The sequence below is a fragment of the Streptomyces sp. NPDC043908 genome (assembly GCF_056435525.1).
This window is the reverse complement of record NZ_JBWKEI010000006.1, coordinates 338,410-392,948: the sequence shown is the minus strand read 5'-3', so window position 1 is coordinate 392,948 and position 54,539 is coordinate 338,410. Positions and strand designations below refer to the sequence as shown.

At 61.5% G+C, this 54,539-nt stretch carries 68 protein-coding genes, 8 tRNA genes and 1 pseudogene (1 of these 77 running past the window's edge); 30 read left to right on the top strand and 47 right to left on the bottom strand.

Features of this window, described 5'->3' with window-relative positions; translation table 11 throughout:
• On the top strand, positions 1 to 1,322 hold the 3' portion of the coding sequence (locus tag AC069K_RS16710; protein WP_478616662.1) for a TldD/PmbA family protein. 214 nt of this gene lie to the left of the window's left edge; 1,322 of the gene's 1,536 nt are visible here — the last part of the coding sequence; the start codon falls outside the window, past its left edge; it ends in the stop codon at positions 1,320 to 1,322.
• Positions 1,323 to 1,381: 59 nt separating this feature from the next.
• Here the strand turns inward: AC069K_RS16710 and AC069K_RS16705 are convergent, their stop codons facing one another.
• The 25 genes and pseudogenes from AC069K_RS16705 to AC069K_RS16585 form a co-directional block, all read right to left on the bottom strand.
• Complete coding sequence (locus AC069K_RS16705) at positions 1,382 to 2,629, bottom strand: tyrosine-type recombinase/integrase (RefSeq protein WP_478616659.1); 1,248 nt, start codon at positions 2,627 to 2,629, stop codon at positions 1,382 to 1,384.
• 51 nt (positions 2,630 to 2,680) lie between these two features.
• The gene (locus tag AC069K_RS16700; protein ID WP_478616656.1) at positions 2,681 to 2,863 is read right to left on the bottom strand and encodes a helix-turn-helix domain-containing protein; all 183 of its coding nucleotides are present in this window, start codon (positions 2,861 to 2,863) and stop codon (positions 2,681 to 2,683) included.
• Positions 2,860 to 3,267: a cytidine/deoxycytidylate deaminase family protein gene (locus AC069K_RS16695; protein WP_478616653.1), complete on the bottom strand. Its 408-nt coding sequence runs from the start codon at positions 3,265 to 3,267 to the stop codon at positions 2,860 to 2,862. Before AC069K_RS16695 ends, AC069K_RS16700 begins: the two co-directional genes overlap by 4 nt.
• A gap of 214 nt (positions 3,268 to 3,481) precedes the next feature.
• Positions 3,482 to 3,736: a hypothetical protein gene (locus AC069K_RS16690; protein ID WP_478616651.1), complete on the bottom strand. Its 255-nt coding sequence runs from the start codon at positions 3,734 to 3,736 to the stop codon at positions 3,482 to 3,484.
• Positions 3,736 to 4,104, bottom strand: coding sequence for an SLOG family protein (locus tag AC069K_RS16685; RefSeq protein ID WP_478616734.1), 369 nt, complete (start codon positions 4,102 to 4,104; stop codon positions 3,736 to 3,738). Before AC069K_RS16685 ends, AC069K_RS16690 begins: the two co-directional genes overlap by 1 nt.
• Positions 4,101 to 4,370 carry a hypothetical protein gene (locus AC069K_RS16680; RefSeq protein ID WP_478616648.1) on the bottom strand — a complete coding sequence of 90 codons (270 nt, stop codon included), beginning with the start codon at positions 4,368 to 4,370 and terminating at the stop codon, positions 4,101 to 4,103. The genes AC069K_RS16685 and AC069K_RS16680 overlap by 4 nt, the downstream gene beginning before the upstream one ends.
• Before the next feature lie 208 nt (positions 4,371 to 4,578).
• The gene (locus AC069K_RS16675) at positions 4,579 to 6,369 is read right to left on the bottom strand and encodes a DNA polymerase (RefSeq protein ID WP_478616646.1); all 1,791 of its coding nucleotides are present in this window, start codon (positions 6,367 to 6,369) and stop codon (positions 4,579 to 4,581) included.
• 14 nt (positions 6,370 to 6,383) lie between these two features.
• Entirely contained in the window at positions 6,384 to 7,013 is a 630-nt protein-coding gene (locus tag AC069K_RS16670; protein WP_478616732.1) for an SAM-dependent methyltransferase, read from the bottom strand.
• A gap of 15 nt (positions 7,014 to 7,028) precedes the next feature.
• A complete protein-coding gene (thyX, locus tag AC069K_RS16665; RefSeq protein WP_478616644.1) occupies positions 7,029 to 7,736 on the bottom strand; it encodes an FAD-dependent thymidylate synthase in 708 nt (235 codons plus the stop codon).
• 70 nt (positions 7,737 to 7,806) lie between these two features.
• Positions 7,807 to 8,328 carry a hypothetical protein gene (locus tag AC069K_RS16660; RefSeq protein ID WP_478616641.1) on the bottom strand — a complete coding sequence of 174 codons (522 nt, stop codon included), beginning with the start codon at positions 8,326 to 8,328 and terminating at the stop codon, positions 7,807 to 7,809.
• A gap of 63 nt (positions 8,329 to 8,391) precedes the next feature.
• Positions 8,392 to 10,389, bottom strand: coding sequence for a ribonucleoside-triphosphate reductase, adenosylcobalamin-dependent (gene nrdJ, locus AC069K_RS16655; RefSeq protein WP_478616638.1), 1,998 nt, complete (start codon positions 10,387 to 10,389; stop codon positions 8,392 to 8,394).
• Positions 10,386 to 10,937 carry a hypothetical protein gene (locus AC069K_RS16650; RefSeq protein ID WP_478616636.1) on the bottom strand — a complete coding sequence of 184 codons (552 nt, stop codon included), beginning with the start codon at positions 10,935 to 10,937 and terminating at the stop codon, positions 10,386 to 10,388. The genes nrdJ and AC069K_RS16650 overlap by 4 nt, the downstream gene beginning before the upstream one ends.
• Positions 10,934 to 11,743, bottom strand: a complete 810-nt coding sequence (locus AC069K_RS16645; RefSeq protein ID WP_478616633.1) for a metallophosphoesterase — start codon at positions 11,741 to 11,743, stop codon at positions 10,934 to 10,936. The genes AC069K_RS16650 and AC069K_RS16645 overlap by 4 nt, the downstream gene beginning before the upstream one ends.
• Positions 11,740 to 12,126: a hypothetical protein gene (locus AC069K_RS16640; RefSeq protein WP_478616630.1), complete on the bottom strand. Its 387-nt coding sequence runs from the start codon at positions 12,124 to 12,126 to the stop codon at positions 11,740 to 11,742. Before AC069K_RS16640 ends, AC069K_RS16645 begins: the two co-directional genes overlap by 4 nt.
• Positions 12,123 to 12,398 (bottom strand): hypothetical protein, encoded by a 276-nt coding sequence (locus tag AC069K_RS16635; RefSeq protein WP_478616627.1) that lies wholly within the window; start codon positions 12,396 to 12,398, stop codon positions 12,123 to 12,125. Before AC069K_RS16635 ends, AC069K_RS16640 begins: the two co-directional genes overlap by 4 nt.
• Positions 12,395 to 12,802 carry a DUF3310 domain-containing protein gene (locus tag AC069K_RS16630; RefSeq protein ID WP_478616624.1) on the bottom strand — a complete coding sequence of 136 codons (408 nt, stop codon included), beginning with the start codon at positions 12,800 to 12,802 and terminating at the stop codon, positions 12,395 to 12,397. The genes AC069K_RS16635 and AC069K_RS16630 overlap by 4 nt, the downstream gene beginning before the upstream one ends.
• Positions 12,799 to 13,497 (bottom strand): topoisomerase, encoded by a 699-nt coding sequence (locus AC069K_RS16625; RefSeq protein ID WP_478616621.1) that lies wholly within the window; start codon positions 13,495 to 13,497, stop codon positions 12,799 to 12,801. The genes AC069K_RS16630 and AC069K_RS16625 overlap by 4 nt, the downstream gene beginning before the upstream one ends.
• A gap of 22 nt (positions 13,498 to 13,519) precedes the next feature.
• Positions 13,520 to 13,723, bottom strand: a pseudogene (locus AC069K_RS16620) (hypothetical protein); the annotation flags it as partial.
• Positions 13,686 to 13,847, bottom strand: coding sequence for a hypothetical protein (locus AC069K_RS16615; protein WP_478616618.1), 162 nt, complete (start codon positions 13,845 to 13,847; stop codon positions 13,686 to 13,688). The pseudogene AC069K_RS16620 and the gene AC069K_RS16615, both read right to left, overlap by 38 nt.
• 15 nt (positions 13,848 to 13,862) lie before the next feature.
• Complete coding sequence (locus AC069K_RS16610) at positions 13,863 to 14,150, bottom strand: hypothetical protein (protein WP_478616615.1); 288 nt, start codon at positions 14,148 to 14,150, stop codon at positions 13,863 to 13,865.
• On the bottom strand, positions 14,143 to 14,580 hold the full coding sequence (locus AC069K_RS16605; protein ID WP_478616612.1) for an endonuclease VII domain-containing protein: 438 nt from the start codon (positions 14,578 to 14,580) through the stop codon (positions 14,143 to 14,145). The genes AC069K_RS16610 and AC069K_RS16605 overlap by 8 nt, the downstream gene beginning before the upstream one ends.
• The gene (locus AC069K_RS16600) at positions 14,580 to 14,918 is read right to left on the bottom strand and encodes a hypothetical protein (RefSeq protein ID WP_478616609.1); all 339 of its coding nucleotides are present in this window, start codon (positions 14,916 to 14,918) and stop codon (positions 14,580 to 14,582) included. The genes AC069K_RS16605 and AC069K_RS16600 overlap by 1 nt, the downstream gene beginning before the upstream one ends.
• A 46-nt stretch (positions 14,919 to 14,964) precedes the next feature.
• Positions 14,965 to 15,798, bottom strand: coding sequence for an AAA family ATPase (locus tag AC069K_RS16595; RefSeq protein ID WP_478616606.1), 834 nt, complete (start codon positions 15,796 to 15,798; stop codon positions 14,965 to 14,967).
• Between the two features lie 129 nt (positions 15,799 to 15,927).
• Positions 15,928 to 16,722, bottom strand: a complete 795-nt coding sequence (locus tag AC069K_RS16590; RefSeq protein WP_478616603.1) for a RecB family exonuclease — start codon at positions 16,720 to 16,722, stop codon at positions 15,928 to 15,930.
• A gap of 565 nt (positions 16,723 to 17,287) precedes the next feature.
• Positions 17,288 to 17,791, bottom strand: coding sequence for a hypothetical protein (locus AC069K_RS16585; protein ID WP_478616600.1), 504 nt, complete (start codon positions 17,789 to 17,791; stop codon positions 17,288 to 17,290).
• Positions 17,792 to 18,278: 487 nt separating this feature from the next.
• On the opposite strand from AC069K_RS16585, the gene AC069K_RS16580 reads away from it, so the two are divergent.
• The 29 genes from AC069K_RS16580 to AC069K_RS16440 all read left to right on the top strand — a co-directional run bounded on the left by AC069K_RS16580 (position 18,279) and on the right by AC069K_RS16440 (position 39,967).
• Complete coding sequence (locus AC069K_RS16580; protein WP_478616597.1) at positions 18,279 to 18,623, top strand: HNH endonuclease; 345 nt, start codon at positions 18,279 to 18,281, stop codon at positions 18,621 to 18,623.
• A tRNA-Phe gene (locus tag AC069K_RS16575) sits at positions 18,624 to 18,697 on the top strand.
• 80 nt (positions 18,698 to 18,777) lie between these two features.
• Positions 18,778 to 18,852 (top strand) — tRNA-Ile (locus AC069K_RS16570).
• Positions 18,853 to 18,972: 120 nt separating this feature from the next.
• Positions 18,973 to 19,045 (top strand) — tRNA-Glu (locus tag AC069K_RS16565).
• Positions 19,046 to 19,199: 154 nt separating this feature from the next.
• A tRNA-Asn gene (locus AC069K_RS16560) sits at positions 19,200 to 19,271 on the top strand.
• Positions 19,272 to 19,275: 4 nt separating this feature from the next.
• Positions 19,276 to 19,348: transfer RNA gene (locus tag AC069K_RS16555), tRNA-Met, on the top strand.
• Positions 19,349 to 19,352: 4 nt separating this feature from the next.
• Positions 19,353 to 19,425: transfer RNA gene (locus tag AC069K_RS16550), tRNA-Lys, on the top strand.
• A gap of 65 nt (positions 19,426 to 19,490) precedes the next feature.
• Positions 19,491 to 19,563 (top strand) — tRNA-Trp (locus AC069K_RS16545).
• A 150-nt stretch (positions 19,564 to 19,713) separates the two neighbouring features.
• A tRNA-Pro gene (locus tag AC069K_RS16540) sits at positions 19,714 to 19,789 on the top strand.
• Between the two features lie 214 nt (positions 19,790 to 20,003).
• Positions 20,004 to 20,429: a phage terminase small subunit gene (locus tag AC069K_RS16535; protein ID WP_478616594.1), complete on the top strand. Its 426-nt coding sequence runs from the start codon at positions 20,004 to 20,006 to the stop codon at positions 20,427 to 20,429.
• Between the two features lie 14 nt (positions 20,430 to 20,443).
• Positions 20,444 to 22,006 carry a hypothetical protein gene (locus AC069K_RS16530; protein WP_478616591.1) on the top strand — a complete coding sequence of 521 codons (1,563 nt, stop codon included), beginning with the start codon at positions 20,444 to 20,446 and terminating at the stop codon, positions 22,004 to 22,006.
• Between the two features lie 3 nt (positions 22,007 to 22,009).
• Entirely contained in the window at positions 22,010 to 23,434 is a 1,425-nt protein-coding gene (locus AC069K_RS16525) for a phage portal protein (protein WP_478616588.1), read from the top strand.
• A gap of 69 nt (positions 23,435 to 23,503) precedes the next feature.
• Positions 23,504 to 24,085 (top strand): hypothetical protein, encoded by a 582-nt coding sequence (locus AC069K_RS16520; protein WP_478616585.1) that lies wholly within the window; start codon positions 23,504 to 23,506, stop codon positions 24,083 to 24,085.
• A gap of 14 nt (positions 24,086 to 24,099) precedes the next feature.
• A complete protein-coding gene (locus tag AC069K_RS16515) occupies positions 24,100 to 25,140 on the top strand; it encodes a hypothetical protein (RefSeq protein ID WP_478616582.1) in 1,041 nt (346 codons plus the stop codon).
• 11 nt (positions 25,141 to 25,151) lie between these two features.
• A complete protein-coding gene (locus tag AC069K_RS16510) occupies positions 25,152 to 25,751 on the top strand; it encodes a phage gp6-like head-tail connector protein (RefSeq protein WP_478616579.1) in 600 nt (199 codons plus the stop codon).
• Positions 25,744 to 26,061, top strand: coding sequence for a head-tail adaptor protein (locus AC069K_RS16505; RefSeq protein ID WP_478616576.1), 318 nt, complete (start codon positions 25,744 to 25,746; stop codon positions 26,059 to 26,061). The genes AC069K_RS16510 and AC069K_RS16505 overlap by 8 nt, the downstream gene beginning before the upstream one ends.
• A complete protein-coding gene (locus AC069K_RS16500; protein ID WP_478616573.1) occupies positions 26,058 to 26,423 on the top strand; it encodes a hypothetical protein in 366 nt (121 codons plus the stop codon). Before AC069K_RS16505 ends, AC069K_RS16500 begins: the two co-directional genes overlap by 4 nt.
• Positions 26,420 to 26,806, top strand: a complete 387-nt coding sequence (locus tag AC069K_RS16495; RefSeq protein ID WP_478616570.1) for a hypothetical protein — start codon at positions 26,420 to 26,422, stop codon at positions 26,804 to 26,806. The genes AC069K_RS16500 and AC069K_RS16495 overlap by 4 nt, the downstream gene beginning before the upstream one ends.
• Positions 26,807 to 26,863: 57 nt before the next feature.
• Positions 26,864 to 27,454, top strand: coding sequence for a phage tail tube protein (locus tag AC069K_RS16490; RefSeq protein ID WP_478616567.1), 591 nt, complete (start codon positions 26,864 to 26,866; stop codon positions 27,452 to 27,454).
• A gap of 69 nt (positions 27,455 to 27,523) precedes the next feature.
• Positions 27,524 to 27,829 (top strand): hypothetical protein, encoded by a 306-nt coding sequence (locus AC069K_RS16485; protein ID WP_478616564.1) that lies wholly within the window; start codon positions 27,524 to 27,526, stop codon positions 27,827 to 27,829.
• Between the two features lie 50 nt (positions 27,830 to 27,879).
• On the top strand, positions 27,880 to 28,242 hold the full coding sequence (locus AC069K_RS16480) for a hypothetical protein (protein ID WP_478616562.1): 363 nt from the start codon (positions 27,880 to 27,882) through the stop codon (positions 28,240 to 28,242).
• An 8-nt stretch (positions 28,243 to 28,250) separates the two neighbouring features.
• Positions 28,251 to 32,771 carry a lytic transglycosylase domain-containing protein gene (locus AC069K_RS16475; protein ID WP_478616559.1) on the top strand — a complete coding sequence of 1,507 codons (4,521 nt, stop codon included), beginning with the start codon at positions 28,251 to 28,253 and terminating at the stop codon, positions 32,769 to 32,771.
• A gap of 102 nt (positions 32,772 to 32,873) precedes the next feature.
• Entirely contained in the window at positions 32,874 to 33,779 is a 906-nt protein-coding gene (locus AC069K_RS16470; protein ID WP_478616556.1) for a phage tail family protein, read from the top strand.
• 26 nt (positions 33,780 to 33,805) lie between these two features.
• Entirely contained in the window at positions 33,806 to 35,047 is a 1,242-nt protein-coding gene (locus AC069K_RS16465) for a siphovirus ReqiPepy6 Gp37-like family protein (protein WP_478616553.1), read from the top strand.
• A 6-nt stretch (positions 35,048 to 35,053) separates the two neighbouring features.
• On the top strand, positions 35,054 to 36,118 hold the full coding sequence (locus AC069K_RS16460; protein ID WP_478616550.1) for a hypothetical protein: 1,065 nt from the start codon (positions 35,054 to 35,056) through the stop codon (positions 36,116 to 36,118).
• A gap of 63 nt (positions 36,119 to 36,181) precedes the next feature.
• Positions 36,182 to 38,509 carry a right-handed parallel beta-helix repeat-containing protein gene (locus AC069K_RS16455; protein ID WP_478616547.1) on the top strand — a complete coding sequence of 776 codons (2,328 nt, stop codon included), beginning with the start codon at positions 36,182 to 36,184 and terminating at the stop codon, positions 38,507 to 38,509.
• A 66-nt stretch (positions 38,510 to 38,575) separates the two neighbouring features.
• The gene (locus AC069K_RS16450; protein WP_478616544.1) at positions 38,576 to 38,860 is read left to right on the top strand and encodes a hypothetical protein; all 285 of its coding nucleotides are present in this window, start codon (positions 38,576 to 38,578) and stop codon (positions 38,858 to 38,860) included.
• Entirely contained in the window at positions 38,860 to 39,723 is an 864-nt protein-coding gene (locus tag AC069K_RS16445; RefSeq protein WP_478616541.1) for a peptidoglycan-binding protein, read from the top strand. The genes AC069K_RS16450 and AC069K_RS16445 overlap by 1 nt, the downstream gene beginning before the upstream one ends.
• A gap of 10 nt (positions 39,724 to 39,733) precedes the next feature.
• Positions 39,734 to 39,967, top strand: a complete 234-nt coding sequence (locus tag AC069K_RS16440) for a hypothetical protein (protein ID WP_478616539.1) — start codon at positions 39,734 to 39,736, stop codon at positions 39,965 to 39,967.
• Between the two features lie 93 nt (positions 39,968 to 40,060).
• On the opposite strand, the gene AC069K_RS16435 is transcribed toward AC069K_RS16440, so the two are convergent.
• The 22 genes from AC069K_RS16435 to AC069K_RS16330 form a co-directional block, all read right to left on the bottom strand.
• Entirely contained in the window at positions 40,061 to 40,366 is a 306-nt protein-coding gene (locus AC069K_RS16435) for a hypothetical protein (protein ID WP_478616536.1), read from the bottom strand.
• A 253-nt stretch (positions 40,367 to 40,619) separates the two neighbouring features.
• A complete protein-coding gene (locus AC069K_RS16430) occupies positions 40,620 to 40,961 on the bottom strand; it encodes a histone-like nucleoid-structuring protein Lsr2 (protein WP_478616533.1) in 342 nt (113 codons plus the stop codon).
• A gap of 394 nt (positions 40,962 to 41,355) precedes the next feature.
• Complete coding sequence (locus tag AC069K_RS16425; RefSeq protein ID WP_478616530.1) at positions 41,356 to 42,045, bottom strand: hypothetical protein; 690 nt, start codon at positions 42,043 to 42,045, stop codon at positions 41,356 to 41,358.
• 353 nt (positions 42,046 to 42,398) lie between these two features.
• Positions 42,399 to 43,817 carry a DUF3987 domain-containing protein gene (locus AC069K_RS16420; protein ID WP_478616527.1) on the bottom strand — a complete coding sequence of 473 codons (1,419 nt, stop codon included), beginning with the start codon at positions 43,815 to 43,817 and terminating at the stop codon, positions 42,399 to 42,401.
• A gap of 104 nt (positions 43,818 to 43,921) precedes the next feature.
• Positions 43,922 to 44,248: a hypothetical protein gene (locus tag AC069K_RS16415; RefSeq protein WP_478616524.1), complete on the bottom strand. Its 327-nt coding sequence runs from the start codon at positions 44,246 to 44,248 to the stop codon at positions 43,922 to 43,924.
• On the bottom strand, positions 44,245 to 44,472 hold the full coding sequence (locus AC069K_RS16410; protein ID WP_478616521.1) for a hypothetical protein: 228 nt from the start codon (positions 44,470 to 44,472) through the stop codon (positions 44,245 to 44,247). The genes AC069K_RS16415 and AC069K_RS16410 overlap by 4 nt, the downstream gene beginning before the upstream one ends.
• A 219-nt stretch (positions 44,473 to 44,691) precedes the next feature.
• Positions 44,692 to 44,916 (bottom strand): hypothetical protein, encoded by a 225-nt coding sequence (locus AC069K_RS16405; protein WP_478616518.1) that lies wholly within the window; start codon positions 44,914 to 44,916, stop codon positions 44,692 to 44,694.
• Complete coding sequence (locus AC069K_RS16400) at positions 44,913 to 45,263, bottom strand: hypothetical protein (RefSeq protein WP_478616515.1); 351 nt, start codon at positions 45,261 to 45,263, stop codon at positions 44,913 to 44,915. Before AC069K_RS16400 ends, AC069K_RS16405 begins: the two co-directional genes overlap by 4 nt.
• Before the next feature lie 8 nt (positions 45,264 to 45,271).
• Positions 45,272 to 45,574, bottom strand: coding sequence for a hypothetical protein (locus tag AC069K_RS16395; RefSeq protein WP_478616512.1), 303 nt, complete (start codon positions 45,572 to 45,574; stop codon positions 45,272 to 45,274).
• A 75-nt stretch (positions 45,575 to 45,649) separates the two neighbouring features.
• Positions 45,650 to 45,961 (bottom strand): hypothetical protein, encoded by a 312-nt coding sequence (locus AC069K_RS16390; RefSeq protein ID WP_478616509.1) that lies wholly within the window; start codon positions 45,959 to 45,961, stop codon positions 45,650 to 45,652.
• A 250-nt stretch (positions 45,962 to 46,211) separates the two neighbouring features.
• The gene (locus AC069K_RS16385; RefSeq protein ID WP_478616506.1) at positions 46,212 to 46,535 is read right to left on the bottom strand and encodes a hypothetical protein; all 324 of its coding nucleotides are present in this window, start codon (positions 46,533 to 46,535) and stop codon (positions 46,212 to 46,214) included.
• Between the two features lie 29 nt (positions 46,536 to 46,564).
• On the bottom strand, positions 46,565 to 47,329 hold the full coding sequence (locus AC069K_RS16380; RefSeq protein ID WP_478616503.1) for a hypothetical protein: 765 nt from the start codon (positions 47,327 to 47,329) through the stop codon (positions 46,565 to 46,567).
• A 332-nt stretch (positions 47,330 to 47,661) separates the two neighbouring features.
• Complete coding sequence (locus AC069K_RS16375) at positions 47,662 to 47,868, bottom strand: hypothetical protein (RefSeq protein ID WP_478616500.1); 207 nt, start codon at positions 47,866 to 47,868, stop codon at positions 47,662 to 47,664.
• Between the two features lie 2 nt (positions 47,869 to 47,870).
• Positions 47,871 to 48,161: a hypothetical protein gene (locus AC069K_RS16370; RefSeq protein WP_478616497.1), complete on the bottom strand. Its 291-nt coding sequence runs from the start codon at positions 48,159 to 48,161 to the stop codon at positions 47,871 to 47,873.
• Positions 48,161 to 48,448, bottom strand: a complete 288-nt coding sequence (locus tag AC069K_RS16365; RefSeq protein ID WP_478616494.1) for a hypothetical protein — start codon at positions 48,446 to 48,448, stop codon at positions 48,161 to 48,163. The genes AC069K_RS16370 and AC069K_RS16365 overlap by 1 nt, the downstream gene beginning before the upstream one ends.
• Before the next feature lie 105 nt (positions 48,449 to 48,553).
• Complete coding sequence (locus tag AC069K_RS16360; protein ID WP_478616491.1) at positions 48,554 to 48,868, bottom strand: hypothetical protein; 315 nt, start codon at positions 48,866 to 48,868, stop codon at positions 48,554 to 48,556.
• 106 nt (positions 48,869 to 48,974) lie between these two features.
• A complete protein-coding gene (locus tag AC069K_RS16355; protein WP_478616488.1) occupies positions 48,975 to 49,226 on the bottom strand; it encodes a hypothetical protein in 252 nt (83 codons plus the stop codon).
• A complete protein-coding gene (locus AC069K_RS16350; protein WP_478616486.1) occupies positions 49,219 to 49,572 on the bottom strand; it encodes a hypothetical protein in 354 nt (117 codons plus the stop codon). Before AC069K_RS16350 ends, AC069K_RS16355 begins: the two co-directional genes overlap by 8 nt.
• A 1,842-nt stretch (positions 49,573 to 51,414) precedes the next feature.
• Positions 51,415 to 52,230, bottom strand: coding sequence for an aminoglycoside phosphotransferase (locus tag AC069K_RS16345; RefSeq protein WP_478616483.1), 816 nt, complete (start codon positions 52,228 to 52,230; stop codon positions 51,415 to 51,417).
• A gap of 191 nt (positions 52,231 to 52,421) precedes the next feature.
• On the bottom strand, positions 52,422 to 53,540 hold the full coding sequence (locus AC069K_RS16340) for a radical SAM protein (RefSeq protein ID WP_478616480.1): 1,119 nt from the start codon (positions 53,538 to 53,540) through the stop codon (positions 52,422 to 52,424).
• A 339-nt stretch (positions 53,541 to 53,879) separates the two neighbouring features.
• Positions 53,880 to 54,179, bottom strand: coding sequence for a DUF7848 domain-containing protein (locus AC069K_RS16335; protein ID WP_478616477.1), 300 nt, complete (start codon positions 54,177 to 54,179; stop codon positions 53,880 to 53,882).
• Positions 54,176 to 54,445 carry a hypothetical protein gene (locus AC069K_RS16330; RefSeq protein WP_478616474.1) on the bottom strand — a complete coding sequence of 90 codons (270 nt, stop codon included), beginning with the start codon at positions 54,443 to 54,445 and terminating at the stop codon, positions 54,176 to 54,178. Before AC069K_RS16330 ends, AC069K_RS16335 begins: the two co-directional genes overlap by 4 nt.
• Positions 54,446 to 54,539: the final 94 nt, after the last annotated feature.

Here is a 54,539-nt window from a genome sequence, read left to right as displayed (position 1 = left end):
ACGGCGGCGCCTGGGGCTTCGCCTCCGGGGTCGACCTCACCATGGACGCCGCCGCCAAGGTCGCCTCGCAGGCGGTGGCGATGGCGAAACTGTCCGCACGGGTGATCGCCGCCGCGGGGTCCGACGAGCGCGTGGAGCTGGCGGACGAGCCGGTGCACTCCGAGAAGACCTGGATCTCGGCGTACGACATCGACCCCTTCTCCGTACCGGACGAGGAGAAGAGCGCGCTGCTCGCCGACTGGAGCGAGCGGCTGCTGCGGGCGGACGGGGTGGCGCACGTGGACGCCTCGCTGCTCACCGTCCACGAGAACAAGTTCTACGCGGACACTGCGGGCACGGTCACCACGCAGCAGCGGGTCCGGCTGCATCCGCAGCTCACCGCGGTCGCGGTGGACGACAAGAGCGGCGAGTTCGACTCGATGCGCACGCTCGCGCCGCCGGCCGGGCGCGGCTGGGAGTACCTGACGGGCACCGGCTGGGACTGGGACTCCGAGCTGGAGCAGATCCCGGCGCTGCTCGCCGAGAAGATGCGGGCGCCCAGCGTGGAGGCGGGCAGCTACGACCTGGTGGTGGACCCGTCGAACCTGTGGCTGACCATCCACGAGTCCATCGGCCACGCCACGGAGCTGGACCGGGCGCTGGGCTACGAGGCGGCGTACGCGGGCACCTCCTTCGCCACCTTCGACCAGCTGGGCAAGCTGGCGTACGGCTCCTCGGTGATGAACGTGACCGGTGACCGCACCGCCGAGCACGGGCTGGCGACCGTCGGGTACGACGACGAGGGCGTCCAGGCGCAGTCCTGGGACCTGGTGAAGGACGGCACGCTCGTCGGTTACCAGCTGGACCGCCGGATCGCGAAGCTGACGGGCCTGGGCCGCTCCAACGGCTGCGCCTTCGCGGACTCCCCCGGCCATGTGCCGGTCCAGCGCATGGCCAACGTCTCGCTCCAGCCGGACCCGGGCGGGCTCTCCACGGAGGACCTGATCGGGGGCGTGGAGCGCGGCATCTACGTGGTCGGCGACCGGTCCTGGTCGATCGACATGCAGCGCTACAACTTCCAGTTCACACAGCAGAGGGCATACAGGATCATCAACGGCCGTCTTTGCGGACAGGTCAGGGACGTTGCCTATCAGGGAACTACCCCCGACTTCTGGGGCTCCCTGAGGGCGGTCGGAGGGCCCCAAACGTACGTGCTCGGAGGGGCTTTCAACTGCGGAAAGGCCCAACCGGGGCAGGTTGCCGCCGTGTCCCACGGCTGCCCTACAGCGATGTTCTCAGGAGTGAACATCCTCAACACCAAAGACGAGTCAGGCCACCCCTGACGGAGTGGCCTGATCGGTCCGAAGTCTGCACGAGGTCTACACGTCGTCACAAGGAACGACTAGGCAACGTCCTCCCACACGTCTTCGTCGTCCTCGGACGGGACGAGCTGAGGGGGCACGATGAGCCCCTTGAAGGGCGCCAGACGGAGCCCTAGGCGGTTCTCCATCGTCCGGGCTCCCCGCTCCATCGCCCGGCGTACGAGGTGCCCGTAGACAAGCTCAGTGGTTCGGGTGCTGCGGTGCCCCACCCATGCCGCGATCTCGAACGTGGGGATGCCTTCATGGATCGCCTCGGAGACGAAGAAGTGCCGGAAGGACTTGGGCGTGTACTGGGGAGTGCCGGCGGCCCTGGCAGCCGCCTTGAACTGGTCCAAGAACCAGTCATAGGACGGATGGCGGTCGTTGATGCGGGGCGACTCGAAGAACCAGCCCCGGTCTCCCCAGGTGCCGAAGGCGTCGATGTGGTTGTTGAAAATCTCAACGAGGGAGGCAGGCACCGGCGTCTTGCGCGCATGCTCAAAGGTCCGGTGCTTCGTCCCCCGCTTCACACCACGGCGGTAGCCAGAGATTTCCTGACAGCCGTACGCCGACACCTGATGGTCGACGGACAGCACGCCCCCTTCCCAGTTCATGGACTCCTCTGAGAGGGCCAGGGACTCGCCGGGGCGGGTTCCGCACCCCGCCATGGCCCAGAACCCGGCACGGATGAGCTTGGGTGCCTCAGCGATGATGCCCAACACCTCGTGCATGGTCGGGATCTCTTCGTCGGAGACGGGAGTCATTGCCTGGCCTGACCGCCTCCTGGGGTTGGCCTTCTTGCACGGATTCCGGCCGATGATCTCGGCGTTGTGCGCGTAGTTGAAGACCGATGACAGGACGTTCTTGCGCCCGGCAATACCGGTCTCCTTGTAGCCCCGTTCCTTCTGGTCCGTCTCCCATTCCAGAATCATCGTCGGGGTAATGCTGGCAACGGGCTTGTTACCGAAGAACGGCCCATAGTGGTTGTCGTAGACACTCTGATAGTTCCGCTTGGAAGACTCTTCCAGCGTCCCCGCATTGACCCACTCTTCCCAGACCTGAGCGAATGTCCGCTGTCCGGCCTTTGGGTTGATGTAAGTCCCCAGGTCTTTGTCACGTTCGACCTTGACCGCGAATGCCTCAGCGTCTTCCAGCTTCTTGAAGGAAACCTGACGTGGCTTGCCCGCACGTCCACCCGGCTCCCGGTAGGACACTCGGTAGGGCTTGTGCGGGCACGTCGGCTTCTTACGCCTGGGGCAGGTGCAGTCTTCTTTCTTGATGGTCGCCACGCTCGTTGACCCCCCACATGTTGATTGGTTAGTTGCCTCCTGGGTAGGCTACTAACCTTCCTCGTTGGCGTCAATCCATTGTTCCAGAACCCGAGTTCGGAACCGGATGTGCTTGCCAACTCGCACGATGGGGATGCCCCATCGACGGTAGGAGTCCACGAGCGTCCTCTTGCTTACCCCCAACATCTCTGCCGCCTGATCTGGCGTGAGAAGTACGTTGCTTCCGCCCCTCACGGCTTCATCCCCCAGTCAAGAACCTTGGCTTCCCACCCGGTTTCGGTTCGCCATACCACCCGGAATACGCCTGCCGCCTTCAGTCGGGGCAAGCACCGATAACACGGAGCCCGAGTGATGTAGACCGTTCCGCCTTCCAGGTCTTCACGCCTCGCGTTGATCAGCAAGTTCTCTTCGGCATGGATCGCTATACAGTTCCCGTAGTCACTGCCGGCGGGTGCCTGCTCGTAAGTCAGCCGTCCTCGCGGACAGGCACCCCTCAGACAGCCCGCCTCGCCGGGAACCGTCCCGTTCATCCCCGACATGACGACACGGCGCTTTCGGTCCAGGAGGACCGCACCAACCTTGCTCCTGGTGCAGTCCCCCCGAGTGGCCACAGCGTCAGCAATGCCGAGGGCCCACATGTCCCACGAGGGACGACTAGTAGGCGTCATACCAGTCCCCATCGTGGACGAGATCCCGTACGACTCCGTTTCCCGTGACAAGTACGGACCCCTTGTATCCCATGCCGTCCACGCCACCCTCAATGACGAATCCGTACTTCGTTGTCAGGTCTGAGAGTTCCGTGAGGAACGCCCGAAGAGCCTCACTCACAGTCCATCTCCATGTCTTCGAGCATCAGAGCCCCGCTTCGTCTCGAACCTGACGGAGAACTTCCAGCTTCAGAGAGGCCCGGTAGGCAAGAGCAAAGTCTTCCTGCTTGGCACCAAGAGCCTGAGTCGCCTCAAGAGAGGTGATCTTCCGGCGAAGCGCATTCGCCAACTTCTCATCCTTGATGTCCACGGTGACCGTGACGCACTCCTTCGGGATGTTCGTCAGGTCGAGCTTGTGAGCCTGCGGCCCCTCGTACTCATAGCGCGGAAACATCGGCATCACACGTCCTCGAATATCTCGGTCGGTATCCCCGCCTTCTTGGCGAGGTTGGCAGTCATGGAAGCCCCAGGGCTTCCGCCTTTGATGAAGGCAAAGCAGAGATCAGCTCCAGCGCTGACCATCTCGGCATTCCGAAGAAACCCGGCCCGCTTCCCATAGGCGTCCCAGTTGGCTGGGTGCCGGCGGACGCTCATGCCGACCTCACGGGCGAATCTGTCGGCCATGGCATCGGCCCCCCGAGGACAGGCCCCGTGAATCAACAGCACGTCACGGGGCCTGAACCTCCCGAGCCACAGCACTTCACCAATGACGCCCTCCAGGAGGGCAACGTTCGTCCAGCTTCGCGAGCCGGTTACGAGAAGCCTCAGCCCTCGGATTCCGCGTAGTCGATGGGCGACAGGCCCATGATGATGTTCCAGGTGTCTCCTGCCATTTCCTTGGCAAGATCGTGGGGAACACCAGACGCCATGGCTTCTGTGAGGACAGTCCCGGAGATGCGGGCGGCAGTGATCGCAAATGCGCCCTGCTTGTGCAGCCGGTTGGCGTTCATCTCGGTCTCAATGCCCGAGATCAGTTCCTCAAAGGAGCCCGCGGCTTCGGTCTGCTCTTCGTTCTGCTCGTTCTCGTCGTTCACTGCGGTTCCCCCGTCTCAAGCCATGCGTTGTGAAGCAGCACGATGTGTGCCGCGATTTCCTCAGCCATGAAGCTCCCCAGCGAGGGGGCCCCCTCCGAGGGCTTCCGTGGATCGGCAGCGGGAGTGATGCAGGAACCCCCGATCAGGTCGTCTGCCTGTACCCGCCACCGCTGTGAGCGGAAGTCAACTAGTGCCCCCATTGCTCCCCCTAGTGCTTGCTTTCTTCCAGTTCCAGCACGCTCCCCCAGGAGCGTCCACCGATTTCCGCATCAGCCGGAATGAGGAGGCCCTGTACGGAAAACTCCATGATCCGCGCGGCCTCGCGCGCCATCTCAACCGCATCCTCCTTCGGGAAGGAAAAGACCAGCTCGTCATGAATTGGCAAACGCACAAAGGGTGTGTAGCCTGCCTTGTCGAGTTCCAGGATGGCTCTGGCCGTTACGTCGCGACTCCCACCTTGGATGAAGTAGTTGAGGGCTCGGAACCACTTACCGGGGTCTACCGGAAGGCGACGCCCGGTAGCTGTCCAGACATAGCCTGTCTTCCTGGCTTCGTCGGCAAGCCGTCTTCCGAAGGCCCCGACCCCCGGATACGTGGCCGCAAACGCGTCCAGTACGGCACGAGCCGTTTCTTCATCGACCCCGGCTTGTTCCATGAGGGCGGCCCAGCCGCCTCCATAGACCGTTAGGAAGTTCGCCATCTTCCCGACCTTGCGGGGGACGCCGGCAGCGTCCGCCGTGATCTGGTGTAGGTCTCTTCCGTGAAGGAACGCGTCGAGCATCGTCTTATCACGGGAGAACGCTGCGAGATAGCGCAATTCCATGTTGCCGAAGTCAATGGAGCAACTGACATGCCCCTCGTCGGCCAAGAACATATGCCTGACATAGCCGTCCCCTGAGGGGAATGTCTGAGCCGGGATGCTGCCGGTAATACTCATCCGAGATGTCCTGGCCTGGAGAGAATTGATTCCCGCGTGGACGCGATTGTTCGCGTCCCGACCGTTCAAAGCCCTCTCAAACCACGTCTTACGCCACTTGGAAGCCTTGCGCGACTTGATTACCGCATCGGCCAGCGGATGCTTGAGGCCGGACAATACGTCGTCGTCCATCGCGAGCTGACCCTTTTTCGTGCGCTTGGTCAGCTTGACACCCATGCGGGTGAAGGCTTCTACGAGCTGTTGATTGGAATTCGGGTTCTCGACCTCGAATGACCGAGCAACCGCCTCCCACTCCTGTTGTTCTGCCGCCAGTTCCGCACACCGGGTTTCGGCGTACTCGACATCGAGCAGATAGCCCGTTCGCTCCATCTTGGCCGTAACGTGCGCTAGCTGGTGTTCCCAGCCGATTAGCCCTTGAGCTTTGGACCGAGCCGGTACAAGACGGTAGAGAATCTGAAAAAGCCGGTAGGCAAGAGCCGGGTCCATCCCCGCGTACAGCAAAAAATCCGGGTCGAACAGCTCAACCAGCTTCCAAATCTTCTCCTTCGTCGTCTTGTACTTCTTGGCTATGAGGGTCATGGAGCCCTTGACCTCATCTGCGGTCGTCTCGCAGACGTAGAACTTGGTCAGCTCCTCCAACTTGAGCCCCGGACCACGCTCCTTCACCGCCCTCGGGTCAACGAGGTGGGCCAGGAGCTTGGTATCCCACATCTTCGGAGCAAGCTCCTCCAACGGGATTCCAAGGGTCTGCTCGACCACGTGAAGGTCATACGTGCCGTTGTGGGCTACCAGCCACTCAAGGCGGCGCAGGGCCCGCCTGACGGCCTCCGCGAAGACCGGGCCCAGCTCCACGGGGATCACCCATGTCTCTGAGCCCGTACCGAACTGGGCCAACCGGCACCTGAAGTCAGGGGCCCACCAGTCCAGTCCGGTTGTCTCCGTGTCGAACCCAAGGATTCGGTGCCGAGAAACGAACTCCTCGAACGCGGGAAGGTCCCTCTCAGACTCGACAACGTGAATCGAGATAGGTTGACCCTTCAGCCGATAAGCAAGCTGCTTCAAGAGACCTCCCCCGTCTAGTGAAGTTGTTCAAGGAACGCCTTTCCTACGTACTCGGTGTAGGCAGGCGGGATACATTCGCGGATTCCCTCGCGGGACATCCAAGGGACGCCAAGGTCTTCCTTTGCGTCGTCCACTCCGATGAAGTTCCCGACGTAAATCCCCATCTCGTCGGGCTTTCGGCGGCGACCCATCTTGGTTTGCCGCCTGATGTGCTCTGGGTGGTCCGGTTCTTTCAGCTCCCATCCGCCAGGCTCAAAGAGCCGGTGGCGGTAGGTGTTGAGCCCGAAGTAGGCACCACACAAGAGCACTGGGTTGTGCATCTCGGGTTCGGCCCCCATGACGTTCTCAATCACCCATGGGACGCCCACGGCGTTAAGGGCCTCCCGCGTTGGGGCCAACAGGTCCGGGTGATCGTTCTGCATGATGCGCTGTGTCTTGCTGTAGAGCTGACACGGCGGTGAGGCGTGGATGAAGTCGAATCGATGCCCATACGTGAGTAGGAACTGAATCGCTTCGGCCTGTACAAATTCCCACGGGTAACGAGGTTGCGGAGCGATGTCGACGCCCACCACCTCAAATCCCGCGTCGCGGTACCCCTTACTTGCTCCCCCCTGGCAGCAGTAGAGGTCAAGTAGTTTTCTGATCCCCCCATACCCCCTTTACGGTGCCACTCGGCCGTGCTTGACGAAGGCGGCATGGGTGTGAGGCATCGAGGCGCGGAACTCCCGTTCCATTGCCTCTGCGACCATCTCAATTTCCCGCTGAGGGAACGAGGGGTATTGAGCATCCTCGGAGATGGTTCGGAGGCTCAGGAAGTGCATGAGAGATCGGGCGTTACAGGTCGCGTAGTACGACGTGAAAGTGCCGACAGGCAGCACCATGCGGGCTACCTCTCGCGCAATGCCCGCCTTCAGCATGTCCTTGTAGGCTGCGAATGCCTCGCCGTATGCCTCCAGCATGTTGGTGGCCATTCGAGCGAAGTGAGCGTCACTGCCCGCCTTGAAGGCGTAAGCACCGGGCTTGCCCACCTGCAAAAGGGCTCGCTCCTTGGCGGGCACGTAGAAGGCGCCTTCAAGCTCCTTATACCTTCCGGATTCCTCGTTATAGCTCCAACCAGCCCTGTGCCTCATGTGCTCTCGGGCTACAAAAATCGGGGCCTCTACGAGGAAGGTGTACGAGTTGTGCTCAAACGGGCTGCCGTGCCTGTCCCGAATGAGGAAGTTGATAAGACCTTCGGTCGGCAGGTCGTCAGCAGCCGACTGCTTGCCGATGGTCGAGACTCGCGCGGCCTTGGCAACCATTGCGTCGTTGGCCGAGATGTTGACCAGCTTCACGGTTACGTCAGACCGAATGGAGATGTCTGCCACTGAATGACTCCATAGGAAAGGGGGCCGAGGAATCCCCGGCCCCCTGAGGTGCCTTGAAAGCGGTCAGCTCTTACGAGAAAGAGCCGTCCTTCTGTCGCCAGAGCGGGTCACACTGCGAGCCCTTCGGCGCGTTGCAGAACAGAGCGCCCCAAGGGCCGTTCTTGCCGGTGCCCTCTCGGAGGGTTCGGCCGTGCTGGCAGGAGTCGCCATCCGGGGCCGGAGTGCTCTGCTGGGTCTGGACCTTGCCGCCGCTGAAAGTCTTGGGAGCCGAGTTGCCACCCTTGCCGGCGGTCGGCTGATGGGTCTCCCGGACCTTCTTTGCGGCCAGTGCCGCGAGGTCGATGACGCCCTTGTCGGCAAGGGCCTTCATCACGTCCACCGCGTTTACCGCGACCTCTTCGGCGGACTCGCCGTAGACAGTCGGCGTGATCCACTCGGCGTCATATCCGGCTGCGGCCTTGAAGGTCAGGCCGATCTTGAACTTGTTCGGAGAGGTAGCGCTCACGGTGTTCTGGGTCATAGGCGGGGTCTCCTTCGGGGTTTCCTGTTCGCCCCAGGGAGAGGGGCCGTCGAACGGGTTCGGAAAGCTCATTCAGCTCACTCCGGGTTGCTGCGAGTTGCCCAGGAGGCAACTAACTGGCCAAAGAGAAGGGCCTCAGATCGGGCAAGCGCCAGAGGCACAGATTTCGTCGTAAGAGGTGTCCGCGGTCTCGATTCCCACAGCCGCCGCAAGCTCCTCGTACTCTTCCTTGGTAATCCGCTCGTAAGGCGGCTGCTCAAAGGAAAGCTCCGGGAAGACCGTGGTTCCCTTGAGCCTCGGAAGAAATGGCACCAGGGCCTCAACGAGGTCGTCAACCGAATATGCGTTGGGATCGACGTTCACCGTGTAGGAGACCGCCTGATCCGCCCAGTGCTCTTGATAGAGAGCCTGAACCGACAGCATGTCCCGAAGGGTCAAATCTCCAGCGTGCTGGAAGTTCTCGCCCCCGACCTCAACAAGCGGGTCTTTCGTGGGGATGGTGACGACAGAGGTATTGGCCGCATACTTGTCCGGCTCCACGTGGTACCCCTTGCGGCGGTACTCCTCGACCTGGGCCTTCTCGGAGGGCTCAAGGTCAGAGAAGCGGATACGCCGCTTGAAGTACCCCGCAAACGGCGCGTGAACGGCTTCGCCGCTGGTGCCGGCCAGCTTGCTCGTGGTCCCTGTCGGCGCAATCACCCGCGTCTTGATCGGGACAGGAATCCGCAGTTCGTTTGCGTACTCCCGAGCCGCGAGGGTGACTGTCTGAGCCATGATGTCAAGCTCAAAGTCGATGCCCTCCCTAGCAGCCTCGGAATACTTCACCCCGAGCTTGACCAGGAAATCAGCGAAGCCAAGATGTCCGACACCGATGCGTCGGTATCTGGCAATAGCCACAGCCGACTTCGGATCAGCGACCTGAGCGAAGGTGGCCCTGATCAGATAGCGAGTGAGGTACCTGTGAGCCTTCCGAAGCCCCTCATCGTCTATCTCCCCGTTGTCGTCCACGAACGCGCCGAGATTGACGGAACCGAGATTGCACGGCTCCCACGGGGTAAGTGTTGCCTCGCCACATGGATTCGTAGTGTAGGTGCCGTCAACCTCCCCCTCAGCCGTCAGGCTCGAATTCCAGATACCGGGCTCGCCATTCCGGAGCATTCCGGCTGCGATCTCTCGGAGGATCGGCATGGACGGAGATGACATCTTGCCGAGAAGACGTATGAAGTCGTCGTCAATCTCGACCGATACATTCGTCGTCCAGTGGCCTCCCTCCGCCTTGATCCGCAGGAACGTCCAGATGAGCGGATCACGCCAATGCATGATCGACATACGGGCCGACCGCCGGACACCACCAGAGACGATGCACTGAGCTATCTCGTGGTCGATCTGCATGGCGTCGATGCCGTGGAGCTGCCGGCCGTGGCCGCCCTTGAGCACCTGGCCCACGGCCTTGAGCATCTGCCCGAACGGCTGAGGTCCGCTGGCCGTACCGCCGAACGCCTTGAGCGGCGTCCCCTTGGCCCGTACTCGGCTCACGTCGTAGACCCGAGCTGCGTGACGCGTCTTGGGATCGTGGGCCGTCCGTACGAGGTCCCCCAGGGCCTCAGCCCAGCCCTCACGGCTGTCCTGGACCTGATAGGCCCCCGTCCACTCGTGGCTGTACTCCGTGCTGATCAGCCCGGCCTCAACGAGGTCAAGGAAGTCGGGATGGTCGGGGTCACAGACGATGTGAACCTCTACCGGGATGACCAGCTCGGGGAAGCCCTCGAAGTACCGCGATGAGTAGTTGGCCCCAACACCCCCGCCTTCCGCCAGGCGGAGGAGGGCGAACATGAAGTGTTCCTCAGGCCGCTCGGGGTCCCAGCCTGCCGCCCAACAGTTGTTCAGGGCGAAGTCAGCGACACCCGAACTCTTGAGGTGCCTCCCCGCCGGCAACACCTTGAAGGAGCCGATCAGGTCGAGCAGCGCCGCCCTCTCCCCCTTCTCCGTGTAGCGCTCGGGCACGAGGGCGAGGTTGCCGTCTACGACGCGCTCAACGGTCTCCTCCCATGTCTCCTGCTCTCCCGAGGGCTTGACCCTGGAGTACGTCCTTTCGTAAACCGTCTTTGCGGTCTCGGTGGGAAATGCAGTCATGCAGTCACCTTTCGTAGATCCCGATTCATCTGACGTGCGAGCGCATCGAGCCCGCGGTTGCTTGCCTTGCGCTCTGTGTCGTCCTTCGGCGGCATGCCGTAGACATACCGACGCATCAGCACCTCTCGCGTCTTTGGAGCCAGCTTGTTGAGCGCCAAGGACGCATCAAGACGGGCAGAGACGAGGTTGTCTGTGATGCGGCAGGAAAGAAGGTCGTCTTCTCGCCCGAGCATCTGACCAAGCTCGTCGTCTGAGTAGACGAAGGTGGCTAGGGCCAACTTGGCTTCGTCGGGCGTGTAGTAGTAATTCCCGTCCTCAACGTCTCGGGCATCGCGCTCCTTTGAGGCGTACTGCGTGCCTGCCTTCTTGGCGAACTGCCACAGAAAGGTGTCCGTGTAGTTCTGCGCGATCAGCGTCTTTCGCTCGTAGGCGTGAAGAAGAATGGCCTGCTTCACGTCGTCCTTCTCCACCACGCTCCAGGCGGAGGCGATGGATCGGGCTGTCTTGTCAGCGATATCCGCCACGTGAGCCCAGTCGATCTCAGTCACGCGGTTCCCCCCTTACTTGCAAAGCGCCCCCCAGCGCCACGAACGAGCTTGCCGTAACGAACGCCTTCAACGACAAAGGAGCCGTCCCGGCGAACGTCTACGGGATAGGGGGATACGTCGTGGTCACCGACGTAAAGAATTCCGAAGCCTGCTTGCCAGTTGGCGACGGCTCCAGGGCCCAGGTATTGAGCCTTCCTCGGGTCCATCATGTGTCCGACCTCGAAGCCCCATCGCATTCCCCCGAGATGCGAAGGGCCGTGCCGGCGGACGCCCAGGCGGTGAGTGTGGCCCATGACCAAGTTCATGGTGGCCTTGCTCGCATGACCGTAGGCGGTCGTTCCTGCGATGCTCGACAGCCCCTTGATCTCGTGACCATGGATAAGCCCGGTGTCGGGCCCCACCTTGTGGAAGGGCGGTGTCAGGGAGATGCCGAAGCCGTCGAAATCCAGGAGCTTGGAGAAGTGGAAGTCATCGGCGTACTCGGCCAGGGCGGGAGCCTTGGCAGATAGGTAGGTTCGCGGCCGAAGGTCATGGTTTCCTTCCAGGATGCCGAAAGGCCCGTCGTAGACAGCTCGGATCGGCTCAAGAACCTTGCGCTTCGTGACTTCCGAATCGCTCTTGACCTGCTGCCGATACTCGTACCTCGTGCCCTCGTTCCAGCGGCTTGGGGTCTCGTAATCGTTGAGGTCACCAATCTGGTACAGCTCGTCAGGCTGATAGTCCCCGATAAAGCCGATCAGGTTGTTGAGTGCCTTCGGATCGTGGTACGGAACCTGAAGGTCAGATATGACGACTACACGCTTCAAATGGTTTCCCCCGTTGCCTTCGCGTAAGCCAGTCCCCAGGGGTCTCCGTCGTCCTGGCTCATCTGCATGTCGTTGAATCGGGTGTACGTCCCCTGAGAAAGGTTCGGGAAGAAGCGCCGAACAACCCCGTAGGCCCTACAGCCCTCTTCCTTCACGAGGTCTTCCAGGGGAATGCCAAGCCGGTGCAGGACAACGCCGACAGCGCAGCCGGCAGAGACGAGAGAGCCGTCCTCGTCCTTGTGCACGTAGAAGCAAGAGCCGTCGCGCTCGTCTTCCTTCATGTGGGCGGGAGCCGAATACACGTACTCCGCTCGTTCCGCCACAACGTCCCTCAGGGCGGTAAGGGCGATCTCGTCAGTGACCTGCTCGACGGCCGTAGTCATCGGCTCTCCCCGTTCTTGTAGCACTTCGGATCTGCGATGACGGCAATTGCCTTTCCGGCCTTGCCGCCTCCTCTGGTGGTGAAGACTCGATGCCCGAACCCGTCGCACTTGTCCGCGAAGTTGGCGAAGCCGTCAGGCATGGAGTGAATACGCGCGGGACCGTCGTCCTTGTACTGCACGGGAGCGTCGTTCCATTCCTCGGTCATGGAACTGCACGCGGAAAGAGAAAGGGCCGCTATAGCGGCCCCGGCGACGACAGCAATCCGTTTCACGACTTCTCCATTCGGGATATCTCGCGGTCGATGTACCAACGAGCCTTCTTGAGGTCTTCCAGCTCGGTCGCCTTGGACTTGCGTCCGGCACGAGCGATGTACTTGACCGCGTTTCCACGGTTGAAGTTCAGATGCTCGGTGAGGTCGATTACCTCAAGGCCGTTCGGAAGCCACGTGTAGTGACTCGGATGGTCTACTGAATCGGTCTTGCCGATCGGATCACTCTTCACGAGGTCGGCTCTCACTTCGTCTTCCATGAACCAGAGGTAACGAACTACGGGGCCGTATACCTTGACGTAAAGGGTGTACGGGTTGAGATGCGTCCGGTTGCGGACGCTCGCAACACGCCCCCTCTTACCTGAGTGTGGCCCTTCGGTGATTACGACTTTGGAACCGACGTTCACATGCCGATCCTTTTCCTCAGGGCTTCGGGCCCGAAGTTGGTAAGCACAGAATTGGAATCGCGGGAATCGGTCATCTTGATGACCTTGCCGTTAGGCAGGTCGGCCGCTAGTTGGTCCATGAAGACCAATCCCGGCTCATCCTCGGCAATGAGGTAGACGACCTCGTAACCCAGCAGTGCGGGGGTCCAGTAGTCCCGCCATGTCCCGGTGCCAGGGGCACCCACAGCAGGGATGCCGGCGAGCGCCCAGGACTGCGTGTCGAACTCGCCTTCAACGACCACCAGGAGCGGGCTGGGCTCGATGAGGGCCGACGTGTTGTAGAGCCTCGGCGGATCGCCAGGAAGGCTCTGGTACTTGCCGTGGCCCTCGTGCCGCTCCTTCTCCCCCTTCTGGAAGAAGTAGAGGCCGTCAGCGTCCTTCACGCACTGTTCAGCGATGCACCGGAAGCGGCAGGTGGCTACGCCATGCTCGCCGCCTGCGGGACGGATGTAGGGGATGCAGAGGCTTCCTGCGTACCGCTCATGCCCAGGTAGAGCCGAAGCGACGTAGCCCAGGCCGAACTTGCCCGCTACCTCCGCGAGGCCCCGCGCCGCTACGTACTCCTCGGCCGGGCTCCCTTGGTAGCTCTCGTGGTACCTCTTCGCTGTCTCCACCGAATTCGGTACGTGCGAATTCTTTGGCTTCAGTGAAGCCAAGTTTCTCCTCCCTCATGATCACGGCATAGGAGTCTTCCGACAGATTGCATGCGAAGCAGTTCCATCGGTCTTTATCGAGATCCACCGACGCCGAAGGATTGGAGTCCGGATGCGAAGGGAGGGGGCAAGCGATTTTCACTCGCCCCCTCGATGCCTTCAGCTCCAGCCCGTAGAAGTGGGCGAGGACTCTAGCGATCGGTGGTTTCGATGAGCTGTCGCTCACCATTGGGACCCACCTTGTAGCGCGTCACCGGAAAGTCGTACTTGCGGGCTGCGGACTGCCACATGTGGTAATTGCCGCGCCACTGCCGCGAGTAGGACGGGTCAGAGCCCGTGTGCGTGTCGCTCATGGCTGCCCCTGGGGCTTAGAAGCGGTACGACGGGTAAGAGGACTTCGGCTCGTTGAGCCACCGCAGAGAGCCGGACATCTGCTTGAGAATCGGCTTGCCGATGGTGTCGATACCAGCGCGCTGAAGCGCGTAGTAAATGCCGTCCGTGTGCTTGCGCGGGGAACCCTTGCTGTCGCCGGTGATGTTGCCCACCAGGGCGTGAAGGGCCTCGGCCTCCTCATGGGTCAGGGTCAGCGTGACCGCCGGCACCTTCTTCGTCTCGGTGACGATCTTCTCAACGTGAGTGCGCTTGGCCTCAGCCATTTTCAATCCTCTTGTCGTAGGTGTAGCGAGGTCCGAGAACTTTCCAGGCCGGATAGTCCTCTAGGTAATCGGCGGCCCTCCGCAATACGTCTGGCCTGTCCCGTGCCCCCCGTGCTAGGAGCTGGCCATTGCATCGGGCACAAAGAAGGCCGCGAACCGCCTCCGTCTTATGACAGTGGTCCACGGCCAGATTGGTCTTGCGCGTCTCTCTACAGATCGCGCATTTTCCCCCTTGCGCCTCCAAGAGGCGCTGATAGTCCTCGGCAGACAACCCGTAGGTGGCTTGGAGCCTCGCGTTTCGCGATGCCTGCCGACGACTGGTCTTGCGACAGGAAGAACAGACCTTCCCCCGAGAGGAGGTGTAGAACCTCTCAGACCTGTTCTTCCCGCACTTCGTGCACTCCCGATATCCCTTGCGGGTCTCGGCCATTAGACCCCCGTCCTGATGGCCCTTTCCAGCTTGCGCAGTTCCTTGAGTCGGGCGTTCTCGTCCACCATGGCGAAGAGGTTGAACAGCGGGATTGCCGTGGTCAAGCCCTTTTCGCGGAAGTTGATGACTGCCGTCTTCACCCCGCCCTTGGCGGCCCCCACGAGGACCCTGGAAAGCTGGTGCAGGTTCAGACGCTTCGGGTCGCCAATCTCCACGACCATGGCGACGCCTTCCGTGTCCACCCCCGACAGATCCAGTCCGGGGAATCGGCCTTCCAGAGCGAAGCCGAACTCACGCTCAGCCTTGAAGCCGCCCCGGATGATCTGTGCTGCTGCCACGCTTTCCATTTTCAAGCTACGCCTTTCGTACCCAGGAGGCAACTAATTAAGCAGAAAGAGAGTCCGGAAGCTCGTCGTCAAGCTCCTCCAACCGCAGGTTGGCGCGGTTGAGTCGGAAGCTCGCGAAGGTTCCTCCGGACGAATCCTCGAACCCTTCCCGATTCTTCACCGGGCTCACATTAAGGATGCGGCTGTTCATTCCGTCAACCTCTTTGTGGATGGTGAGGATGAGCGAAGGTACGCGGTGCACCTTGCCCTTTACGCCGCTGAGCGGAATGGGCTTCAATCCGTCGCTGTGCTCTCCAGTCACATGGTGGAGACCGAGCACATGGGCGGCCGTCGCCCGCGCCATGTCGTCCAAGTATTCGCACAGGCCCTCCAAGCCGAATGTGAAGCTCTCCGCATCCCCCACGGCTCCAGTGTCGACGTTCGTAACGTTGTCCACCACGAGCAGATGAGGAGTGCATCCATACACCTCCAGATAGCACAAGAGGTGAAGCTCAATTTCCTGCTGCGTCGGCCTGGCGGAGAAGTTGAACCTCGTCCACCAGCGCTTTCCTAGTGCTGCTTCATACTCCGAGAAATCTCCCTCCGTCAAGGCTCGCTTGATGGTCTTGGAGTCCTCACCGGTAATCATGGCCGTGGCCCTGGATACCTGGGTTGCGGAGCTTGAGTCAGCAGAGAAGTACAGGACCGGAACGTTGGCCGTCATCGCCAGGAACAGGGCGAAGAGGCTTTTTCCCGTGCCTGGACCTGCAACGACTAGGGACAGTTCCGAGCGCCGGAACTCGACCTCTAGACGCTTGAGGGACTTGAACGTGTGAGGGATCGGCTCGCCTGCGGCCCCCCGGATTCTTACCGACTGAGCAAGGGAGAACAACGGCTCACCTTCCTTTCCATCACACGCCCCACCCAGGAGGCAACTTACTTGCCTGAAAAAATGCCCCGGATGGGGCGTGTCCTGCTACTTACAGCATATGCCAGGGGCATCTACCGGGCAATGCGGTTCCTACCCACGTCGAGATGAGCAGGCGTGAGAGACATCGCAGAAGCGGCAGTGAAAGCCGGGCTTGGCGGGGAAATCCCCCGCCTTCACGCCCTGGTCCATCTTCACGAACCGGTCTGCTACGTCGGCCTCGGTGACGCCGGTCAGGTCGACCGGCCTGGAGAGGCCACCCGTCTTGGCCATGTACCAGTCCGCATCATTGACCTCCACCCCCAGAACCTTGCGCGCCAAGACGCCGTACGTCTGGAGCTGGAACTTGCTCTTCGTGCTGCCTGTCTTGAGGTCCCGCACCCGGACCGAGCCGTCAGGCCCGTCTAGGAGCTGGTCCACGTAGCCCTGGACAGTGACACCACCGATGTCAGCCGTCAAGTGCCTTTCGATGCCGGGCTTGCCGGCGGGGTCCTTCCAGATGGAGGGCTTGTGCTCTTCAGCCCACCGCACGTAGGACCGCGCCTGATCCATCCCGAGGACGTATCGAGCCTCTATGTCCGACTGCCCATCGGTGCCGGCGGTCATCCACCGGTCAAGGTTGGGCTCCTCGGCAAGGCTCTCGTTGATGAGCCGGGTGTAGTCATCGTGAAACAGGTCTGCGACCCGATCCGCGGTGAGCTTCCTCCCGCCTTCCTCGTACGTCTCGATGGCAGCGTGAAATGCCGTGCCCTGATGAGACCACGCCGCAGGACGGGGCTTTACCCTTTTAAGCCGCTGTAGCTCGTACTGATGCGGGCACTTTTCGTACTGCTCGGCCTGACTGACTGACCGCGACATGTTGGCCAGCACAGAAAAACGGTCGCTCATGCGCCTCCCAATCGGGTTGCAACTCGGGATGCACAACGTGCACCCAGAACTTTGTGGACAACGGGAACCACCTGTGAGGGTGATCGTAGAACTCCGTTTCCACAACCCGATTTCGCCAAGGAGAGCGCAACTCAGTACTGACCTTCAGAAGGGCTCTCTCGTCCGCTCCGAACATCGCATCTGTCTCGGTGACGATGAAGTACGTCCCTACTGTGAGCGTGGCTACCCGCGCGACCCTGAGCGCGTCGGATCGGTAGACCTCCGTCCTCTGGACGACCCGAGCCCCATTGATCGCTTCCCGCAGCTCCTCACGGGTCTCACACCGGCTTGCCGATGCCCCCAGGACCATGAGAACCACGCCCCCCTCCCATCGTGCTGTGTCCGTCGTGCCACTCGAACGCCCGTACGAAGCGCCGTTCGTGCTCATGAGCGTACGCCGCAGCGCACGTGAAGCAAACGTGAAAATCGATGTGACCAGGATCACTCTCAACAAGTTGTTGCAGCAGCACAACCAAAGAAGGCCCGTGCAGGTCAAACCTGCTCGGGCCTCGCTTCTGTGCGTAAGTTACTCGGCTGTAGCTTCCCGCGTAGACTCGCTCTGAGCTGGGGTGAAGCGGAACAGCGCAGTCCGGTCGTCCTGCGGAACGTCCTCGGGCCACCGGATGACGAGAGAATCGTCTCTCTCGGGATCACGCTTCACCCAGCGGACACCTTGGACCGGGTCCAGGGATAGAACCTCCCCAGAGTTCAGATGGTTCCAGAACGTTCGCAGAGCGAGTTCCGATCTTGCTGACACTTCCCCGCCCATGCGCTGGCGCACCCAGGCCCGCAGACCAGTGAAGGACTCGGAGTTCTTCAGAGCGTCCTTATCCGGATAACTGGCCAGGTCCCATGGAAGGACGTTGGTCACGTCCTTATACGCCTGCCGCGCGTACTTATCCATGTTGTTGAACGCCTTGGTCACTGCCTGGCGTTTGATTTTGTATTGGTCTGCGATTGCCTGATGGGAAAAGCCAGCCGCTTCGAGCTTCAGAAGCTCGGCATCGCTGGGGAGAATTCTTGGTCTCATTTCCCGTTCCTTATTAGGTCAGTCGCAATCAGGGTTCAAGGTGCAGCATCCTCCAGCGGGTTGGGGCGCGGGAGCGTACCGCATGCTACCGGGCCAGCCTGGTACCCCACATCGGCTTTGTAAGCTCATGTGATCTAGGTCTCAGGTGTTGCCCGACGTGTCCCGGAGGAGCCCACAGGACACGTACATACTTAGTGAGAGTTAAAGACAACAGATGCGGTTGCCTTGGTGCTCAGTCAATTACTACTAGTAACGAAACAACGTTGCTTTACTTGACTGAGACCTTCCGTTTACTCCTCGTTCAACTAACTTCTTCCCCCTCTGTTGAGTCTCCCTGCTGGTGGTCAGCCCAGGTAGAGAGCCAGTCGGGGCAGGTGGCCCCGGCGCCAGACTAGAAGCCTCCGGGGCCACCACCAAGAGTCTTGGCGTAAGAAACGCTCACGTGTCTCAACGTGTTCGAACGACTTTTCGAATAGAGGTGGTGGCCATGCCCCGCGCTGCGTCCATCTGCCTCGTAGGTGGTTGCCCAAGGCGAACTGTCCGCTCTGGCCGCTGTGCTGAGCATGCGCCTACTGAGCGTGCCTGGGCTCGCACGAGCGCCAGGAACCAGATCAGGGATGCCGCCCGGCGACTGTGGGACCGACGCATCAGACCGCGTGCCTTGGCACGTGACGGCTTCGCCTGCGTCCTCTGCGGAGCCAGGGAGGCCCTGGAGGTCGACCACATCCTTCCCATCGCCCAGGGCGGTACTTGGACCCTGGACAACGCTCAAACTCTCTGCCAGACGTGCCACCGAGCCAAGACGGTTAAGGACCGCCGGCAGGAGCAGTAACGGCCCCTAGCTCAGACGTGTAGAGCACCGGAGTGAAATCCCGGAGGTCACTGGTTCGAATCCAGTGGGGTCGGCGCAGGTGCCCGTGCCGGAACACGGGATAGCCCGGAGGTGTATGCGATATCGGACCGCAGCCCGATCCCTTCCGGGTCTATGGCCATTAGCTCAGCCTGGTTAGAGCACCGCCCTGATAAGGCGGGGGTCCCTGGTTCAAATCCGGGATGGTCAACGAGGACAGGCGTCCTTTCCTGAGGGCTTAAAGCACGACTTAGGCGGCGTGCACCTGTCCGTGAAAGTGGGGTAGCTCCCCTGTCTCTGAAACTCGCCCTGATCAGGTGACGGACGAGACGCGCGTTTAGTTTAGTGGCCTAGAACTCCTCCCTTTCCGGGAGGCGACGCGGGTTCGAATCCCGCAACGCGCCCAATCTTTGGAGCTGGGAAGTATGCGGATGACCGGGACCCGCGGCAGTGGCCGCGTAAGAGTCTCAGCGGGGGCATACAGGGCTCGGGGTGGTTTCCCGAGCCCACGACCGGGACAACGGGGATGGCGGCCTACCGTGCGGCCCGCCGGTCTAATGACGTGTAGCTCAATGGCAGAGCAGGGCACTGTTAATGCTCGGGTTGCTGGTTCGAGTCCAGCCATGTCAGCCGTAGCGGGATAGCGCAGTTGGTAGCGCGCCGGGCTCATAACCCGGAGGTCACCGGTTCGAGTCCGGTTCTCGCAACTCTGGATCTGTAGCTCAGTTGGTAGAGCAGAGGACTCTTAATCCTCTGGCCGTAGGTTCGAGTCCTACCAGATTCACGGAGCAAGAGACATATGTAGGGCATGCACTCCCTTGGCGCTGTGAGACAGCGGCTCTCTTGCAATGGGACGTAGCTCAATCGGAAGAGCACCGGTCTCCAAAACCGGGGGATGTTGGTTCGAGTCCAACCGGCTCAGCAGTGGTGGTCATCGCCTCTGCCCCGTGGTCGACGTGGGGGCAAGCCGTGATCACAACCACCCTGGCACATCGAGGTGGCCCAGACATACAGCGCTGGGGAAATCGGTGCAGGCCCGCAGACACCAGCTCGGCCCTGGTGGCGGTCCCCTCTGGTCGTAGCTCAGTAGGCAGAGCGCCGCATTTGGGATGCGGAGGCCGCAGGTTCGAGACCTGCCGACTAGACCACCCAGGCCCCCGAGGAGGGGCCTTCTTTGTTGTTACCTCAGGGAAGTGATGCAGCAATGTACGAGGGCCAGGACGAGCCCGAGGGGCCCCGGCTGAGGGCCGCTGACCAGCCCAACAGGGCCCAGCGCAAGCGGGGTTGGCGTCAGGATGCCCTCTTCGAGATTGAGGACCTGGCGGACCTCGTGGACGTAGACCTCTCGGGGGTGAGGCTCCCATGACACGAGGACCAGCCCCCAAGGAGAACGCCCAGCGCCGCAACGTGCACCCCAACGCACAGAAGTTGCCGGCGGAGGCCCAGCCCGGCCGCGAGCTGCCTAAGGGGCTTGGCATCACGACTCCCGGAGCTAAACGGTTCTGGAAGACGTGGAGCACGGCACCCCAGACAGCGGCTTGGACAGAGACCGACTGGGCTGAGTTGGAGCTGACTACCAAGCTCGTTGATGGGCTTTTCCTTGGTGACTTGAAGCTCGCCGGTGAAATCCGTCAGCGCGTCGCCAAATGGGGCGCAACGGTTGAGGACCGTGCTCGACTCCGAATGACCTTTGAGAAGCCCGACGAGGGCGAGCCCGCGGCTGCCCCTGAGACGCCCGAAGAGATGGATATGGATGAGGAGCTTTACAAGCTGCTGAACGGCTCCTAGATAGGCGGTGATCCTTGCAGACAGGCAATCTGCCCGCAGGGGTCCCAAAGCCGAACGAGACGCTTGGTTACGGCATCATCCGATGGGCTCAGAAGTTCATTGTCCAGCCTGATGGAGACACGGCGGGCGAGCCCTGGAAGTTCACCCCGGAACAGCTTCGCTTTGTCTTGTGGTTTTACGCCATCAACCCGGATGGGACTTGGAAGTACAGCGCGGCCACTCTCCGCCGCGCTAAGGGCTGGGGAAAAACGCCACTCCTGGCGGCCCTCGCCATTGTCGAGTTCCTAGGCCCTTGCCGCTTCTCGCACTGGGACGCTTTCGGCCTCCCTGTTGGTAAGTCTGTTCCGCTTCCCGTGGTTCAGGTTGGCGCTACCGCGCTCGACCAGACCGAGCAAACCATGGACATGATCCGAGGCATGCTCTCGGAGTCTCCAGCCGAAGCCGTTTATGGGCTGGACATCGGCAAGATGGTCGTCCAGTTCAAGTCTGGCAAGCCGGGCAGCATCAAGCCCAAGGCGACTGCCGGCAGGACCAACGAGGGTAACCGCCCGACGTTTTGCCTCATGGACGAGGTCCACCACTGGGTTGGTTCGAACGGTGGCCCGGACTTCTACCAGACGTTGAAGCGGAATATCGAAAAGACCACGAAGGCGGGTAGCCGCTGGGTCTGCACGACCAACGCTTACAACCCCAACGAGGACAGCGTTGCTCAGATCATCCACGAGAGTGAGATGGTCGCGCAGGGCTATTGGCTGTACGACTGCCTTGAGGGCTCAATAGCCCTCGAAGACATCCGAGACGCCGAAAGAGTACGTGCGGCCCTCGTAGAGGCATACGGAGACGCGTCCTGGGCCGACATCGACGGCCTGACTCGAACTATTCTCTATGACCGGACGACTCCGGACTCAACTTACTGCCGCTTCTTCTTCAACCAGATCGCTGAATCCTCAGACGGCTGGATGAGTAAGAGTGAGTGGGACGCCTGCTTTGACGAGGACGACCCCATTAAGCCCGGCGATCAGATAGCCGTGGGCTTTGACGGGTCGATCCGCGGTGACTCAACTGGGCTCGTAGGCGTCAGATTGCGTGACGCCAAGCTCTTTGTTCTGGGCGTCTGGGAGCGTCCTGAGAATGCCCCCGATGACTGGGAAGTCGATGTTCTCGCCGTTGAGGCCGCAGTAGCGGAGACGTTCCGACGTTATCGCGTCGAATGGTTCTACGCCGATCCGCCGTACTGGCAGGAGAACATTGGCCGCTGGGCAATCGAGCACGGCGAGGATTACGTATTTGAGTTCTGGACGAACAAGCCCACGAGGATGGTCCAGGCCGTTGAGCGCTTCCGCACTGCCGCAATGGTCGGTGACCTGAGGCACGACGGAGACCACAGGCTTACTCGGCACGTCCTGAACGCTGTTACTCGTGAGGTTCCTCAGGGACTCCTCATCACTAAAGACAGTCCGAGATCCAAAAGGAAGATCGACCTTGCCGTATGTGCCGTCCTCGCCCTGGAGGCGAGAGCTGACGCCATCGCTGATGGCCGCATGCAAATTCGGAGGTCACGAGTAGTGGGGTGGTAGCCATTGGCCGATATTGAAGTTGGGTCACCACCCAATACGCCTTCGGGCTGGGTCGACTGGCTACATTCCAAGCTCCTCCGTCGTCGGACTTACCTGAAGTTCTGTTCCGACTACTACGACGGCAAGCATCAGCGGATGGTCTTTGCTCAGGCCAAGTACCAGAGTGAGTTTGGCCGTCTCTTCGACGGCTGGTCAGACAACTTCTGTGGGCTCATCGTGGACAGCGTCAATGAGCGCATGTTCATCGACGGCTTCCAGATGACCGACGAGCCAGGCGGAGACAAGGACGCTCGGGAAATCTGGCAGCGCAACCACCTGGACGCCGAGTCGAACGCGGCCCACCTGGACGCGATGGTTCACGGTGTCTCGTACGCCATCGTGTGGGCGGACGGTGCCGGCGAGCCGACCATCAGCATCGAGAGCGCTGAGAACGTGGTTGTCCAGTACCGGCCTGGAAGCCGCTGGGACATCGAGGCCGCAGCCAAGTTCTACACGGACGACTGGGGACGCGAGTTCGTCACCCTGTGGTGGAACGGCAGCGTCTACACCGGGAACGGCCTGGCAGGCCAGTGGGGCGACTACAAGGCCGCCAAGAACCCGCTCGGTGAGCCTCCCGTTGTCCCCATCCCGAACCGGTCTCGTCTCACCGGTCCTCCGATCTCCGACCTCTCTGTTGTCATCCCCCTTGCTGACGCGATCAACAAGACCGTGGCTGACGCCCTGGTGGCCAGTGAGTACGCGGCATGGCCCCAGAGGTACGTGACTGGCCTGGAGATCCAGGAGGACGAGCAGGGCCGTCCCGTCGAGCCCTACCGCGTTGCCGTGGACAAGCTCCTTCAGGCCGAGAACCCAGACGTGAAGTTTGGGCAGTTCGAGGCCGCAGACCTCAAGAACTACGTGAACTTGGTCAACATGCTGGTTCAGCATATGGCCTCTATTTCCCGTATCCCGTTCCACTACTTTCTGTTGAACGGCGGTACTGCCCCCTCCGGTGAATCCATCACCTCTGCTGAGGCTGGCCTGATCGCAAAGACCCGAGAGCGCATGTTGCATTTCGGAGAGGCTTGGGAGCGCGTAATGCGCCTTGCCTTCCGAGTGATGGGCGACAAGAGGGCCGATGCACACGGCGCTGAGGTCATCTGGCGTGATCCCGAGAACCGGACCGAGGCCCAGCATTATGACGCCCTTCTGAAGGCTCAGATGATCGGCGTTCCAAGAGACCAGCTCCTTCTTGATGCGGGCTACACGCCGCAGCAGATTGAGCGCTTCCGTGTCATGCGGGAGCAAGACGCCAAGGACGCAATGGAATTGGCGAAGAAGTACCCGGCCCCACAGCCGGAACAGCCCAACGACCAGAAGGCCAACGAGAAGGAAGCTCGTAAGGCCCCTCAGGGCAACTCGGGCAACGCAGCTCGCAAGGCCGCGTAGCTCGCATTCACCAAAGGACGGCTCCCGCAATGGGGGCCTTTTTTGATGCCACCGAAATGGAAGGCTCCCATGGACGACACCACGCAGAACACCGAGAACAACCAGCAGGCCCCCGCCGGCACCGAGCCCCAGAAGGCTCCGACCGTCGAGGAGCTTCAGGCAGACGTGGAGCGTTGGAAGACGCTCTCTCGCCAGAACGAGAAGAACTACAACGAGGCCCGTACCGAGCTTTCCAAGCTCAAGGAAGCGTCCATGACGGACGCCGAGAAGGCGATTGAGAAGGCCAAGGAAGACGCGCGGAATGCTGCGCTTTCCGAGGTTGGCTCTCGCCTTGTTGAGGCCGAGCTTCGCGTTCAGGCGGCTACCGCTGGTGTGACTCTTCCGCCTGCCGAGTTCCTGAATGTTCAGCGCTTCATTGGTGCTGACGGGTCTCCGGACACCGCTGCCATTCAGACGTTTGTGTCGTCCCTTCCGCAGCCGTCCAAGGCCCCTGAATTTGCCCAGGGGATTGGCCTTGGCCGTCAGGGCGATTCCGGGGGTTATGCCGCCGGTCAGATCGGCCGTGACGCCCTTTCCCGTATGTCTCCCCAGGAAATTGCTGCTGCCCGAAAGAAGGGACAGCTCGACGCTCTCATGAGGGGGGACCTCTGAAAATGAGGTAACGCATGACCTTTACCACTCAGACCGGTAACAACACCGGTGCCGGCCAGCTCCAGGCCGCAGGGGGCCACTTCATCCCCGAGATTTGGACCGCCCAGCTCCTTGAGGATCTGGACGACAATCTTGTCCTTGGCTCCCCGGAGATCGTAAACCGCCAGTACGAGGGCGAGTTTCGGCGTGAGGGCGACGTTGTGCGAATCCCGCACTTCGTTGACACCGTTTCCGACAAGGGAATCGTCAAGGCGTACGGTTCCATCGGTACGGCGGACCACGCGGCGCTTGAGTACATCAAGATGACCGTGGCTAAGGGTTCGAGCTTCCACCTGGAGCTGGACAACCTTCACCAGCTCCAGACCAAGACCGGTATCGACCTCATGAGCAATCTGGTCAAGCAGCGTGCTCGCACTCTGGCGAACACTCTTGACTCGCTCATCGCCAAGACCATTCTCGCGGCCGTTGCGGGTAAGGACCTGAATGGTTCGGAGGACCGCAACGCGACCGTTTCGGGTCTGCCTGCTCTGCACGGCAAGATCGACGGCATTGTTGAGGCCAACTTCACTGCGGGCGTTGACATCTCGGTCTATGACTTCGTGGTCGCGATGCTCGAAAATCTCGACATCAAGGGCGCTCCGCAGGATCGGTTCCTGTTCATCTCCCCGAAGCTGCGTTCTGCGCTTCTGCGTGACCCGAAGTTCATCGACGCTTCTCACTTCGGTGGGGGCGCGGTTATGCCTTCCGGGGTCATCGGTCAGATTCTCGGTGTTCCGGTTCGCGTTGCGAACACCCTGGGTTCTCACACCCGTCCCACTGAGAAGCTGGTCAAGAACCGTCACACCGACTTCTCTTCGGTGGACATGTTCATGGGCTCGACCTCAGCCGTTTCGCTCATCGTTCCGTTCGCGGAGATGCAGGCGTACCAGCCAGAGGCGAAGTTCACCAACGCCATCAAGAGCCGCGTCATCTACGACGCGAAGGTCATTCGGCCTGAACAGCTCATCGTGGCGCAGAACGTTGAGGCCCTGATCGCGACCCACAACGCCGCGTAAGGAGAAACGTTTTGCCTCTGGCTTCCGTTGACGATGTGGCCGCCCGTCTTGGGCGGCCCATCGCCGCAGACGAAACCGCCCGCGTTTCTGCCTTCCTGGCGGACGTTACGGGCCTCATTGAGGACTACTGCGGTCGGGACCTGGACAGGCGGAGCGGCCAGAGCATCACCCTCTACCCGGAGGGTGGCTGTGCCCTCCCTGTACCGGCTCGGTATCAGACCTTCCTCACCGTGTCGGCCGTCGAGCAGGACGGCCAGGCGGTCACTGACTACACCTTCAACGGTCGTCAGTTGACCCGTGATGCCGGCTGGGGCGAATCCGCGGTGACTCTCTCGGCCTCCTGGGGCTACGAGGACACTCCCGCTTCCCTCAGGGCGATTGCCTGTTCAGAGGTGATCCGGTGGCTTGCCCTCTCCCCTGGTGTCGAGTCGGAACGAGTCGGTGAGGTTGAGGTGACGTTCGCAGGTGCCAGCTCGGCACAGACGCTCTCAACGGCCACCAGGACCAGCCTCCGCCAAGGGCGGTGGCGTCGTGGTGCTGTCGGCTCCCTGGTACTCCGCAGAGAGGGCCCCGTCCTCGACCTGAGGGGGCCTGTTGTTCTCCATGACTGATCCGGTCGAGGTCTGGCGGGCTCCCAAGGTCAGCAACGCCTACACCACACATCCCGACTGGGACCAGGCCGTGAAGGTCTGGGAAGGCACTGCCTCTGTCCAGCCCGACAAGACATATGAGTCCTTCTCTCCTGCCCGTGACCAGTCTCAGGAACGGCTCTCCGTGTTCCTGCCGTACGGGGCCGTCGTCGCCTCTGGCGACAGGGTGAAGCTCGGGGGCCAGTTCTATGAGGTCGACGGAGAGCCCGAACGCTGGGCCTACACGTCCCGCCGGCACCTGAAGCTCTCCGCCTGGAGGGCCCTGAGATGAGCCAGCCCAAGAGCGCCCGGACCAAGCTCGTCCTTCATCGCGGGTGGCAACGCGAGGTGTTCACTCTCCCCGGTACCCGTGAGGCCCTGGAACTGGCCGTGAAGCGCATTGACGCCTACGCCAAGGGCGACGCTCCCCGACGCTCCCGTAACGGTCGTGCCTGGAACTCCATTCGGAACCAGATCGATGCCGTTGTCTATATGGACCGTGACGGCTGGTACGGCGGAATCATCATCGAGGGCAACCCCCGAGCACGTCACGCAATGCTGCAAGAGCGGGGCTTCACGAGTCCACGGGGCCGCAGGGTGAAGGGCCGTCGTTGGCTCAAGGGTGCCCTACTGAAAGCGAGGGTCGATGAATGAGGATCGATCCCATTGAGTTTCTGGTCACCTACCTCGAATCCGTCTCGGAGATCCCGGATGGTTCCGTTCTCGGTGACCTCAACAATCACGTCACTGGCGAGACAGCCGTCTACCTAGAGCACATGGGCGGATTCCGTGTTGTGCGGGACTCCATGGACCGCGTTGACGTGGAGTACGCCGCTTACTCGATGGACCGAAAAACGGCCATCGATCTCGCCCTTCTCGTTCGAGAGAAGTTCTTGGAGGAGCTTCCGAACACTTCGGTTGGTGGCGCTCTCGTCCTGGACGTAGAGGAGATCGACTCTCCGAAGTACGACCCTGACGACTCCTCGCGCGAGCACGTCTATTGCGGTCAGGTAGCTGTCTTCTACACCGCCGCATAATCCCCAACCCCCGTAGGCCCCCTCTCGGGGGCTTTTTTTATGCCCTCTGGAGGCCCCATGGCCAATGACGCCAAGAAGATTCGGTTTGCGCCTAACGGCTCGATCTATGTTGCTCCTGCTTCGCAGAGCCTCACCGTACCGACTGACCTGGGTACGGCGGAGACCCCGCCAACTGGCTACAAGGCCCTCGGGTACGTGGATGAGGGCGGCGTTACCCTTACGCCTGCCATCGAGACCCAGCCCGTCAATGCGTGGCAGTCGGCTACCGCAGTCCTTTACAACGTGACTTCTGCTTCGTTCTCTGTGAAGGCGACGCTCCAGGAGACGAACGAGGTCACTACGGAACTGTTCTGGGGTGCTGAGTGGGTTGAGATCATGTCGACCGACCCGACCCCTGTTGGTACTGGTGTCTTCAAGCTCGACCTCTCGTCCACTCCTGAGCTGAAGGAAATCAGCCTCGTTGTGGACTGGAACCAGGGTTCCATCCGGAACCGTGTGGTGATCCCGCGAGCCATGATTTCCGACCGTGGTGCAATCCAGCTCAGCCGCACCGAGAACGGCAAGTTCGAGCTGACGATTGAGGCTCTGGACTCCGCCGGCAAGCTCGGTTACGTCCTCACCAACGACGACATCGTTGAGGGCCCGTAAGTAATGCCCTGAGCCGGGGCGGGGTTACGTCCCCGGCACTCTCTCTCACCCACCCCAAGGAGTTGCCCCATGTCCACTCAGAAGAAGTCTGGTGCGAAGAAGAACGGTGCCAAGAAGGTTGCTGCGGCTGCCGCTGAGGCCAAGAAGACCTTTGCGACGTTCGAGCACCGCGGGCTCACGTTCAAGCTCCCGCACCCGCGCAACTTCCCGCTCCAGGTGCTCATGACGGATGACGAGCTGGTTGCCACTCAGCTCATCCTTGGCGAGGACCAGTGGGCCGCCTACCTGTCGACCGAGCCGGACATTGAAGACTTCGGTGAGCTTGCCCGCAAGATGTCTGAGGCTCAGGGACGGGACGACGAGTCGGGAAACTGATTGCAGTCGTCCGCGTCATTCAGGAGTTCCCTGACGAACTCGAAGCCGACTTGCTTGAGTTCTTCGGCGTTGACCTCCTGGACCTGTGGCGCGGACGGCTTTCACTGCGTCGCATCGGTGTCCTCATCCACTCTCTGATGAGCAAGCCCGGACGCTCAACTCTCCTTATGGCCATGGACGATCGTGCCAAGTGGCCCGAGAGCAATTACATGCTCGCGCGTGTGTCTGACGCGCTTGAGCTTTCCAACTTCCTCTTCCTCAAGGCGAACGTCGATGAGTCCGACGCCAGAGACCTTGAGCTTCCTCCACCGATTCCACGGCCCGGCGAACCGGAGCCGCAGGCCGGTCCAGAGCCACAGTTCAGCGACGCGCACGAACTGAACGACTTCTTTGGGCGGCTGAATAGCGCCTAGGGGGTTCCATGGCTGAAGGATCGCGCGGCCCAATCAAGGTCGGTACTGGCTACGTCGAGATCATTCCCAAGATCCTCCAAAAGGACATTGACGAGCTGCGGGCCAAGGTCACTTCCGAGATGGCCAAGCTCGGAGCTACGGCCGCCAAGGAAGTAAACAAGGCCGTGAAGGAGGGCCTTGCTGGTCTGCCGAAGGAAACGCAGAAGCAGGCGAAGAAGGCCAAGGAAGCCGTCGAGAAGGAAGCCGTCGACTCAGCCAAGACCCTGAAGCGGATCGAAAAGCAGATCACGAAGGAGTTTGGCGAGGAGGCCGCTAAGCGGTTCCGTGAGTACCGGAAGACCGAAGAGAAGAAGCAGAAGCTACTTGCTCAGACCTCGACCGAGACGCGTACCGCTCTCCGTGAGACCGTGCGCCAGGAGGAGCAGGCCGCCAAGCAGCGCCAGGCCGCCGCTGAGCGCCTGGAACGCGACCGCCGACAGCTCCAGATCCAGACGCAGCGCGAGCACGACCGCATCGAGCGGGAGAAGCGCCAGGAGGAAGAGCGTCAGGCGAAGCTAGCTCTTGCGGCCCAGAAGGAGGCCCTGAGGGCTCAGGTTGCCGCACAGCGTGAGGCCGTTCGTCAGCAGGTAGCCGCCCTCAAGGAACAGGCCGCAGCACAGCGGGCCGTACTCCAGGACGGCATTGCAGACCAGCAGCGGCGAATGGTCCAGCTCCGGGACCAAATCCGGGATATCAACCGGAACATCAACACGACCAACACGACCACGCAGTCTTATTTCACCAAGACTGGAACCAGCCTGAAGAAGATGGGCACGTGGTTCGATCAGGTCGGAATGTCCATCAACGAGGCAGCGAACATTTTGACCACTCGCTTCCTCGCTCCTCTGGCCACTGCCGGCGCTGCCCTGACGGCCATTGGTGTTGAGAACGCGGATAAGCGTCTTCTCGGTCAGCTCGGTCTTACCTCGGCTGGTGTTTCCAAGTCTGTCTCTGCTCAGCAGATGCGGGCGATCCAGGAATACGCGATTAATACGCCGTTCTCGATCGATGTCATGCACGAATACCAAATGAAGATGATTCGTTCGGTAGCGGGCTCGGACAAGAACTGGTACAGCAAGGACGCTTCTACGCGGACCGGTGCAGCCAATAAGGCTGCCGAGAAGACGACTGACATCATCATGGCTATCGGTGACTCGATGGCCCGTGCCGGTAACCTCAATCCTCAGCAGTTCCAGCGCGCTATGTACGCGATGGACATGATCATGGATATGGACCGTGCGCCAACGAAGAACGTCAAGCAGTTGGCCGCAGCCTCCGGTATGCCTGCCTCTGAGCTTGCTCAGCTCCTTGGGTTCAAGAACTCACAGGAGATGTGGAAGGTCATCGGTACTCCTGCCAAGGATGGTGGCGGCGTAACCGGTCAGCAGATCGCTAACGCGATGCTGAACTACTGGAACCCCGAGAAGTACAAGGGTGGCCAGAAGGGCGACGGTTCCAAGGGTTTCGCTGCCCAGATGACGAGTCAGACCATTACTGGTCGGCTTCAGCAGATGAAGGAGCGAGCCTCTTTCGAGCTGGGCAACCTGTTCATCAAGGAAGACGAAAACGGCCAGTACCGATACACCGACCTCGGCAACAAGCTCGCGGGCAAGGATGGAATCCTGGACCAAGTTCAGGATATGGCCAAGAAGTGGGCCCCTAAGGTTGATGACTTCCTTGAGGAGTTCCTTGACGCGGGCTCGCACTTCCTCACCATGCTCGACACATCAGCAACATGGCTGGAGGAGTCCGGACTTGCCGACCTCGCCAAGCCAATCGCTGACTTCCTGATCAAGTGGGGTCCGCTGATCCTTGCCGTGGGCCTCCTGTCCAAGGTCATCGGCAAGGCCACTGGGCTTGTCGGTAGGGCTTTCTCCCCTCTTGCAGGGGCAACACGCGCTGGTGTCCGCGCCTACGAGGGACAGCGGGACATCCGCAGCCAGCGCCGTGCAGCTCGGGACGCTCGCAACGAGGCACGCAGTAACGGTTCCTCTCGTCGGGAGGTCCGCCAGGCGGGCCGTGACGCCTACAGGCAGCAGCGCACGACCAACCGCAACGGTGACAGCCGTACGACTGGCAGGCGGCTCCTGGACGGCTTCATGGGCCGTGACTCCCGAGAGCAGGACGGACAGCGCCAGATCCGAGCCCTTGAGGACCAGATCCGTGAGGCTCGGGACGAGGCCACCAACCTCCGTGACGAGCTGCGAGAAACCAACCGTGAGTCCATGCGGCAGATCACGGCCGCGCTCGCCAGCAACGGCTCCAGCTCGGTGCAGGGTGCCGCTAATCAGGCGGGCCAGGCGGTCAACTCCGTCCAGACGCAGGCACAGCAGGCCAACCACACCAGCCTTGACCAGCTCCGCCAGGAGATTGAGAAGGTTGAGAAGGCCGCGCGGGATGTGGTCTCCCGTCTTGGCACGGTCAAGAACGACGTAGACGCGCTGAACGGCAAGAACCTCAACGCGGTCACCACCGAGTTCGATCAGCTCAAGTCGGCTGCCCAGAACGCCGGAAAGGAAATCACCTCCGACAACACCCGTATCGGCAATCTCGACAAGAAGAATGTCAACGGGGTGACTGGCTCGGTAAACGGGCTGCGCGATGCCGCGAAGAAGGCTGCCGATCAAATCGGTGACGGCGCTATGTCGTCGTCCACCTCTGGCCGAGTGGCCAACCTGAACAAGCGTCGGCTGACGGACATCATCGGTGAGTTCAAGAAGCTCACGGGTGCCGCAGATGACGCCTACAAGAAGGTTGGTCAGGGCACGGGTGCGGGCTCGCTCGCTGGTCGTATTGGACTCCTCAACGGGCGTTCGCTGAAGGACATCACTGACAAGGTCAAGAGCCTTGAGAAGGAACTGAAGGACGCCAAGGGTGAGGCTGAGGGCCTGGATACGGCCCTTGGGAACATCTCCAAGAAGAGCCCTGGTGGTGGCGGCTCCTCTGGTGACGGCAAGAAAAAGAAGAAGGCCCGCGGTGGCGTCATGCGCACGTCTGACGTGGGCGGCGTCATGCCGGGCTACTCACCTTGGGTCGACAACATCCCAGCGATTCTCTCGCCGGGTGAGGCCGTTCTTCGCCCTGAGGTAACTCAGGCCATTGGTCCCGAGACGATCAACTCTTGGAACGCTTTGGCGATCCGAGGAAAGATCAGCCGTCATGCTCGCGGTAAGGGTGGTGGAAAGTTCGACCTTGACCAGATCAAGGAACTCATCGAACTGCAAAACATCTACCCCGTGGGCACTGCGATGCTCAAGACGATGAAGCTCGACGGGTCTTCTGACCCACTCGGCGGAGACGTTCAGGGCGGAATTCTGCGGACGGGTGACCACTCCGCCGGCATCGGCGGTTCCGTGGCGGCCACCAAGTTCAAGGGCATGTACGACTGGATGACTGAGGACGTTTATACGCTCCTCAAGAAGGTGCCCTCAGGTATCGGCCAGATTGCCGGGATTCTCGGCGGTGCCCTCGGTCCCGTCCTCGGAGACTACTTCTGGGACGACGTTTGGAAGGGTCAGGGAAATATCGTTGACCGAGGTCAAAAGTACCTCGGTGACGTGTTCTCCATGAAGACCCTGGAAGCCGTCTGGGACAACCTTTGGGGCGGCGTGACGGATTCCCTGGGTTCAATCTGGGATGCCGTAACCAACCCGATCGACACCTTCACCGGGGTGTTCGATGACATCGGGGACATCGTTTCCGGGTCTTACAACAACCTGATTGGGATGGTCGAGACCGTAAAGGAAATCAAGGACGCCCCACTTTCCTACGTCGGCCGCGTTGCTCAGGGCTTCATGGACAATGCCCAGGAAGCTATGCCGAACCTGGATGGCCTGTTCGACTTCAGCGACGGTGCCAGGGTCAACGCCAAGACCCCGGACTTCGGGGCGAATATGTCGGCTCCTGGCAAGGGCTCCGGTGCTCAGAAGTGGGCTCCGATAGCTGCTCAGGCGCTTGGCATGCTCGGTCTCCCCGCAACCGCTCTGCCTACAGTCCTGCACCGTATCGGGTTGGAGTCCGGCGGTAACCCGAACATCGTCAACAAGTGGGATTCCAACTGGAAGGCAGGACACCCCAGTGTCGGCCTTATGCAGGTAATTGGACCCACCTTTGCGGCATACGCCGGGATGTTCCGGAAGACCGGTCCCTTCATGTACGGAACTTCTGTTAATCCGCTGGCCAACATCTATGCGGGCCTCAACTACGCGAGAAATCGCTACGGGTCCCGTTGGCAGTCTGTTCTTGCAGGCAACACCGGTTATGCGACTGGCACCCTTTCCGCGTCCCCAGGGCTCGCCCTGGTGGGTGAGAAGGGCCGTGAACTCGTCGCCTTCGGTGGCGGAGAGCGGGTGTTCAACAACGAGGAGACCGAAGGGATTCTCAACGGCAAGAAGTACGAAATTCACGTGCATGAGGCTCGCACCGAGCCGACGCCTCAGGCCGTGCTTAGGGCTCTCAGAACTGCGGAGGCCCTTTACACGACCCTGTAAGGAGGCGCTATGCCAATTCCGGTGAGGGCCAGACCGGCACCGCCAGTAGTCGTTACGGCTACTCCGCCGGCACCGGTCTCCTGGGGTCGGACGAGCGTTTCTGTGGTCGGGAACAACGGTCAGGGGGAGGAAATCCCCCTGACCCTGTTCAACGGCCGCGAGTGGCCAGCCATCCTCATGCAGCCCGGTGCCACGGGCCTGGATATGCCACCGTTCGCGCTCTTCTCCGATGACTCCCCCAACCTCGACGGCTCTATCTACCGTTCTGCTCGTGCTTCGGCACGAGAGATCATGATTCCGGTACACCTCCACGGCGTTGACCGCCGGACGGTGAATCAGCTCAAGCGCAAGCTGTTCCAGTCACTCAATCCAAAGCGCGGGTATTGCCTCCTGAAGTTCACAGAGGGAAGCGGCCGAACCCGGCAGCTCACCGCGTACTACAAGGGCGGCATGGAAGGTTCCGAAGGTACCGACTCAGCAGGGTTCACCTGGGCTAAGTACGCCCTCACTTTCACGGCTATGGACCCCTGGTTCTACCAGGATCAGTCAGAGACCGTGCGATGGGACTTCGGTGCCGGCCAGCCACTTCTAAGCACCACCGCGGCCTTCTTTCCCATGAAGATTGCTGATGGTGTCATGGGCGGTCCGGGCGAAAGTCTCGTGATCTCGAACCCTGGCGACATCGAGGCATGGCCCATATGGAAGCTCTACGGGCCCATCAAGTCGTTCAACCTCACCAGCCCGTACGGAGAAGTCGTCAAGGCGTCTCCTCCTTCTGACGGCTCGGATCTCGTGCCACTCGGTCGCGTCCTATCCATCGATACCCGCCCTGGAAAGAAGACGGTGAAGGACAACCTAGGCACCAACTATTGGTCCAAGCTCGACACGAACCCGCAATTCTGGTCGGTCGAGCCTGGAGACACAAATGCATCTGTTTCTGTGGTGACCGGTTCAGGCAAGGCGTCAGTTGTTCTTACCTTCCAACCCCGGTACGCATCTTTCGTGTAGGGGGACTCTTGGGCTACCGAGTTGAGGTGTTCGACAAGAACTTGAAGCGCATTGGCGAGATTGATGAATGGATCTCGCTCGACTTCACGGTACGGCTCTGCCAGGAAGGCGCCTGGCAGATCCTCATTAAGGACGGCACCACTCAGTCTCAGCTCATCGAGAAGGGCGGGGGCATCGCCATTTGGCAGGACGGAGTTTCCAAGCCGCTCCTGTCTGGTCAGGTCGACACCTTCCAGAAGTATTGGACCAAGCTCCAGCACACGGGAACCGGTTCCCTCTACATCGCCGGAAAGTGTCACAACACCCTGGCTTACAGGCGTCTCGCCTTCCCTGACCCGACAAAGACCGTAGACAAGCAGTATCAGTCTCGGCTTTACACGCGTCCCGTCAGGAGCCTCTACGCGCCTGAGGCAATCTGGGATGAGTTCAACACGGCCTTTGGTCCTGGTGCCCTTGCGGACCGCCGTGTGAGTTGGGTGAACCTCGGTACCAGACCTACGAACCCCCTTGGCACCAACGTCCCGACGCCATGGGGCCTCGGTGACTCCCTCCGTTTCGACAACATCGGATCGAAGGTTGAGGAATGGTACGACAAGCGCAACTTTGCTTATCGCTTCCTCTACAACGGCACCACTCAGAAGGTCGACCTTGAGATTTTCTCGCCGCGCGACAAGTCCAAGGAAGTGCGCTTCTCCCCTGAACTGGGGAATCTCCGTGAGTACATCTGGACCCTCTCCGCGCCCAAGGTAACGCGGGCCATTGTCGGCGCTGCCGGCGAGAAGCGGGATCGGTACTACTACCAAAAGGTAGACAGTGACTCCGAGTCCGAGTGGGGCTTGAAGGTCGAGCAGTTCATTGACCGCCGGGACATCCCCTTGAAGGTGGACGTCAATACGGGGCAAGTCGTGAAGTCGGAAACCGACATGACGACCGACGACTACAACACCGCCCTTCAGGCAGCCCAGGAGGCTGCGACGGATGCTCTCACCGAGGGCGAGAAGAGCGGCAACTTCCAGATTTACCCCATCGACACTCCCGATTGCGCCTTCGGGAAGCACTATTTCGTGGGCGACAAGGTGACCGTTGCCGTGGACGGCACGGAATACACAGACATCGTGCGCGAGGTTGTCATTTCGGTAGATGACGGGGGCAACGTCCAGGACATCTCTCCAAAGATCGGCCAGCAGGGGACGGGAGACCCGCTGAACCTCTACAAGACCGTTTATGACATGCAGAAGAAGCTACGCAAACTTGAGGCAAGGATGTGATGCCCGGTGGCAGAACTTAGCTACCCGTTTAACGCGGACAATGCCAACGGCGGCTCACAGATTGTCTCTCAGTCCCAGTGGCAATCCATGGCTCGTATGTGGGGAGGCGACAGAGTTGATTTCCAGCTCACCGCCTCTTCGTACGGAACCACTTCCCTGCCGTTCAACGCGACCATCGTCAACGGCCGTACCGTTCAGATCAACCCTGGTAAGGCGTGGGTCGGGGGCTTCTACTACACGCTCACGTCCACGCTGTCCGTGACGATCCCCAACAACAGCACGACCAAGCCCCGCAAGGATCTCATCGTCCTCCAGGCCGACATGTCCAAGAGCGCGGTGAACATCGCCGTTGTCACGGGCACGGCTGCGGCAACTCCCGTAGCTCCAGCTCCCCGCCGGCAGGTGGGTGGTATCTGGGAGATGCCCCTTTACGAGGTCGACGCTGCGGCCAACAACGCCTCCATCTCAATCTCTGGTCGCATGCCGTTCGACATGCCTGGGCAGGTCTCGTACCCGTGGAACGCGGCTCCCAGTGCGGTCACGCTTCCTCGGGGCACGTTCACGTACGACCTGGACAGCAACGGCGGTGACAGCCAGAGCGAGGCGTTCAATGGACGTGACGGCTATGTCGTCACTCGCCACCTGGGCGACTCCAGGACGTACACGCCGAGCATGGTGAACATCGGTAACCCTGCCACGCGGTCCGGGCGTTGGCGCTGGATCGCGCCCAATACGGTCTGGTTCTCGGTCTACATCGCCAGTACGTCAACGTCAGACCTCAAGATTGCCAAGGACTTCACCTACGGTGTAACGCTCCCTGTCCCGGCAAATGGATCGACCGGACAGATTTTCTCGGGGCACTTGGACAACAACGGATCTGACGGTTCTTCGGTCCTCCCGAACTTCGTGGACATCACTGCGAAGGTCAACCGAGGTGGCAGCCAGTCCACTATGTGGCTCTACATGCCTAATGCCAACTACACGGCCAACACCGGACTTGACGGCATCGCTTACTTCCCGCGCAAGGGTTTCCTCACCATCTCCGGGGTTTACGAAGCCAACGTGCTCTAGTCGCCAACAGATCAGAAATTGCTCAGCCCCCAACAGGGGGCTTTCTTGTTTTCAGGGGGAATCATGGCTCGATATCTGTTTGGCGGCACCGCGGCTGATGTGGCCGAGGACGTTGCGGGTGCTCGCGTACCGGGTGCGACCGGAACTGTTTGGGATGGTGCTTCGGAGGGGGCAGCCCAGGTAACGGACCTCACCGACCTGGGCGGGGCTCCGCTCACGATGCTCGTCGCTGACGAAGACGGCATGATCCCTGGCTTCTACGGCCCTGACGGTGCTGTGCGCCTCTGGATCGACTTCGGAGGCCCCCGTGTTGCCCTGGTGGCCAACGATGTTGGAGAGCGTCTGTCGGCGCACGTGGCGGCTGATGACCCGCACGGCTCCCGAGCTGCCGCTATGGCAGAGGTGAACGCCCTCCGAGGGGCAGCGAACGGCCTGGCCACGCTCGACACCACAGGCAAGGTACCTGCTTCGCAAATTCCCGCCCTGTCGGCTCCTGACCTGCTCGACTGGCTCAACGTCCAGTCGCCACAGTTCGGTGCCAAGGGCGACGGCGTCACCGACGACACCAATGCCATCCAGGTGGCTATCAACGTCGCCGGCATCGGGGGAATTGTCTACTTCCCCAAGGGTGTATACGTCATCTCGGCTCCGCTCGACCTCCCCCGAGGTGTGACCCTTCTCGGCACCCATTCCAACCTCATGGTGGGCCCTGGGATGGCTGACGAGGACTTCCCTTGCTACATCCAGGCCGCTCCGTCTATGACGACCGGTGCCATGGTTCAGATCATTGGTGACAACGACGGAACCCACCCGGCAATCAATGGCGAACAGCGCATCATGAATCTGATGTTTGACGGTTCTAAGGTGCCCGCCGGAAACCTCGATGGCATCTACGCCAGGGGAAACGTTCAGAACGTCGTTATGCGGGATGTCTGCATTCGGAAGATGCCAAACAACGGCATCATCACCGGGAGCAACACCGCCAACGAGTTCCCCTACTCCTGGCGTCTTCACTCCGTGATGGTCGACAACTGTCACGCCAACGGCATTGTCTTCGAGCGCCAGACCGACCTTTCCATGATTGATGTTCAGGTCATTGGGTCTTGGGCGACTGGATTCCGGATCATCAACTCTGCGAACACGACTCTTCAGGGGTGCCGCGCTGAATGGTGCGGCGGTCACGGCTTCCACCTGACAGGAGCATGGGGCAACTGGCCTGGCTCGGGCTCCATGACCATGAATGCCTGCTCCACTGACCGCAACGGTTGGCATGGTGTATTCATCGACGCAACCGGTAACGGGCCATTCATCATCAACGCCCTCAACACGCGTCGGGACGGGCGGAATGGTGGTCCTGGTGGTGGGGGTTACGCGGGCCTCGCCCTGTCCAATCGGGCTCCGGTTGTCGTCAACGGTCTCGGCTGCTACGTGGGCACGGATGACCAGGGCACGGCCAACACGAGCCCCCAGTACGGCGTGAAGCTCTCCGGAGCCCGTGACGTACTCCTCGATGGCGCGTACCTCCACGGCGCGACTCAGGGCCTCTACGACGACGGCACCAACGAGCGCATCGTCATCGGTGTCAACGTCTCCACTGTCGCCGGCAACAACTACGCCGAGGACCGCAGCTCGCTCCTTGCCCAGCTCGGCCCCATCCAGGCGAAGTCTGGTGTCATCGCCGGGCCTCTGAACGTGGGCACGGCAGGCCCCGGCCTGGGTGGCTCTGCTGGTCCGATCATCGCCCTGAAGAACGCAGACACCGCCCCTACCTCGAACCCGACCAACGGTGTCCTCCTTTACTCCGAGGGCGGCGTTCTCAAGGTCCGGGACGCGGGTGGTCGAGTGGCCAGCCTTGCGGACCTGGGAAGCCTTTCGTGGCAGGCCCATGAGCACGGCCTCAAGGCGTGGACTCAGGACCCCGCTGGGTGCGGCAGCTTCGGCGCACCGAATACCTCAGGTGTTCTCTATCTGAGCAAGGTAATCCTTCGCTTCCCCACAACGATCAACTCTGTCTATCTGACAGTGACTTCGGCGGGGACTGGCCTTACGACTGGTCAAAACCTCGTGGGCCTGTATGACGCGAATGGCGTAAAGGTCACCGAAAGCGCGGATCAGAGCGCGGTGTTCAACTCGATCGGCACGAAGAATGTTTCTGTTGCCTCGAAGACCCTAACTGCCGGTGGTTACTACGTAGCAGTTCTTACCAACGGCAGCACCCCGCCTTCACTGCTGCGGGGTAACGGAGCCTCGGCCTCTTCACTGAATGTCGGTCTGCCGGCGAACGCTGGTCGGTTCCTGGATTACAGCTCCGGTCTTACCAACCTTCCGGCAACGGTCAACCTGAGCGCGGCGAGTCAGAACGCTTCTGCCCGCTGGGCTGCCATCGCCTAACCCCCACACCTGCACGTCTGCTGAGGGCCCCTTCGGGGGCCCTTTTGCATGCCTCCTGGAGGCCCAATGACCCTCTCTCAGTTCTTCTCCTACTCGGGGCCTCTGGCGACGTTCATAGCGGCTGCTGTCGTCATCCTCGCGGCTTTCCGAACCAATACAGCGCGCGTCTGGAAGGAAGAGGCGGAAGCCCAGAAGGCCCGCGCTGAGCGCCTTGAGAACGACCTCAAGGAGATTAAGGAACGGCTGACGCACATTGAGCGCGATAACGCGCGTCTCGTCGCCTTGCTGACTTCTCTCGACCCCAACCGGCTTGCCGCTGCGCGGCTTGCGACTAACCCCCTGGAGGACTAATGGCAACCATTTGGATTTCCGGCGCTGAGCGTCTCGGAGATGGCTCCATTGGCGGTGCCATGGACAAGCCCGATGCTCCTGCCCGCGTTGTTTGGCACACCACCGAGTCCGGTGCTGGTGATGCGGCTTTCAAGAGCGTGGCCGACTATCTCATTTCGATCGGTGCCGAGCCGCACATTCTCTACGACCCAACCACGGACCGAATCGGCCAGTTCGGCCCACTCAGTGAGAGCGCCCGAGCGCTCAAGAACGACGGCTCTACGCGGACTAACCGAGTCGGTAAGGCATGCATTCAGATTGAAGTTCTGGCGCGGGCGGCCAAGCCTTTCACGGGCTATTGGAAGCCCGGACCTAACTTCAAGAAGCTCATGACTGCGATTCGCTCTTGGGGGGTGCCAGACGTTTTCCCGATGGGTGAGCTTGCCAGTGAGTACGGGGACAATTCCGCCAATCGGACCCGTTCCGTGTGGCTCTCCGAGGGTGGCCACTATGGCCATTGCAACATTCCTGGCAATGACCACTGGGACCCCGGCGCCATCGACAAGAAGGCGCTGTTTGCTGCGGCTCCTAAGTCGTCCACTGGCGGAGACTCGGGCAAGCCAACCCCCTCCCCCAAGCCTTCTATCCCTGCCTTTCCTGGCGCTTACTACTTCCGTGCTGGTGCCAAGAACCAGTACGTAACCATGCTCGGTCGGCAGCTCGTCAAGAAGGGGTACGGACGCTTTTACAAGCAGGGGCCAGGCCCTCAGTGGACTGCTGTGGACCGTGCTGCGGTCCGGGCTTTCCAGCTTGCCCACAAGGAACTGAGGGGCGACGCGGACGGCTACCCCGGTCCGCTCACCTGGAAGATGCTTTTCAGCTAAGGGAGACCCATTGACTGACTTCATTTCCAAGCATGGCGTTCGAATCTATTCCGTCCTCGCGGCCCTAGTGCCGGCGCTCGTCCTGGTCTGGCCTAAGGTCCCGTGGGAGGCCCTTGTTGCGGCCTCCGCTGGCCTGCTCGGTGTGGGTGTCGTTGCGGCCAGCCACGAGGACACCAAGACCCTGCGAGCCCTCTACAAGGACAGCCCGTTTGAGGCCGACCTTCGCGGGGAGTCGGGCGAGTAACCCGACCATGAACTAGGTGCAGGGGTGCACCTGGGGTAGAGAGAAAACAAAAAAGGCCCCCTCCCGGAAACGGGAGGGGGCCTTTTCGTCGTTTCAGCCGTGGCAGATGGCACAGCGTTTCACGTAAGCGTCACAGTCACACTCGCTCTTACTCCCGGTCTCGCTGTACGTCCCTGCATGAACAAGGATCACCGAGGCCGCGTAGTCCTCGCTCAGGAAGTGCTCAGCCCGGAGGATCGCCAGGAGGCCGCGCCGGATGCCGTCTGCACGAGCATTGGCGATGCGCCGGGCCGGACGGCCAAGGCTGCTCGACCTCCGCAGCTCGTCAACCAGCTCCCCGAGGAGACGCTTGTACGCGCGCCCGTAGCTTTCGATGTCCGGTGCCGTGGTTCCGCTCACGTCACCACTTCCGGCTCAGGTCAGAAGTCGCGACCGGGGTCCACCGCCGGATGGGGTGGATCTTCGCCTTCCCCTCCTTGACGGCCTCTAGCGCCAATCTGTTCGCCTCCTGGGCGTCGGACGCCTCTATGTAGACCTCAGCCGATGCATGGGCGTGGAGCGCCACGCGATACCGCTTCTTCACTCTTGCTCCCATCCAAACGAGAAGCGGCCCACCCCCGGAGGGATGGGCCGCTTACTTGCTGCTGCTGAGTTACTTGTTAGCCGCCGCGTACGCCTCCTTGATGGAGGCGGGGACCCGGCCACGGGTGCTGACCTCCAGCCCATTGTCAGTGGCCCACTTCCGCAGCTCCTCCGGGCTGGGCTCCCCAGCGGCGCGCTGCACGGGGGTACGCCCGCGGCTGCCGGCGGAAGCCCGACCGCCCGTCTTACGGCCACCCTTGACGAACGGTTCCAGGAGTTCACGGAGCTTGTCCGCGTTGGCCGTGCTCAGGTCGATCTCATACGTCTTGCCGTCGAGTGCGAACGTCACCGTCTCGTCCGCCTCGCCCCCGTCGAGGTCATCGATGAGGAGAACTTCAACCTTCTGAGCCATCTTCTGTACCTACTTAGCTAGTCTCTGATTACGACGGAGAGGGCCGGTTTCCGTCGTGTCCTTACACGGAAACCGGGGCCCTTGCTGCACGGAGGCTTTCATGTCAGCCCCCGGTCTTTCAACCTGGATTCAGTCTCGCCACTCCCCCTGTGCCCACTTCCGGCACAGAGGAGCGTAACGACCCTGCACCACACGGCTAGTTGTGGTCCGGGTCTTCGGCATTGCGGTGGGGACCGGGCTCGTCCGGTCCGGGGTGGTTCGCTCACTCATCCCTCAGTCTCATCCTTCGGTTCTACACGCTTTAGGCTACCGCTCGTAAAGCGCACTCCTGGGGCTGTGGAGGTTCCTCCACGGAATAGCGCTGTTCACGGTGGTGCTTCCTTGCTGTCTTGCATTAGTCCCGGATCTCTTCGATGGGCGTGAACTTCTCCAGAGTCCAGTACCCGACCAGTTCGCCCGTCACGACGTGGTGCACAGGCTTGCCGAAGACCAACTCAGTCACGTTCTCGGGCTCGTCGTCGCCCTGCTCCTGGTCGTCGTTCTCGGGCTCCTGGTCCTGGTGCTCGTCCTCCTCGGGCGCGTAGGCCCACCAGACCTGAGACTGAAGCGAGCCCGTGAAGATGACCTCTCCCGAGCCCACAGCCTTGACCTCGTAGCGCCCGGCCTCCGCGTAGCTGATCTCGGCAAGGGTGCCGTTGTCGGTCGGCTCCTTCGACCGCTTGCCACCCTTCCCACCGAAGATGAGCCGCGCGCTCACGTCGAGCCTCGCGGAGCGGACAGCGGGGATGTTCCTGATCTCCCCGTGCATCCACTCACCCGGCTTCGGGGCCTCCGTCTTGCGGATGAACCCGTGATCGGGGATGAGCGTGGTCCAGGTCGAACGCGTCGCGGGGTCGGTTCCCTTCTCCCCGACACACGCCCGGATGGCCTTGACCTTGACGCCGTTGTGGGTGGCCTTCATCTCCTGAGGTTCGGTCAGCAGCGTCCCCACGCGGGTGACCTCGTGCCCTCGGGTGTCCTTCCCGAAGGCGGTCACGTAGTCGCCCGGCTTGACCGTGGCGAGCATCGTCTTGAGGTCTTCCATTTGTTCCTCTTCCTCCCAGTTCGGGGAACGCTTCGTGTTCCCGTGTTCCCGACTGTCGTTGAGCACCTTCAAGGCAGGCGCATCTATTTGCCCGGCGCACACATCGCAGTCACAAGCATGACCAACACACACCAGGCAGCCCACTTCGTCACATAGACGATCTGGCCCATACCCATCGCCCCTGTTGTACGAATAGGGATACAACACATGCTCTCGCTCGTAAGGGTGCCCATGAGCGAGAGGCACCCCAGGGCAGGCGAACGACGCGTCCCGAGCCCTGCTCTCACTGGCGAACGCCGCCCGGCATCCGGTGCATTGGTAGCGGCCTTCCGGCCGCAACTGCACGCGATGCTTCACGCGTTGGCCTTCTTAGCCGCCTGCCTCCGGGCAGGGGCCTTACGAGGTGCCGGCGGGGAGCCCGCAGGGGTGGCCTTCGGCGCCCGAGCGGTTGTCTTCTTCGCAGGTGCCGCCTTCTTGGCGGGGGCCCGTCGCTTGGGCGGAGCCTTGACAGGCTCCGGCTCCTCCACAGGGTCAGGCTCGGGCATGACCTCCACCAACTTGAAGATCACAGGGTTGGCCCCCGGCCTGGCCTGCTTCTGCTCCACGATCTCAACGTCTGCCATGTCTTCGGCGGTGTTGAGAATCTGAGCAGCCGAGTACCGAGACGAGAGCGCACGGTAAAGCTGCGTGCTCGTCATCTCGCCCCCGTACATTTCGAGCTTCTGACGGATCTTGGCGTCAAGGGGCTGGATCGTACGGGACTTCACCACGTTGCTCTGAGAGATGAGCTGCTTCACAGAGGCTATGGAGTAGTCCACGAACGCCTTAGCAGCGTCGAGCGCCTTAACCGTGACCATGGTCTTCCGCTCAGCCGCAGTCAGGACACAGGCAACGCGCATGACCTGTTCGCCGGAACGCTCGATGTAGCAAGACACGTCCTCGGGCAACTCCTCAAGGGCGTCCTCGTATTCCGCGCTGATGTCGTCAAAGCGGTCCGCTGCTGCGTCGCTCAACTCCATCTGTCGGGGCTCCTTCTGCACCCATTCATAGGCCAGACGAAGGGAGCTGCTGACCTTGATCTCATCGAGCGGGCTGCCCTTGTAGTCCCGTCGACGGAGACGCTTGGACCGCTCGACCATGACCGGAAGAATCCGGTTGTACGAGCCTCCCTGTGCCTCGGTCGCGCTGATGAACTTGGCCCAGAGCGCGGGCTGAATGTGAACGTGGAAGCCAAGCGAAGGCTCGTTCACGGTGATCTCAACGCGCTTGCCGTCCTTCTTGGTGACGTTGGAAATCCGCTTCCCGTCCCAGGACGTACGAAGCACACCCGCATACTTCGGGCAACGCTTCGTGAGCTGAAGAGTGGTCGGCCATTCCTCGTCAATGACGAGGACCCGCCCGTCAAGCCCTCCCTCGGAGGTAAGCGAGTCCTGTTCGGTCTCGTAAAGGGTCTGCACGAGAGACGGACCCGAGGAAATACCGCCCTGCCGGCGGAGGGCAAGCCACTCCCCGATAGCGTCGTTGAGGATGGTCTCAGCCGTCGCCAGGGCGAAGCCCTTACGGCCAACCATGGAGCGGCCAGCAAGGGCCGTCCAGACCACCACCGGACGCCCGTCCGGCTGCATGAGCTTGCCGTTGAGGGCAGCCGAGTACAGCGCGAGCACAGCCGCGTGCACGCCGATGGGGTCAGCCTCGGTGTGAGGCATAGCGGCCTTCACAGCCGCGCCGATGGGCCCGTAAGCCATCGGCTCATATCTCGCTTTCTCGTCCACTTCCCACCTTCCCTGTTCTGTTGTGTCGGTACGTCCACACGAAGCGTGTGAGCGTCCATGGATCGGGCTGGACGTGTCCCTACTCCAGCCCTCACCAAAGAGGCTCAGCCCTGCTCGTTGTCCTCGCCCTCATCGATGCCGAGTACGGCGTTGAGGAGATCCGTCGATGCCTTCCGGGCGGATTCGGCGCTCTCCCTGAACAACTGGGCGGAGACCTTGTATCCGTGATTGGTCACGAATGACTTGTCCTGCTGCGCCTTGAGTTCCGGGTCCGCCTGGCCCGCCTTATAGGCGGCCTCGGCCTCCTTGGCGGCCTCCTCCATTCGTTCCACGTAGACCTGAAGCGCGGTACGGATGATGGTTTCGTGATCGGTCAGCACCGCGTGATAGCGGGTGGCCTGATCCATCATTCCGGCATCCATGTAAGTCACTTGCTCTCCTCCTGCGTGATGATCTCGGTTCCGATGGCGTCAATCCCGCCCTCGGTCGGGTCCACGTCGTAACCCTTCTGACTCACGAAGAGCCAGACCTGATGCTTGACCAGGATTCGGCTCTTCAGCGGGTGTGCAGAAACCTCCATCGACACCTTCCGACGGGGGCTCTTCTCAGTGGGTGCGGGGAACCACACCCGGTAAACAATCCATTCCTCACCCATGACGGACCCTCATTCGCTCGGAGGCGTAGGCGTATGCGGCCACGTTCACGAGAGCGTGAAGGGCCTTTCTGGGGCAGGCGTACTGATTTGCCAGGGGGCCCAGCTCGGCGCACAGCTCACGGAAGGCAGCCATACGCGTGCTCGGGTCCGGGTTGCCGGCGGCAGCCGTGGCCCGCGTCACGGCCTCCGCCATGTCCACGGCCCACCGGTTCGACGCGCTCACGCGGCCTCCTGGTGGGCGATCTGCTGAGCGTCGGTCCGATGGATGGGCCAGAGCCCCCAGGACAGCGGGACGGGCGCGTAACCCGCCCTCCAGCTCACCCAGTAGACCCAGCGACGGAAGGGCCAGACACCCCGCTTCTCCAGACAGATGACCTTGCCGACGTTGCCGGGCTCGCGGAAGTGCGAGACCCGATCACCCGGCCTGAACTCGGGCTTCCTCACTGCTGTATCCGCCTTTCCTCGGTAGGGATGATCAGAACGGGTGCGTCAGCGGGCCACGGGTCACACCAGCCACCCCAGTCGGCCAGCACGATGACCGGGCCCGCGTGATCCAGGGGGCAGACACCGCAACCGCAGTCGGGGTCATAGGCGTAACCACTCGCCGGATACTGGTCGTTGAAGTAATCCGACCGCCCGTTGTCATCAAATGACGCCAGGATCAAATCCCCGTCGCACACTTCCTCTGCAAGAGAGATGCGCGCTTGTGTCTCGTCCTCCAGGATCGGAGCATGGTCCTCGTCCTGGGGGTAGCGGGTCACGATGACAGGGAAGAACTCAAGGCACTTCATGCCGCCTCCTAAGCGAGCTTTTCCGGAACCCAGTTGAAGCCGTTTCGGCACGCCACGTTGTAGGCGTAGGCCGTCCAAAGCGTGGGTTCAGGGACGGACCCGAGGATGGACCGGGCCGCCGCGTGCAAGGGCTCGTCTTCCGGCGTGTAGGGAATGAGCGCCAGTTTGGGCGCTTCCCAAATGTGGTACGGGATGAGCGTTTCAGCGTCCCTCAGATTCAGCTCTACGCCCTCCTTTCTGGGCGTCCAAAGGATGTCCACGCGGACGGCTCCGATGGAATCCAGGCCAACCGCAATGTGCGAGTGATCCATTGCCTTCCTTTCGCTAGTCACCCGAGCAAGGGGCACGGAGGTGTGTCCTTTCCCGCCGTGCCCCAAACTCACCGACTAGCGGCGTGCGTTGTTCAGTGCGTCGATGGCCAGCTCACGCACGCCCTTGGGGAGGCATCCGGCGTGACGCCGTTCCCGGCGCATGTGGCTGTAGAACATGACGCCTTCCCAGTTCTTTCCGCCCTCCCCGCATCCGAGGAGGCAACGCACCTTCCAGTGCGTGTCACTTCCGGGGTACGGGGCGAGCGGTTCCCAGCCCAGTTCCTTGATACGGGCGAGCGCCTTTCGGGCCGCGTCGATGTTGCGCTTGCTCATTCCCGTCTTGAGTACGGGGTCCAGCTCGGGGAGTTCGGGGGCCTGCTCGGTCATTGCGTGCTTTCCTTTCGTTTCGTCAGATGCTCGGTGCGTCGGCGTGACGCCGTGCGTGTATGAGGTCAACGCCCCCATCGGGGCAGTGCGGGCACGGGATCGTGTTCTCTTTGTGCCACTGCTCGACAGTGACGAGAACTTCACCTTCACAGCCACCACATGTCATCGGGATCATGGGTTTCCCTTCGTTAGAGGCAAAGCAAAGGGCACGGACGAGTGTCCTTATCCGTCCGTGCCCCAAACTCAGCCGCTAGCGACGCGAGCGGCATTCCCGGCAATGCGCACACGGGTCCACGATGCGCATTCCGTCTTCGGCCAGCATCAGGGCCGACCAGCCCTTAGCAAGGGCCGAGTCGTCGCCCCCGCGCATGGCTGCCGTTGCCACCTTCCAGGAGTGGAAGCCGTCCGGGTCGGTGCTCTCCCACTCCTTCAGCACCCGATCCCGCTCCTGGGCCCACTCCGTCCGTTCCTGCTCGGTGTAGGCCACGAGGACCGGGCTGGAGCCCGGACCGTTCGGGTAGGTCTTGTACTTGGCTCCCGGCTCACTGACGTACAGGAGCCAGCGGAGCGACATTGCGATTGCCTGAGACTGTCGACGCACTCTCACTTACCACCCTTCTTGTTCCTGAGGTATTCGACGGCCTCACGCTCGACAAGCCGCAGCAGCTCAGCCGGAAGCGTGGCGCACTCCTGCCCGTGGTCCTCGCGCATGTAGACCGCGTACATGCTGGCTGCGTGCTCCTCCGCGCGCTTCCACGCCTGGCGGGCGTCAATGCACTGCCGCTTGTTCAGGTCGAGCGGGAACCATGCGAAGTGCCTCCGCCAGTAGTGCAGTTCGGCCAGCGGACGGACCACGCGGATAAGGGCGAGCCACATGTTCCGTTCGGTCTTGGTCGCCGCGCCTTTCGCGCGCTCCTTGATGGACGGGTGATCCAGGGGAGGAACAATGCGCTCTCCGATGATCGGGTCATTGGGAATGAGCCCGTACTCAGTTCGGTACTCCTCCAGCCGGACGCTTTCCCACCCCTTCATTACTCCCGCGTGTTCACCACACACGATCATGCGCAGCCGATCACCCTTGTAAAGGGTGGTGCGGACGACCACGCCAGGCCAGGGGCAATGCCCCTTCTCGGCGTTGCGGTAGACCTCACACAGGAACTCGCCCTTAACGGCGGTCTTCGCGTCCTCGGCGGTCGGGGCCCCCCCGACCCATACCGTTGTGCGCTTCTCCGTGTCGTACTCGTACGCGAACCACTTCACAGGGTTCGGCGCTTCGTTCACCTGCACCACGTAACCGCCGTACTCCTCCGTTCCCTCCTTACCCAGGTAGAAGATGCCGTCATAACCGCCCTGCCGCCATTCGGCCATTGGATGCGCCCCTTCCCTTACTTGACTTCCATGGACAGCACGCGGTTTACGTGAATGTCCTCGTGCAACCGCATGTCCGTACGTGCGCCTATACGGCCACCGATACCGGTCACGCGTCCCGTGAGCCTCACTTCTCCATCCAGGAAGGTGATCCACAGGGACTCATCCGGGTAGAGCCCCCGGAATGCCGCCTTAATCGTCTTGAGAGTGAGCACCACTCTCGCCCTTCTATCCGAGCCTCTGAGCTTGTCTCTAGAGACTGGCCGAGTAGGGCATGGGTGATCCCGTCCGGAATTCCGGGTGACGCTTCCCATGCCCTCTACGGTCAACCGCTAGCGGCAGAGACGGCCGTTGCCGTCCTCCCAGACGTAAGAGCCGTCCTCGTACGTGCGCTTGTTGCATGCACCGTCGAGAAACCCGTCATTGAATGCGTCCACTTCCATGCGGAGCACTTCCCCGCGCATGTGATGGAAGGTGACGCCGGATGCGAGAGCCGCCCCCAGGAGAGCGGCCAGCAGCGCGATTACGAGCGTGCGCATGGTCATCCCTCCTGAGTGAGGGAAACGCAGCCCTCACGGACGTAATGGATCTGCTGAGCGACCGTGCGCCGCTTCCCCTCGTCGTAGGTGTCGCTCACCATGTCCGCGAACCACGACCGCCCCTCACGGGTGCGCCGCAGCTCGATGCACGGCGGGTAGGGCAGCGTGCCGACCAGCACACGCACCCGGTAGGGCACGTGCGACTTGACCGGGGCCGCGTGTGCCTCTGCCTTGGCGACACCCCCGAGGATGGTCACCAGGGCGAGCGCGATCATTCCGAGACGCGTACGCATCAGGCCGCCACCTCCGGAAGCTCCCGCGTGATGAACGGCCGTTCCGCGTTGCGGATGAACTCCACGGCGTCAGCGAACTTGCCGCTCACCCGGAATCGGAACGCCACGGTGAGCGGGGCCTTCGGGTTGTGGCTCCAGTAGTCGGGGCGACGGTGCGCCACCGACCACACCGAGCCGTCAGACAGCTCCACCACTTCCCGACTGGTCAGCGCTACGTCTCGCAGCTCGAAACGCACGGTCCGAACAGGCTTGAGCACGATCACGCGATCCGTGCTGAGGTCGATCATTTGCGGTTTCCCTTCCACATGAGAAGGGCACGGCCGAGTGTCCTTGTCGTCCGTGCCCACTTCTCCCACCGGTACGAAGTGCCGGCGGGCCCACTTCTCCCCGAGTCAGTACGCCCGGCCCATGGCACGGAGGATGTCCGCCGCACGCGTGAGGAGCGCGTACGCCTCCCGCATGTGGTCGGTGGTGAGTTCCCCGTGCGTGTAGAGGTCCAGGAGCGCAGTCGTCTCCCAGTCGCTTTCCAGGTCCGCGCGCTTGCGCAGCATCGGAGAGGGCCGGAAGCCCGGCAACAACTCCCCTTCCTCCACCCACACGATGGAGGCCAGGGGGAAGATCCACCCGTTCACCGTGCCCCACGGGTCACCCGTAAAGGACATCCGGACGTGATCCAGGATGAGCGCCTTACCCTTCAAACCAGCCATAGGAGTTACCCCCCTTGTTCGTCTACCGCGCCCTATTGGCGCAGTAGGCAGAGGGAGGCACGGAAGAGTGTCCTTTTCCGCCGTGCCTCCGTGGCTGCCCACTACGTCAGTGCAAACCCATGCAGTTCTGCTCTACGGGGCCCATTCGGACCCCCTTCCGCGTGAACTGCGTGGAGAGGAGTTCCCCGCTCGCCTTGAGCGCGCTCACGAGGGTTTCCAGGTCCCACCCCTCGTAATTCCAGAGCGCGCCTTTACATTGCTCCCCGGTTTCGGGGAACATCGCGCCGAGTGATTCGGCCATGCACCCTTCACACAGGAAGAGATCAGCGGGCTCGTAGTAGAAGAAGCGCTCAGGCATTGACCGTTGCCCCCTTGTGTTCCTCGCAGTTGCAGCCGGGCAGGTTGGTGCAGTGCATAGCCGAGTAGCCGTGTCGCGTGAGGACAGAGTTCGCCCGATACTTGACATTGCCAGCCAGCCACCACTTAACGCGCTTTACGCCTGCTTCCCAGTCGTCGCCCACCTGTGCCGGGCACGGTCCCCCCTCGAAAGGTGTGGTGAGTACCCAGAAGGTCACATCACTGTGAATGACCATGCTGCCGCGCTTGTCCATGTGCACCTGGGCTTGAGTGTTGTCACTCAGCCACACCGACAGCACGAGAGAACGGCCGATCTCTTGCGTTGTGATCTCACCTATTGCAGGCATGATTCCCCTTACTTACTCCACTACGTCCCTTGTTCGTAATGGGTGATGGGGCGCACGGAAGAGTGTCCTTTTCCGCCGTGCGCCCGACTCCCTTACGAAACCGGGGTGACCCGAACGTTGTAGCCGTGGACCAGCGTGTATCCGGTCCTGAAGATGTCGCGCTTAGCGCGCTGGCACATCCCCACATGAGCGATTGAAGACGTGAACGCGTGTACCGAGTCGACCATGTTTCCCCATGCCCGGACCCGGTAGCGGAACGTTCCGATTACGTCTGTGATGCTCACCTCGAACACGTCGTGTTCGCTGTACTCACGATGGAATGAGTAGCTGCCGAGCGGGATAGTCCCGCGCTCACGCGGTCGGGATACGCCCTCTGCTGCCACTGGCATAGCTTCCCCTTAGTGATCGCTGTACGGCCCTCACGGGCCCTTGCAAGTGCCTTACGACACTCCCCCCGACAGACTCACTCTCAGACGCTTAGAGACATGCTGAGTGGGCCCGGTGAGTATCAGTCACCGTGGCCCGTTGCATGCTGGACACGTCGTGTTGTGTGTGTCTGCCGTAGGCAATCTCGTAATGCAGTTCCGGCCTAGTTGGCGCACCCGCCGGACGGTGCATCATCAGTCTGTTTTCTGACGTTGACCTACCGCTCTACGCTCCGTGCTCCATAGGGACATCTCACGACGTTCCTTAGGGCGGTGACGCTTCAACCTGTGTCTATTCGCTTCAACAGGCGCTCGGTCTATTGAGTTCTCAAGGTTCCGCTGATTCGTTCGTAAGCCGGTCCCGTATCACCGTTGCCCGCCATTTGTCGGTGCGCTCTCGCGCCCCTCGTACGAGCCTTCTACGTCCGTTCTCACTCCCGCTTACGCCCCCCGTGGGGAACGGCTCACGACCATTCGAGTGATGCGCTCAGAACGTCTCTGCTGGCCCTTTCCGCATCCCCGCTTAGCGGGTGGTACTTCGGGCCGCTCCGTTCGGCGCGGTCGGTGTTGCAGGGAGTACGTTTCCCTATCCACACCCAGGACACAACTTACGAATAGCGGTTAGGAGTGAAGACGCGCGCTCACGCGTTGGGGCTACAAAACCGCAGGTCAGAAGGGGTGCAGTGCTCGGCCGGCAATGCCTACAAACTAGGACACAATACCCCAGTACCCAGGACGCAACTTATTTGCATTCCCTTTACCTTCCTGGGGTGCATAAAGGACATATAGGGGCGGCTCGTTATAGCCCTGTGATATGCAAGGTTGTTGCATATATACCCTTGCCACGTATACATAGGGTGCGTAATGGACATTGCGACTTGCGCATTGTGTCCACATTCATGCACGAATGACCGTGACACAGGTCACACAATTCACCTGCCGCTGACTCGCCCTCGTGCGCGTCCGTGCGTCACAAGCGCACAAAGAATGCATTCACAAGGTCACGAGGAATGCACCCCTATTGATGCCTCACTTAGTGGTGCAGCATTATCATTCACAAGCGCACAATGTATTAATGTTACCGCACACGCATGTGATGCACATATACGGGGGTAATATAACGAGAATGCACACAAGGGACCGCAGGGGGCGCCTTCCTTCCACCGTGTACGGGTTTGAAGGCTTCACAAGCTCACAAGCTCTAATCGCCCCGAACACACTTCGAGCCCCCTAACGACCCCTTCGGCCGGCACCGCGGCCTCTCGGGACCCCTCAGAGGGCTCGTAATGTTGCATCAGATGGGGTGAGGTAACAACAACATTGTTCCTTGGCTCACACTTCAGGGCTCTGCTGTCCCGTTCTGAGCCAGAGGACACGTACGTAATCTATGGAGCCGGTTGGTATACCCCGGCTCAGGTCACCTCTTTGTGAGCTTCTGCCTGTACTCAGACCACTCCTGGGAAGCCTGCACCAGTCGAGAGGTCCAGAAGTCGGGTTCTTCTCCCCCGATCTCCTTCCACATTCGAGCATTGGCCAGGGCGAAGGCTTCCAGGGCCTTCGGAGAGGCCGTTTCCCATGTTGGGATTCTTTCGGCCCAGCTTTCAGCCTGCTCTGGTGTGTGTTTCCCGGCAGCCAGGAGCCAAATTACCCAATATCCTGCATCAAGCCAGGGTGCTCCGCGTGTGGCCCAGGCCCAATCGACCATATAGGCATGGTCTCCCTGGATTAGAACGTTCTCGTTGTTCAGATCCGTATGGAGAAGGGCATTTCCTTCGAAAAGGTGGAGCTGGGCGGGATCATCTACATAGCTGCTCAGTCTTTGCCCTGCTTCCCGAAGTTCAATTGAGGGAATTTCGACCTCTCCGAGCCTCGTAAGCAGGTCGACCACAAGGGGGAGATCCCCGGATTCCGGGCTGTAGTCGGCGTGGTACCCAGTGATCAGGTCAAACCCGAGCAGATCCCAGCCACTTCCCTTGACCCGCCAGAGCAGTTCGGGAGAAATTCCTCTGATAAAGGGGTTCACTTCTGCTTCGCGCTGTTGTGTCCAGGCCCATTTGTGGTCGGAGCGAAGGCCCTTCACGTGCACGTCGCCGGCATCGCAGTGCAGGCGAGCCGCAACCTGACTGTTGAGGCCCGAGGACACCGGGTCAACCCGGTGAATCCGTCCTGTGTGGGACTCGATGGCCGTACGAACGGCTGAGGGCAGCTCTTCAAAGGTGGTACGAGACGCCATGGGTTCACTCTCTCATCAACGCGACGCGGGCCCCGCCGAAACGAGGCCCGCGCCTTGGAGCATGGTGGATCAAGTGGTGGATCAGTTGTAGGGGTTGTCGTTGCCGCAGCCGGGCTCGATGTCGCCCGTCAGGGCGTCCACGTCGTCCACCAGGACAACGGTGGTGGTCTCCTCGGTCGTGGTCGCAGCGGTCATGCTTCCTCCTTGAAGCCGTGCTGACAGTAGTGACTGAGCGGCGCTTCGGCTTGCTGGTAGAGCTTGGCGAGTGGCCGGCAGACCCGGCAGGAGCCGGACAGCTTGCACCCGCTGCACCCTCCAGTCCGAAGCATCTGAGCATCTGCGATGAGCGGCAGATCCCTCAGGCCACCAACCCCGGTGCTCATGAGGTTGATGGGGTTCTCACGTCCGACCTTGCACATAGTTGCGCTGCCGAACGGGTCCAGGTGGTAGAAGGTGTGTCCGGCGGGGCACCCCCGGAACACCTCCTCTCGGTTGATGTATTCGGTCACCTGGAAGTCGAGAGGGCCTTTGTCTCCGTCGTAAGACGGAGAGATATTGGCGAAGACCTTGTACGGAATATCAAGGCTGTCCGCCAGGGCCTTCATTTCATCGACTTCGTGAGCGTTGTGCTCGGTGACGATGAGCGAAAGCTCAAGGGGCAGCTCGGCGGCCCGTGCCGCCTTCAAGCCCCGGATCACTCTCCGATAGGCCCCTTTGGTCCTCGTCAGGGCCTCGAACGTCTCGGCCGTGGCTCCGTACAGAGATACCGTGACCTTGTGCGGCGGCAGCTCGGTAAGGATTTCCAGGGTCGGCCCGTGGTCGAGCCGCGATCCGTTCGTCAGGATCTCCAGCATCATCCCCATGCCGTACGCCGTGCGGTACGACTCGATGAAGTCGGGATCGATGGTCGGTTCGCCTCCCGTGAACTGGAACCAGAGAACTCCGGTGTCCCGGACCATCTCCAGGAGCGCGGTCTTCTTCTCCATGGGAAGTCCGGCGAAGGGGCGTTGCCAGACCACGCACATGTCACAGGCGAAGTTGCAACCCCGGTTGATCTCCCAGGTTGCACGGCTGTAGTTGAGTGCCGTCTCAGGCCGGACCAGAACGGTGCTCGACGCGGGAGCCTGGTCCAGGCGCACACCCCAGGACTTCTCTGCGGCCTCGGTGAACCACGCGGGCGGAGGCCCGCCGGCACTCACCGCATCTCGTACTTCCTCGTACTTGTCACGAGGAAGCTGCATCCCGCCTCGGGAGCCGGGGCGCACCGCTACGAACTTTCGGTATTGAGGGCTCACGATCACCTGATGCATGGCTTCCTCTCGTGAGGTTTCTTTGGGGGGGGTCCCGTGCCGGGGTAGGACCGGATACAGCCGCGCGGCCGTTGGTTTTTGCGACATGCTGCGTTTCACGGGCTCTCTGTCGGACACTCGTTGTCCCCCCTTTGAGGATCGCCCAATGCAAGGACACCGACAGAGGTACTTGCCCCACCCTGCTGGGATCTCCGGGGAGATAGGGGAGCCTCCAGCGGGTGCCGTCCAGCAGGGTGGGAGTCTATTTGGGGCTGGACAGATAAACTCCGAGAACGAAGCCAACTGAGCCGGAAATCATCATGATCAGCAGAGGCCCTGTGTAGAGGGCTAACCGTCGAATCATGCCTTCAGCTCGACTTCTACGACCCTGCCGTTGGCCGGGTGCCGTTCTGCCGGCGGCCCGTGCTCTGTGGAGGCCCACACCTCATAGTCGGCGTGAATACGGCGGTAACGGTCGTGCTGAGTCTCCCCGGTGTGCTTGCTCATCCAGGCGTGGACTTCCTCCGGCGACGACTTGACGCCGGACTCTGCCCCGCATTCCGTCTCTTCACCCCATACGCATCGGGCCTCGAACTCGTCCTCAGCAGTTGTGTCCTTGCGGATGAGGTAGGTGACGAACCTCAGTAGGGAGCGAGTCACGACCGACCGCCGATCACGTGGTTTCGGGCGGCCAGAGCGGCACTCAGCTTCTCGTCCTGGGTGGCCTCGCTGATCTTCGCGGGCTCTACGGGCCACTCGCGTCCCCCACCGATGGGGCGGAGCCACGCGGCACCGGCCCAAGTGCCCCGGTAGACGCCGAACTTGCCGCTGTGGTCGTCCTTCACGATCTCGTCGTACGTGGGAGCCCACACCTCTTCGGTGGGGGCGTCAGGCGTGGGGGCCTGCAACTGGGTGGTCTCAGGCATGGGGGGCCTCGGGTTCCGTCTACGTCACTGACTGTGTGTAGATCGTTGCTCGCCGGTCGTAGCATGGGAACCACCCCCAGCTCTCCACTGCAAC

Coding starts and splice junctions, on each gene's coding strand:
- AC069K_RS16395 (WP_478616512.1), bottom strand. CDS start 45,574: ATGGATCACTCGCACATTGCGGTTGGCCTGGATTCCATCGGAGCCGTC.
- AC069K_RS16615 (WP_478616618.1), bottom strand. CDS start 13,847: ATGAGCGACACGCACACGGGCTCTGACCCGTCCTACTCGCGGCAGTGG.
- AC069K_RS16520 (WP_478616585.1), top strand. CDS start 23,504: ATGGACGACACCACGCAGAACACCGAGAACAACCAGCAGGCCCCCGCC.
- AC069K_RS16380 (WP_478616503.1), bottom strand. CDS start 47,329: ATGGCCGAATGGCGGCAGGGCGGTTATGACGGCATCTTCTACCTGGGT.
- AC069K_RS16350 (WP_478616486.1), bottom strand. CDS start 49,572: ATGCCTGCAATAGGTGAGATCACAACGCAAGAGATCGGCCGTTCTCTC.
- AC069K_RS16515 (WP_478616582.1), top strand. CDS start 24,100: ATGACCTTTACCACTCAGACCGGTAACAACACCGGTGCCGGCCAGCTC.
- AC069K_RS16610 (WP_478616615.1), bottom strand. CDS start 14,150: ATGGCTGAGGCCAAGCGCACTCACGTTGAGAAGATCGTCACCGAGACG.
- AC069K_RS16500 (WP_478616573.1), top strand. CDS start 26,058: ATGAGCCAGCCCAAGAGCGCCCGGACCAAGCTCGTCCTTCATCGCGGG.
- AC069K_RS16495 (WP_478616570.1), top strand. CDS start 26,420: ATGAGGATCGATCCCATTGAGTTTCTGGTCACCTACCTCGAATCCGTC.
- AC069K_RS16330 (WP_478616474.1), bottom strand. CDS start 54,445: ATGCCTGAGACCACCCAGTTGCAGGCCCCCACGCCTGACGCCCCCACC.
- AC069K_RS16360 (WP_478616491.1), bottom strand. CDS start 48,868: ATGGCTGGTTTGAAGGGTAAGGCGCTCATCCTGGATCACGTCCGGATG.
- AC069K_RS16430 (WP_478616533.1), bottom strand. CDS start 40,961: ATGGCTCAGAAGGTTGAAGTTCTCCTCATCGATGACCTCGACGGGGGC.
- AC069K_RS16355 (WP_478616488.1), bottom strand. CDS start 49,226: ATGCCTGAGCGCTTCTTCTACTACGAGCCCGCTGATCTCTTCCTGTGT.
- AC069K_RS16605 (WP_478616612.1), bottom strand. CDS start 14,580: ATGGCCGAGACCCGCAAGGGATATCGGGAGTGCACGAAGTGCGGGAAG.
- AC069K_RS16690 (WP_478616651.1), bottom strand. CDS start 3,736: ATGCCGATGTTTCCGCGCTATGAGTACGAGGGGCCGCAGGCTCACAAG.
- AC069K_RS16370 (WP_478616497.1), bottom strand. CDS start 48,161: ATGCGTACGCGTCTCGGAATGATCGCGCTCGCCCTGGTGACCATCCTC.
- AC069K_RS16390 (WP_478616509.1), bottom strand. CDS start 45,961: ATGACCGAGCAGGCCCCCGAACTCCCCGAGCTGGACCCCGTACTCAAG.
- AC069K_RS16535 (WP_478616594.1), top strand. CDS start 20,004: ATGACACGAGGACCAGCCCCCAAGGAGAACGCCCAGCGCCGCAACGTG.
- AC069K_RS16445 (WP_478616541.1), top strand. CDS start 38,860: ATGGCAACCATTTGGATTTCCGGCGCTGAGCGTCTCGGAGATGGCTCC.
- AC069K_RS16485 (WP_478616564.1), top strand. CDS start 27,524: ATGTCCACTCAGAAGAAGTCTGGTGCGAAGAAGAACGGTGCCAAGAAG.
- AC069K_RS16345 (WP_478616483.1), bottom strand. CDS start 52,230: ATGGCGTCTCGTACCACCTTTGAAGAGCTGCCCTCAGCCGTTCGTACG.
- AC069K_RS16340 (WP_478616480.1), bottom strand. CDS start 53,540: ATGCATCAGGTGATCGTGAGCCCTCAATACCGAAAGTTCGTAGCGGTG.
- AC069K_RS16375 (WP_478616500.1), bottom strand. CDS start 47,868: ATGCGCACGCTCGTAATCGCGCTGCTGGCCGCTCTCCTGGGGGCGGCT.
- AC069K_RS16475 (WP_478616559.1), top strand. CDS start 28,251: ATGGCTGAAGGATCGCGCGGCCCAATCAAGGTCGGTACTGGCTACGTC.
- nrdJ (WP_478616638.1), bottom strand. CDS start 10,389: ATGACTGCATTTCCCACCGAGACCGCAAAGACGGTTTACGAAAGGACG.
- AC069K_RS16590 (WP_478616603.1), bottom strand. CDS start 16,722: ATGAGCGACCGTTTTTCTGTGCTGGCCAACATGTCGCGGTCAGTCAGT.
- AC069K_RS16585 (WP_478616600.1), bottom strand. CDS start 17,791: ATGAGACCAAGAATTCTCCCCAGCGATGCCGAGCTTCTGAAGCTCGAA.
- AC069K_RS16450 (WP_478616544.1), top strand. CDS start 38,576: ATGACCCTCTCTCAGTTCTTCTCCTACTCGGGGCCTCTGGCGACGTTC.
- AC069K_RS16640 (WP_478616630.1), bottom strand. CDS start 12,126: ATGACTACGGCCGTCGAGCAGGTCACTGACGAGATCGCCCTTACCGCC.
- AC069K_RS16410 (WP_478616521.1), bottom strand. CDS start 44,472: ATGGGTGAGGAATGGATTGTTTACCGGGTGTGGTTCCCCGCACCCACT.
- AC069K_RS16580 (WP_478616597.1), top strand. CDS start 18,279: ATGCCCCGCGCTGCGTCCATCTGCCTCGTAGGTGGTTGCCCAAGGCGA.
- AC069K_RS16385 (WP_478616506.1), bottom strand. CDS start 46,535: ATGTCGCTCCGCTGGCTCCTGTACGTCAGTGAGCCGGGAGCCAAGTAC.
- AC069K_RS16365 (WP_478616494.1), bottom strand. CDS start 48,448: ATGATCGACCTCAGCACGGATCGCGTGATCGTGCTCAAGCCTGTTCGG.
- AC069K_RS16505 (WP_478616576.1), top strand. CDS start 25,744: ATGACTGATCCGGTCGAGGTCTGGCGGGCTCCCAAGGTCAGCAACGCC.
- AC069K_RS16425 (WP_478616530.1), bottom strand. CDS start 42,045: ATGGAAGACCTCAAGACGATGCTCGCCACGGTCAAGCCGGGCGACTAC.
- AC069K_RS16400 (WP_478616515.1), bottom strand. CDS start 45,263: ATGAAGTGCCTTGAGTTCTTCCCTGTCATCGTGACCCGCTACCCCCAG.
- AC069K_RS16490 (WP_478616567.1), top strand. CDS start 26,864: ATGGCCAATGACGCCAAGAAGATTCGGTTTGCGCCTAACGGCTCGATC.
- AC069K_RS16695 (WP_478616653.1), bottom strand. CDS start 3,267: ATGTGGGCCCTCGGCATTGCTGACGCTGTGGCCACTCGGGGGGACTGC.
- AC069K_RS16455 (WP_478616547.1), top strand. CDS start 36,182: ATGGCTCGATATCTGTTTGGCGGCACCGCGGCTGATGTGGCCGAGGAC.
- AC069K_RS16660 (WP_478616641.1), bottom strand. CDS start 8,328: ATGAGCTTTCCGAACCCGTTCGACGGCCCCTCTCCCTGGGGCGAACAG.